Source organism: Sphingomonas sp. BL2 (genome assembly GCF_056680015.1).
In genome coordinates this window covers 3193614-3251284 of sequence record NZ_CM155261.1, presented here as the reverse complement: position 1 = coordinate 3251284, position 57671 = coordinate 3193614, and the positions used below count along the sequence as shown (strand labels likewise).

The window sequence follows — 57671 nt, the reverse complement described above, 5'->3', positions numbered from 1 at the left end:
GACTATTCCGTAACGGCGCTGTCACATCGTTGCCGCCGGGGTGTCTTCGATCGTGGCTAGCAGGCGGGCAACACCCGTTACGAAAGCCCGAGACGATGACGATCAACCGCCGCGATGCGCTAAAGAATGCCCTTAAGTTCGCTGGCTCCGGCGCGACGCTCGCGCTTCCCGCTGTAGCTTCACAAGCGGCAGGTACGGCGAAAGCGCGCTTCGATCACGGGGTAGCGAGCGGTGATCCTTCGGTCGACGGCGCTATCCTCTGGACGCGGGCGACACCGGTCGATGCGGCGCAGGCCGGCGATATCGCGCTGACCTGGCACGTTGCGGAGACCGAAGGCGGCAAGCCGATCCGCTCGGGCACGGTCAAGGCCCGCGCGGCGCGCGACTTCACCGCCAAGGTCGAGGCGACCGGGCTCCAGCCGGGGCACGAATATCGCTATTGGTTCGACGCCGCGGACGGCACGCGCTCGCCGGTCGGCCGGCTCCGGACGCTGCCGAAGGGCAAGGTCGCCGACGTCGTCATGGCAGTCGTCTCGTGCCAGCTCTACGCGGGCGGGCTGTTCAATGCATATGACACGATCGCCAAGCTCGACCGGCTCGACGCCGTCCTGCACCTCGGCGACTATATCTATGAATACGGCGCCGATGGTTACGGCGCCGACATCGCCAAGAAGATCAATCGTCTAGTCGAGCCGCGTCACGAGATCGTCAGCCTCGCCGACTACCGGATGCGCCACGCTCAGGTGAAGCGCGACGTCGACATGCAGGCGGCGCACGCACGCGCCGCGTTCATCTGCGTCTGGGACGATCACGAGGTCGCCAACGACGACTGGATGCACGGTGCCGAGAACCACGATCCCAAGACCGAGGGCGACTGGGACGTGCGCAAGGCCGCCGCGATGCAGGCGTATTTCGAATGGATGCCGATCCGCGATCCCAAGCCCGGCCAGCCTTGGGCGGCGATCAACCGCAGCTTCGATTTCGGCGATCTCGCGACGCTGGTGATGGTCGAGACGCGGCTGCTGGCGCGCAGTCATCAGGTCGTGTCGAAGGGCGAGGCGATCACACCCGCCGAATACGCGCCGATGCTGGCGGAACGCGCGCGGCCTGACCGCGAACTGCTTGGGCCGGCACAGCTCGCCTGGGTCGAGAAGACGATGGCAACGTCCGTGTCGGCGGGGAAACCGTGGCAGGTGCTGGGCAACCAGATCGTGATGGCGAAGGTCGCGGGCCCCGACATGGAGCGGCAACTCGGACCGGTGAAGTTCGGCGAGACGATGGCGAAGCTGCCGGCGATGTGGCGCGAGCGACTGGCGGCGGGCATCGCTTCGTACCGAGCCGGCATGCCGTTCGGTCTCGACAGTTGGGACGGCTATCCGCCCGCGCGCGAGCGTCTGTACGCTGCGTTCCGGCGGGCGAAGTCGCGGCCGATCGTGCTGTCGGGTGACAGTCACGCCGCCTGGGCGAACGATCTGCACGACGACGCGGGCAAGCTGGTCGCGGTCGAATTCGGCTGCACCGCGATCACCAGTCCGTCCTACGGTTCGCTGTTGCCGGGGATCGGTGCCTTGATCGCAGACGCCAACAAGGGTGAGGTCCGGTTCTGCGACCAGGACGCCAAGGGCTTCACGCTGCTGACGCTCACGCCTGAGCAGGCGACCGCCGATTTCGTGACCGTGTCGACGGTGTTTGCCAAGCCGTTCACCCAAGCGACCGTTAAGCGGTTTCGTGCACAGGCTGCTCGGCCCGAACTGCCGCTGGAAGAGATTGCCTAAAACGATCCTCCGTTCGAATAGGATCGGAAACCGGTCGCCGATCGCTCGGGCTAGCGCCTGACAATCAAAGTTTTTCCGCCGCAAAGTTCAATCGACTGTCAATTCCCATTCACCAAGGGGATATTCGTCTCCTCGGACGGAGATGGGAATGCAGCGAGAGGCTTCGAGTTCGACGGTAGGATGGCCGACCGTCCTTCTGGCAGGTATCGTGTACGGCGGATGGATGGTCGCGACGGCGTGGCATGCGGTCATTTCGACGCCGTTTCTGGTGCTGATCGGCGGGTGGTTGCTCGCCTGGCAGGGATCGCTGCAGCACGAGGTCATTCACGGGCATCCGACGCGGATCCGATGGATCAACGACGCGATCGGGTTTGCGCCGTTGTCGCTGTGGCTGCCCTATCGCCTTTACCGCCGTAGCCATGTCGCGCATCACCGCGCGGAGGTCATCACCGATCCGCGGCATGATCCAGAGTCCCGCTACCGCGTGCAGGTGCGTGGTTTCGCCACAGTCCTCGGCCAGCTTCAATCCACGCTTCTTGGTCAGATGGTTTTCGGACCTGCGATTTCGGTCGGGCGCTTCTTCCTGCAAGAGTCCCGCCGACTGGTGCGCGGACCGGCGCACGTCGTGCGCGACTGGGCGCCGCACCTCATTGCGGTCGCGCTGGTGCTTTGGTGGCTCGATCATGTCGGTCTTGGCGTCGTCCGTTACGTGCTCTGCTTCGTCTACCCGGGCATGGCGCTGACCATGGTGCGCTCCTACGCCGAGCACCGCGCCGATCTTGCGAGCCCCGGCCGCGCCGCCAGCGTCGAGCATGGCGGGCTGCTCGGGCTGCTGTATCTCAACAACAATTTGCATGCCGCGCATCACGAGCGGCCCTCGCTCCCCTGGTACGACCTGCCAGCGTATCACCGACATAACCGAGCGCGGTTCGCCGACGCGGGGGCACCGATCTATCAGGGGTATGGCGAGATCGTCCGGCGGTTCGCATTCAGCCCGCATGACGACATGGTCCACCCCCTCCACCGCGCGCCCGTGTCTTGACGGACCGGATCGCTTCGCTCGGGATGTACGATCACCCCGCGCAGCATGCTGCGAACGACCGGCTGTGGTCGGCGATTGCCGCCGTCCTGCGCGAACGCGGTGTCGCGGAGGTGCCCGATCGGCTCGATCGAACACGCGACGTCCAGGCGATCTGGCGCGATCCGGCGCTGCTGGTCGGTCAGGCCTGTGGCTATCCGTTGATCGCCGATCCGACGCTGAATCTGCACGTGTTGGCGTTCCCGATCTACGCCGGGCAAGAAAGTGGCAGCGTGATCGTGGCGAGAGCGGACGATCCCCGCGGGTCGGTAGCGGCGTTTCGCGGTAGCCGCGCGGCCATCAACGATCGCCAGTCGAACACCGGCATGAACCTGTTCCGCGCTACGATCGCGCCGTTTGCGGGGCAGGGGGCGTTCTTTGCCGAGGTGCTGGAAACCGGCGCGCATCGAGCCAGCATCATCGCGGTCGGGATGGGCAAGGCGGACCTCGCGGCGATCGACAGCGTGACCTATGCGGCGATCGCGCGGTTCGAGCCGGCTTTGGTTACGGGCCTCAAGATCGTCGCACCGAGCCCCGCATCGCCGAGCCTGCCCTTCGTGACCGCGGCCGGGACCGACGCCGAGACGGTGGCGGCATTGCGAAGCGCGCTCGATCATGTCGCCGCCGATCCCGATCTGGCGGCGGTGCGCGAGACGCTGTTTCTTGCCGGGATCATACCCGCCGAGCCGGACGCGCTGACCCCGATATCGACGCTGGAAGCCGAGGCTGTCCGGGCCGGCTATTTCACACTCCGCTGACATGAAGGACAACGCCGTGTCATCAGTATCCGACCCGGTCGACCTCTCGACGACGATCGACGAACTGCGCAGCGCGCGTCGCGCCTGGCGGCAGGAGCAGGACGGCCGGCATAGCGTCGCGCGCTTCCCGTCGCTGGACGAGACCGGTCGCGCGCTCGACGATCTCGTCGCCGCGCTGTTTCCCGGGCGGCTCGGCATGTTCGCAGGTCCGGTCGAGCGCGAGGACGCGTTCGTCGAGACGCGGCTCCGTCAGGCGCTGGAACGGCTGCAACGGCAGGTCGAACGCGAATTCGCCTATTGGCAGGAAGAGGCGGTGCTGTCGTTCGACGTCAGCCATGCGAGCATGATCATCGGCCTGTTCTGCGCGGAACTGGGGCCGATCCGCGAACTGGTCGACGACGACGTCCGCGCGGCATTCCTCGGCGATCCGGCGGCCCGCAGCGCGGACGAGATCCTGATCTGCTACCCCGGCATCGTCGCGATCCTGTACCACCGGATCGCGCACGCGCTCTACGGGCTCGGCGCACCGATCGTCGCGCGGATCATCTCCGAACTCGCCAACAACCGCACCGGCATCGACATCCACCCCGGCGCGACGATCGGCCGCAGCTTCTTCATCGATCACGGTACCGGCGTCGTGATCGGCGAGACCGCGATCATCGGCGACCGGGTGCAGATCTACCAGCACGTCACGCTCGGCGCGCGCAGTCCGCTCGGCGTGACCGACGTGTCGGCGCGCGAACGGCTGGCGCGGCATCCGATCGTCGAGGACGACGTGGTGATCTATGCCGGCGCGACGATCCTCGGCCGCGTGACGATCGGGCAGGGCGCGACGATCGGCGGCAATGTCTGGCTGCTGGAGGACGTGCCCGCGGGAAGCGTCGTCGCGCAGCCGACTGCGGTGATCCTGGCGGGCGATGCGGCGGATCAACTGCACGAGACGCTGCGAGGGCGCGCCGCATGAGACGCTTTGCCTGTTGCCGGCGCGAGGATGGGCCGCCCAAGCCCGTGATCGGCGTGCTGTGCTGCAACGAAGTGGTCGATCGGCCGATCCAGGCGGTCGCCACCCGCTTCGTCGAGCCGCTGGTACGCTATGCCGGCGCCACCGTATTGCTGGTGCCGGCCGTGGCGGATGCGATGGACACGCGGGCGCTGGCCGGACGGCTCGACGGCCTGTTGCTGACCGGATCGCGGTCGAACGTCGCGGGGGCACGCTACGGCAAGTCGGACGCGGCCGACGACGCTCTCGATCTGGACCGTGATGCGGTGGCGATCGAACTGGCGGGCCGGATGATCGAGGCGGGGCGGCCGGTGTTCGGTATCTGCCGCGGGTTGCAGGAGCTGAACGTGCTGTTCGGCGGCACGCTGACCGATGCGCTGGACGATGGCCATTACCGGTCGACCGACGACGCGACAGCGTACGAGACGTTGTTCGACCATGTCCACGACGTGAGACTGCGATCGGGCGGGATGCTCGCAGCAGTGATCGCCGAGCCCAGCATCTCGGTCACGTCGGTTCACCGGCAGGGTATCGATCGGCTGGGGGAGGGGCTCAGCGTCGAGGCGCATGCGGTTTCGGACGGGCTGGTCGAGGCGTTCTCGGCGCGTCCGTGCGGCGGCGACGTCCTGGCGGTGCAATGGCATCCCGAATGGGACGTTGCAGCCAGCGCATCCAGCCGCGCATTCTTTTCACTTATCGGCCAGTCGCTTGGGACCTATCGGGACCGATGACTGCGACCACTCGTTTGGTTCGCACGGAGATCGTCGCAGAGCGATCCACTAACAGGGACACTATCATGACTGCTTATCGTACCGCGTTGACGCTCGCCACCTCGACCCTCGCCTTCGCCAGCGCGCATGTTGCTTATGCGCAGGACGTGCCCGCGCAAACGGCGACCGCGCCTGCCGCAGACCCCGCGGCGGCGCCCGACACGGGAGACGATATCATCGTCACGGGTACACGCGCGGTTGGTCGGTCGCGGCTCGACAGCGCGTCGCCGGTCGACGTGCTGAGTTCGGCCGCGATCCAGCGCCAGGGGACGACCGAGCTCGGCGCAGCGCTGTCGGCGATCGCGCCGTCGATCGACTTCCCGCGGCCGTCCGCCGTCGACGGCACCGACGCGATCCGCCCGGCGACGTTGCGCGGCCTTTCGCCCGACCAGACGCTCGTGCTGGTCAACGGCGTGCGTGGCCACACTGCGGCACTGCTGAACGTCGGCGGGTCGGTCGGGCGCGGCTCGGCTGCGGTCGATCTGAACACGATCCCGACGGTTGCGCTCGACCGTATCGAGGTGCTGCGCGACGGGGCGTCCGCACAATATGGCTCGGATGCGATCGCCGGTGTCGTCAACCTGCGGCTACGCGAGGCACGATCGGGCGGTGGCATGACCGTCAACTACGGCTTCTACAACACCGATATCGACACCGCGCGCGGCAGCCGCAGCACGAATGGCGAGCATGCGCTGACCGTGTCCGGCTGGCAAGGCATCGGCTTTGGCGAGGACGGCTTCCTGACCGTTTCGGGCGAGTATCTGGATCGCCAGGCGACCAACCGCGCCGACTTCGACACGCGCACGCTGGTCAAAATTCCCGGGACGCCGGGCCGTGTGACAGGCCTCTTCGGCGATCCCAAGGTCGAGCAATACAGCATCTTCGCCAACGCCGGCACGACGCTGACCGGCACGTGGAAGCTGTACGGCTGGCTCGGCTATCAGGACCGCGACACGCGCAGCGCGGCCTTCCCGCGATTGCCGCTGCAGTCGGACCCCGTAGCAGTCGCGCGACTGGAGCTGGCAGGGCTTTCCGATGGTTTCCTGCCGCTGATCAATACCAAGTCGCGCGACATCAACTCGGCGATCGGAATCAAGGGCGTGGTCGCCGACTGGAACGTCGACCTGAACGCGAGCTATGGCCGCAACAAGATCGGGTTCCGGACGCTGGATTCCGCGAACTATGCCTATGGCCGCACCACGCAGAGGGATTTCTCGGACGGCGCGCTGATCTACGACCAGTACATCGTTGGGCTCGACGTCGATCGCAAATTCGACCTTCTGCAAGGTGTGAACGTGGCATTCGGGCTCGAAGGCCGCCGCGAGGGGTTCAAGATCCAGTCGGGCGAACTCGCATCCTATGGCTATCCCGCCGCGGGGACAGTGACCGGCGCACTGCCGACCGCACCCCCAGGTGCGCAGGGCTTTGGTGGATTCTCGCCGGACAACGCGATCGAGCGGAGCCGTCGCAACGGCAGCGTCTATCTGGATGTCGAAGCGCAGGTGACGGACAAGTTGCTGCTCGGGCTCGCCGGACGCGGTGAAGACTATTCCGATTTCGGCTCGACCGGCACCGGCAAGGTCTCCGCACGCTATGACTTCGCGCGCTGGTTTGCATTGCGTGGAACGGCGTCGACCGGCTTCCGCGCGCCGGCACTACAGCAACAGTATTTCACGTCGGTCGCAACCGTCATTCAAAACGGAAACCCAATTCAGACCGGCACCTACCCATCGGTAAGCCCCATCGCGGCCAGGCTCGGAGGCCTTCCGCTGGAGCCCGAGAAGTCGACCAATCTTTCGGTGGGCACGGTGATCCGCGCCGGCGGGTTCGAGCTAACCGTCGACGCCTATCGCATCCGCATCCGCAATCAGATCGGTCTTTCGGAGAACATCACCACGTCGTCGACCCAATCCGCCGCGGTCAATGCGCAGATCCTCAACTTGCTCGCAGGATCAGGGGCAACGGCGGCGCGGTTCTTCGTCAACGGCATCGCCTCGACCACAAAGGGCATCGACGCGGTCGCGCATTACCGGCTGCCGACCGATGCTGCGGGGACGTTCGACCTGACGATCGCCGGCAACGTCAACGACGTGAACGTCACCCGCGTGCCGACATCGACCTCGACGCTCAACCCGGCACCGACGCTGTTCGCCCGCAACCGCATCGAATCGCTGGAGAACGGTACGCCGGGCGAGAAGGTTACCGGCTCGATCGACTGGTCGCTCGACCAGCTCGGGGCACTGGCCCGCGTCACCTATTATGGCGACGTGACGCAGCCGGGCACGACCGCGGCCGGCGACGTGCACAGCGGCAAGCACCTGATCACCGATCTCGAACTCCGCTACCAGGCAAAGAAGGGCGCACAGATCGGCCTTGGCGTCAGCAACCTGTTCGACGTCTATCCCGATGCGACGAGCATCGCGAACAACCCGACCGGGGTGATCGGCTATCCCTATTACTCGCCGTTCGGGTTCAACGGCCGCTACGTCTACGCCCGTGCGGGCCTGAGCTGGTGATTAAATCATAGTCGTACGATAGGGTATTGCGTTCGGCCGCATCGCTGGGTAGCTTTCGGTTCCAGGATCGATTTCGCGCATTGCGGTCGTAATTCTGCACTAGTCATCACGGAGACCATTCGATGAAGAAGATCACGATCGTGCCAATGATTGCAGTCCTGGCGCTTGGCCTCGCCGCATGCACCAAGCCCGCAGCGACCGAGAACGTTACCGACATTCAGTCGAACACGGTCGTCGAAGAGTCGGATGCGAATCTTTCCGCGGTAGACGGTATCGAAACGAGCAACTCGACGGACCTTGAGAACTCGGTCGATTCGAATTCGAGCGGCAACGCGCTCTAATCAATGACTTGAAATTGCAACAGGTGGCTTGGTTCGGTAGCCGAACATCTGTTAGAAAACTCGAAAGGCGGCGTACTTCCCATTTCTGGGGAGTAGCCGCCTTTTGTATTTTTGAGCGGTCGAAGTACGTTATCGAGTCAATGCATTTCGGCGCAATTTATACTCTACTCACCGAAGTCGGCGAATAACTCTATTCCTATTTGATGAGTGGGTTTTACAACGGGGCAACGTCAAGGCGAAGTGAAGCTCCCTAGACGGAACCTCGTGGTCCAGCGGATCCCCTCTGCTGGGCCACCATTTTTGAGTGCGAGCTTTGGAAGAGTTCGCGACCTGCCGGCATCTGACAGGGGCCGTATTCTCGAGTATTCGCTATTAGTCAGCTGGTCTTCGGTACCGCGTTGGATCGACGTCCGCGCCAATAGCGGATCGCGGTCATCACCACCGCGACGACGACTGCGAGGATCGCAACGCCCGCCAACTTGTGCTTCGGCATGATGCTGTGGACCGCGTCGAGCAGCGTATCCCCGAACAGATAGCCGATGCCGGTGAACATCACGCCCCAGACCACCGCGGAGATCGCGTTGAGCATCATGAACGTGCGTGCGGGGACACGCGACGTGCCGATCGCGATCGGACTGATCGTGCGCAGGCCGTAGAGAAAGCGGAAGCCGAGGATGAAGACCGTCGGGTGACGTTCCAGCGTGTCGAGTGCCTTGGCGAAGGCTGGCTTGGCAGCGATCTTCCGAACACGGGCGGTGTCGCGGTAGCGGCGCCCGGCGAGGAAGAAGAGTTGGTCAGCGGCGAACGATCCCGCGACTGCCGCGGCGGCGCTGCCCCAAAGCGGCAGAAGGTGCTGGTGCGCCAGCACGCCGCCGGTCACGACCGCGGTTTCGCCTTCGAGCCCCGCACCCAGGAATATCGCGGCGAGGCCGTATTGGGCGATGAGCGTTTCGATCGACATCGCTCGCCCTTGCCGCAGCGCGGAGTTCTCCGCCAGTATCATTTATCCGCCTCGCTACGGGCGGTTATCGACGTCGGTGCGGGCTGCTATCGACCGAGATAGTCCATCTTGCCGATCGGTACGCCGCGCATCCGCAACAGCGCGTAGGCGGTCGTGACGTGGAAATAGAAATTGGGCAGCACGAACCCGAGGACATAGCTTTGGCCCGTGAAGTCCAACGTCCGGCTGGGCGTGACGATCGTGATTACAGCATCTTCCTTGCCGTCGATCGCCTCGCGCGGGACGCCATCGAGGAACGCGAGCGTTGCGGCGATGCGCTGCTGCAGCGCTGCGAAACTCGTCTCGTCGTCGGCCATCGCGATCGTCGGGACGCCACCGAGCCGGACCATCGCACCCTTGGCCGTGTCGCTGGTGCGCTGGACCTGCGCGGTCAGCGGCGCCATGTCGGTGATCAGTCGCGTGCCGAGCATGTCCGCCTCGGCGGTGCCGTGCTCCTGTGCATAGGCTTCGCCCGATTTCAGGATCGCCGAAAGACTGGCGAAACCGCGGCGAAACGCGGGGACGGTGAGGTCATAGAGCGGGGTCATGGACACAGGCGTAGGCGCGCAATCACGTCCGGTCGAGGAGGAACGCGGCAAGCTGGTTCCAGGCAGGCTGCTTTGCCGCGACGCCAATCGTATGCAGCGGGCTGCTGGAGGGAAGCGCGACGACGCTCGGTCCAGCAAAGTTCGGTCCGAGCAGCTTAAGACCCTGCTTGAGCGCGGTACCGCCGTTGAAGGCGACCGCGCGAAGCTTCGGTAATCGGCCGATGAGCGCGACGATGTCGTTGCCTTCGGCGTCGAGGATCGCCGCGTCGCTGCTTCCAGTCCGCTGCGCCGACCCGATCACGTCCCACAGCGCCACGCCGCTCGCCCGCAACGCCACCAGCCGATCCTCATAGTCGAGCGTGACGAGATCGCAGCCGATGACCGGCGACATCAGCTGCCAGAACTGGTTCTGCGGATGCGCATAATAGCGCTGCGCGGCAAGCGAGCGGTCGCCCGGCAGGCTACCCAAAACAAGAACACGCGCTTCGAAATCGAAAATCGGCGGAAACGAGTGCTTGAGCGACATTAAGATCCCCGGACTGTCACGACCGCAAGACTATGCGATACGCCGGTTATATCCTAGGGTCGGCACATATGGTCGCAACACGCGCGGTACGATCACAGGAAGGACTGCCACTTGGCACTGAACGGACAACTACCGGCGCTCGCACGGACCGGTATCGACGGGCTCGACGACATTCTCAATGGGGGGCTGACACCGGACCGGATGTACCTGGTCGAGGGTACGCCCGGCACGGGCAAGACGACGCTCGGGCTTGGCTTCCTGCTCGCCGGCGCTTCGGTCGGCGAGGCGGGGCTGTACATCACGCTGGCCGAGACCGAAGTCGAGCTGCGCGCGGTGGCGCAGACGCACGGCTGGTCGCTGGACCCGCTGACCCTGTTCGAGATGGTGCCGGCCGACGGCCTCGGCGAAGACCATGAACAGACGTTACTGCATCCGAGCGAGGTCGAGCTCGGCGAGACGATCCGCGACGTGATGGCGAAGGTCGATGAGCTTCGCCCCAAGCGCGTCGTGATCGACAGCCTGTCCGAACTGCGCCTGCTCGCGCAGAGCCCGATCCGCTATCGCCGCCAGATCCTCGCGCTCAAGCACTTCTTCTCGACGCGCGCCTGCACCGTGCTGTTCCTCGACGACAAGAGCGGCTCGGGCAGCGATCTCCAGTTACACAGCATCGCGCACGGCGTGATTTCGCTCGAACAGACCTTGTCAGGGTTCGGCGCGCAACGTCGCCGCCTCCACGTCGTCAAGATGCGCGGCGTGCGGTATCGCGGCGGCTATCACGATTTCGAGATCGAGCGTGGTGGACTGTGCGTCTACCCACGCCTCGTCGCATCCGAACACGTCATGAAATATTCGGACGAGGCCGTTTCGACCGGCTCGACCGAACTCGACACGTTGCTGGGTGGTGGCTTGATCCCGGGCACCGCGACATTGCTGACGGGGCCTGCAGGTGTCGGCAAGACGACCGCGTCGGTCCAGTCGGTGATCGCAGCGCTGGAGCGGGGCGAGCGCGCCGCGTATTTCCTGTTCGACGAGCGGTTGCCGACGTTGCTCAAGCGGAGTGCGTCGCTCGGCATGGACCTGACGCCGTTCGTCGAGAACGGGCAACTGGAACTGCGGGCGATCGATCCGGCCGAAATGTCGCCGGGTGAATTCTCGGGTGCGGTGCGAAATGCGGTCGAGCAGCACGGAGCGAAGATCGTCGTCATCGACAGCCTCAATGCCTATCTTCAGGCGATGCCGAACGAACAGTTCCTGATCCTACAGATGCACGAGATGCTGACGTATCTCGGCCAGAAGGGGATCGTCAGCTTGCTTATCCTCGGCCTGCACGGGATCACCGGCGACGTTCGCTCGGATGTCGATCTCAGTTATCTGTCCGATACGATCGTCCAGCTCCGCTATTTCGAGGCGCATGGCGAGGTGCGGCAGGCGATTTCGGTCATCAAGACGCGCACCGCACGGCACGAACGCACGATCCGGGAGTTTCAGATCGGTAGCAACGGATTGCTGGTCGGCGAGCCCCTTCGCGAATTCCAGGGCGTGCTGACCGGCGTTCCGACATTCTCGGGCGAAGGAAAGACGTTGATGGCCAGTCGGATGGGGATGCAGGACTCGCGCGTCTGATATGGACGATCGCGTCCTGATCCTGGCGCCCCGTGGGCGCGATGCGGCAATCGCGTCGGACCTGCTCGGGCGGAATGACATCGTCGCCTATGTGTGCCGCGATCAGATGGACCTGATCGCCGAACTCGCCAAGGGCGCGGGCGCGGTGATGCTGACGGAGGAAGCACTCGCCACCGAGGAAGTCGCTCCGCTGGCGGAATGGGTCGCGGCGCAACCCAATTGGGCGGATATCCAGTTCGTCGTGCTGGCCAACGGAACGCGGACGCCGCGCACGCCGCGGGCCACGCAACGCCTTACTGACCTGGGCAATGTCCTGCTGCTGGAGCGCCCGCTGCATGCCGAGGCGATGCTGGGTGCGATCCGGTCGGCGCTGACGGCGCGGCGGCGGCAATATGAGTTGCGCGACGTCGCGGTGACGCTCGAACGCGCGGTACTCGACCGGACCAGCGAACTCAGAACCGCGCGCGAAAGCCTGGAAATCGCGCTCGAAGCTGCCGGCATGGGAAGCTGGGACATCGACCTGACGACCGGCGAATCCCGACGGACGCTGCGGCACGATGCGATCTATGGCTATCCGGAGGGTCGGCCCGACTGGACGATGGAAACCTTCCTGAGCCATATCGACGTCAAACAACGGGGCACCGTCACGCGCGCGATGACCGAGGCGACCCGAACCGGCGTTATCGACGTCGAGTACCGCATCGATGCGGCCGACGGTGCGTCACGGTGGCTCGTCGCCAAGGGGCGCGTCCAGTATGACGATGCCGGCAAGGCCGCGCGGATGACTGGCGTGGTCTCCGACGTCACCGATCGGAAGGAAGCCGACGCGCAACTCGCGCAGGCGCAGAAGATGGATGCGATCGGCCAGCTGACCGGTGGCGTCGCGCACGATTTCAACAATCTGTTGACGCCGATCGTTGGTAGCCTTGATCTGCTGCGACGTCGGCACAAGGACGACGAGCGTACGCAGCGGATGATCAGCGGCGCGTTGCAGGCGGCGGAGCGGGCGGCGACGTTGACGCAGCGGTTGCTGGCGTTCGCCCGGCGGCAAGCTCTCCAGCCACGCGCCGTCGATATTGGCGCGCTGATCGACGGGTTGGTCGACCTGATGCGGCGCTCGCTCGGGCCGTCGATCGCAGTGACGCTTGAGATTCCGCGACATTTGTCATCGGCGCGCGTCGATCCCAATCAGCTCGAACTCGCACTGCTCAATCTCGCTATCAACGCGCGCGATGCGATGCCAGGCGGTGGCAAGCTCACCCTGACGGTCAGCGAGGTCGTCGTCGACGATCGCAACATGGTCGGCCTTGCCCCAGATCGCTACGTACGGATCGCTGCGATCGATACCGGCGTTGGCATGGACCGCGCCACGCTCGCCCGCGCGACGGAGCCATTCTTCTCGACCAAGGGCGTCGGCAAGGGCACCGGGCTGGGGCTGTCGATGGTCCACGGCCTCGCCGCGCAATCGGGCGGCACGCTCCGCCTGACCAGCGAACCCGGCTCCGGCACGACGGTCGAGCTGTGGCTGCCGGCAACCGAGGAAGCGGCGACCGAAACGGTAGAGAATACCGCAGAGCCGGTCATCGCGCGGCGTGCGGCCAAGGTGTTGCTTGTCGACGACGAGGATCTGGTACGCGCGGCGACCGCCGACATGCTGCGCGACATCGGCTATGTCGTGGTCGAGGTCCCCTCCGCCAGCCAGGCGCTGTCGGCAATCCGATCCGGCGTCGATGCGGACATCCTCGTCAGCGATTACCTGATGCCGGGCATGACCGGAGGACAACTCATCACCGAACTCTGGTCGTCAGGCAACCGCATCCCGGCTTTGCTGGTGACCGGCTATGCCGCGGCGGGCGAGGACGTGCCCGAGGGCGTCACCCGTTTGTCGAAGCCGTTCCGCCAGACCGATCTCGCCGCGCGGGTCGACGAACTGCTGCGCCAGTCGCCGCCGGGCCGCCCGAAGCTGCGCGCGGTCGAGTGAGATCGGACCGGGCGGATACCCCCCGGTCCGATATTCGTCCCAGTTTCAGAAGCCCTTCTTCAACGAAACGAAGAACTGCCGCGGTGCGCCGGCGAGAAGCGTCTGATTGTCACCGCTCGCGGTGAAACCGTTCGACCCGATCGTCGAAATATACTTCTTGTTGGTCAGGTTGGTGACGTTGCCCTCGATCGCGACGCCGTGCAGTGCGCCATCGCCTTCGAAGCGGTAGCCGATGCTCGCATCGACCAGCACGCGGCTCGGCACCGATTGGTCGTTGAGATAGGTGAAGTAGCGCTTGCTCATGTAATCCGCGCCGACCCGACCGGTGAAGCCCGACTGTTCGAGCACGATCTCGCCCTTGACCATGTGCTTGGGCGTATCGACGACGGTGTCGCCCTTGCGGACCTGGACCGATCCGGAGGCGTCGGTGACCGTGTCCTGATATTCCGCGTTGGTGTAGGAATAGCTCGCGAACAGCGAGAGCGGGCGGAACACGCGGTAATTGGCGGAGACTTCGGCGCCGTACGTGCGCACGCTGCCCGCGTTGTTGAGCGTCGGTGCGTTGCCGAGGATACCGACGCCGTTCGCAAACGCGAGCAGGCGGTTCGAGAAGTCGACATAATAGCCGACCGCCGACGCCTGGAACGGTCCGCTATGCAAGCGGACACCGCCTTCCGCGGTCTTCGAGCGCTCGGGCTTGAGGCGCCCGCGGACGGCGTTGAAGCCCGTCTGCGTCGCCGCGAACGGCCCGGTGGTCGCCGACGACACGAACGCGCGCATGTTCTCGGTATAGTCCGCGAAGACTTCCGCCGCCGGCGTCAGCTTGAACAGGATACCGGCCTGAGGCTGGAACCAGTCCTTGGCGGAGATGCGGCCGATCGACAGCGGCGCGGTCGTATCGGGCAGCATCGTCGCGCTGTTGACGACATAGGCGCCCTTCCACCCGGCGTTGACGATCAACCGATCGCCCGCCAGCTTAAGCGTGTCCTCGACATGATACTGCATCGTGTCGGTGCCGTACTTGCCGTCCCACTGCGTCGCGTACGAATTCTTCTGGAACTTCAGCACGTCGCGGTTGGGCGTGGCGCTGTCCGTCATCCCATAGAAGCGCCGCGCCTGCGTGAAGGTGTTCGTCTCCAGCCAGCCGCCGACTTCGACGGTGTTCGCACCCGTCTCATAGGCGATGTTACTGAGCGCACCGCCGCGCTTGATGCTGTATTCCGTCGTCCGGAAGCCGAGTGGGCTCGGTGCGGTGATCGCGCTGCCGTCCTGGTTCAGCGCGCCGGCCGGGGTGGGCGAATAGGGCGTGATCCACGATCCCTGGCCCTTGTTGTTGTGATAATAGCCGGTCGTCGTCATGGTCAGCTCGGGCGTCAGGTTTGCGTCGAGCGTGACGCCGCCGAGGTAATCGCGCCGGACGCCGCCTGCGTCAAAGTACGCATCGTCGACAGTGCCAAACCCGGTCGGGAAGGTCGTGCCAACGCCGGACCACGGCGCGACGAAGCCGACCGAAGAGCCGTTGTTCGCCTTCGTATACGTCGCGAGCGCACCCTGGTTCTGGTAGGTTTTCGCGATCTGCAACGCGAGCGGATAGTTGTCGGCGATGTTGTCGTTGCGCAGGCCGCGGCGGCGGATGATGTCGTAGCTGAGATCCTGGTAGTCCTGCTCGCGACGATCGGAGAAGTTCACGAACGCGGACAGGCTGCCGAAGCTGCCCAGATCCTTGACGATCTTGCCGTTCGCCTGATGCTGGCGCTGGACGCCGTCGCCCTTCCACTTGTCGGTGGTGAGGTAGCCGTAGCTGAGATAGCCCTTCAGCCCGCCGCCGAGATCGCCGCTGTCGATACGCGCATAGCCGCGGTACGTGTTGTCCGAACCATAGGTCCCGCCGCCGGTGACGTTGGCGGTGTCGCGCGGTTTGTCGCTGAAGAACTGGATCGTGCCGCCGAGATTGCTGGTCGATGCGGTGCCGAGCGCGCCGGCGCCCTGTGCGACTTCGGTGCGGGCGACGTTCTCGGAGATGATCGCGCGGCTGATGTGCAGGCCGTTGACGTTGCCGTAGCTCATGTCGCCGAGCGGCACGCCGTCGAGCGTGAAGCCGAGCTGGTTCTGGTTGAACCCGCGCAGCGAAATCCGGACCGCCCATTCATACGCGCCGAACGGGTCGGACGCCTGGAAATTGACGCCGGGAAGCTTTTCGATCGCCTTCAACGGGCTCGAACCGGGAGTAAGGCGCGCGAGGTCGACGGCGCTGACGCTCTGCACCTGGCGGCTCTGGCCAAAGCCGAGCACGACGATGTCGGACGACGTCTCAGGTGCCGGATCGGCTTGGACTTCTGCCGGCGCAACTACCGGGGTTTCCGGTGCGGCCTGGGCAAACGCGGCAGGCGTGGCGAGCGCCGCGAGTGCGACACCGGCGAAAAGCGACGATATGGTCTGCATGATGTCCCCTGAAGCGCGACGGCGCTCAGCGGCCCTTTGCCGATCGACGTGACGCGTCGGCGACAGTTCGAAGACGATTTCGAGACGATCGGCGATATTGTTACGGTAGTGACCCGAATGCCTCGCTCAACGGGACGACCGACCTCCCTCTCCCAACGGGGAGAGGGAAGGGGCACGCGGCTACTTAGCCGTGGGAAGGGTGAGGGCACTTATGATAATCATGCCTGCATTCACCCCCGCATCATCCGCGCGATCGTCTTCGCCGCCGCCGCACCATAAGGAGGCTTAAGCCCGGCAAGCTTGGCCACATCGAGCTTCGATTGCTTGTAGACAGCCCGCGCATGGCTGAACGTCCGGAAGCCGTCGATCCCGTGATACGCACCCATCCCCGACGGTCCGCTGCCGCCGAAGGGAAGGTCCTCCATCGAGACGTGGAATATCACGTCGTCGAGCGTCACGCCGCCCGAGATCGTCCGGTCCATGACGCGACGGCGCTCGGTGTCGTCGGTGCCGAAATAATAGAGCGCGAGCGGACGGTCGCGGCGGTTCACCTGCGCGATCGCGTCATCGATCCCGTCATAGCGGCGGATCGGCAGGACCGGGCCGAAGATCTCCTCCTGCATAACGATCATGTCGTCGCTCGCGTCGCGGACGATGTGCAGCGGCATCTTCCGCGAATTGGCGGCGCCGAAATCCTCATTGGCGGGGTTCACGACCTCGACGGTCGCCCCCTTCGCGCGGGCGTCGGCGATCCACTCGGTGAGGCGCTGGTGGTGGCGATCGTTGACCACCGAGGTGTAGTCGGCGTTGGCAAGCAGCGTCGGGTACATTGTGCTAGCTGCCGCCTTGATGCCGTCGACGACCTTGGCTTCGTTCGCCGAGGGGACGAGGAGATAGTCAGGCGCGAGGCAGATCTGACCGGCGTTCATCATCTTGCCGAGCGTCACGCGTTCGGTCGCCCGCGCGATATCCGCCGATGTGCCGAGGATGACTGGCGACTTGCCACCGAGTTCGAGCGTGACCGGCGTCAGGTTGTCGGCGGCCGCGTGAAGGATGTGGCGGCCGATCGCGGTCGCGCCGGTGAAGATGAGATGGTCGAACGGCAATGCGGCAAACGCCTTCCCGACATCCGCACCGCCTGAGACGATGACGAATTCGTCCTGCGCGAAATACTTCGGCACAAGGTCGTCGAACAGCGCGGCCGTCGCGGGCGTATACTCGCTCGTCTTCGCCATCGCGCGATTGCCCGCTGCAAACACGCCGGCCAGCGGCGCCATCAGAAGGTTTACCGGGAAATTCCATGGCGCGATGATGCCGATAACGCCCTTGGGCTGATATTCGACCCACGCCCTCGCGCCGAGCAGCCCCAGTGGGAACTGGACCGCGCGCCGCTCCCGCCGCATCCACCGATCGAGATGTTTCGCGGCATGCGCGATCGGCGCGAGCGAGGCACCGATATCGGTGATCATCGTCTGCTCGCGGCTACGATGCCCGAAATCCTCCGATACCGCGTCGCAGAACGCCGTAGCATTATCCCGCACCATCGCCGCCGCGCGCTTGAGCCGGTCGAGGCGCACCGCTCTGGTGACAGGAAGCTCAGCCATGAACGCATCACGCTGGCCGGCGAGGATAGTCTGCATATCGGTCATTGGCGGTCCTTCAGGGCACGAGCACGATCTTGCCGACATGCGTTGCAGCGGCCATGGCGGCAAACGCGTCCCGCCATTCGGCCAGGGGATATATGGCATGGACGCGGGGGCGGAGGCGACCTTCGCCCGCCATCGCCCATATCGCATCGAGGTTCTCGGTGCCGAGCCGCGGGAAGCGGCGGGCATATTCGCCGGCGCGGACGCCGATGACGGAAAAGCCCTTGATCAACGCCATGTTGGTCGGCAGCGTCGCGATCCGGCCCGAGACGAACCCGACGACCATCAGGCGTCCGCCGAATGCGATGCAGCGGGTCGACTCGTCGAACACGTCGCCGCCCACGGGATCGACGACGATATCCGCGCCCCCGCCGGTCAGGTCGCGCACCGCGTCGCGAAAGCCGGGTGCAGGCATGGTGACGGCGGGCGCGTACGTGTCGGCAACGACCCGCAACTTTTCCGCCGAGCGCGACGTGGCGATCACGCGCGCGCCCAGGGCTTGCGCTAGATCGACCGCGGCAAGCCCGACGCCGCCGGTAGCACCGTGGACCAAAACCCAGTCGTCGGTTGCAAGTGCGCCCAGACGGACGAGCGCCACATAGGCGGTCAGGTAGGCGACGCCGATCGAGGCTGCCGTTGCATAGTCGAGGCGCGGGGGAATAAGGCGGGCGGCGCTGGCATCGCACGCGACGATTTCGGCGAACGCGGCGAGCCGCGTGCCGCACAGCACCCGGTCACCGGGAGCGAAACCGCTAGCTGCCTCCGCCTCGATCACGTCGCCCGCGACTTCCATGCCCGGCACGAACGGGAGCGGCGGTGTCAGCTGATACTCGCCGCGCGTCATCAGCAAGTCCGGATAGTTGAGCGAAGTCGCACGCATCCGCACGAGCAACTGGCCCGGCGACCGCTTTGGCTCGGGTATGTCGTCGAGCGCTACGCCCGACAGGTCCGCCGACAGCCCCGAGACGCGTACCGCTCTCACGCGCCGACCGGGAGGTCCCGGAACGCCTGATCCTTGTCGACGCGAATTTCGCCAGGCAGGCCGAGCACGCGTTCGGCGATGATGTTCTTGAGGATCTCGTCGGTGCCGCCGGCGATACGGAGACCTGGTGCCCACATCGTCGCGGCGTGGAACGCGCCTTTCAGCGGGGTGAGCGCAGGGTCGGATATGATGCCGTATTGATCGCCCGCCTCGACCGCGGTGTTGCCGATGGCCTGTAGTTGGTTGGCGGCGACGATCTTGCCGATCGAGCTTTCGGGACCGGGGACCTGGCCTTTCGACAGCGCGGTGATCGTCCGCATCCGGGTGTTGCGCAAGCCTTCCGATTGCACCCACCAGTCGGCAAGCGTCTGGCGGAACGCGGCATCCTTCAGCAGCGGCCCGTCTGCGCCGTTGGCCTGGGCGGCGAAGGCGAGAATGTCTTCGGGGCCGACGCCGCCGCTCGTGCCGATCGCGAGGCGCTCGTTCATCAGCGTGAACAGCGCGACCTTCCAGCCGCCGTCTACGGGTCCGAGGCGTTGCGCGTCGGATATCCGGACGTCCTCGAACCAGACTTCGTTGAAGCTCGACCCGCCGGACATCTGGTGAATCGGGCGGATCTCGATCCCCGGTGCCTTCAGGTCGAGCCAGAACATCGTCAGGCCCTGGTGCTTGGGGACGTCGGGATTGGTGCGGACCAGGACGATCCCGTAATCGCTGTAATGCGCGCCCGAGGTCCAGACCTTCTGGCCGTTGATGATCCAGTCGTCGCCGTCCCTGACCGCTCGGGTGCGGATCGCGGCGACGTCCGAGCCACCGGCGGGTTCGGAGAAGAGCTGCGACCAGATCTCGTCACCGCGCACCGCGGGGCCGACGAAGCGGTGCTTGGTCGCGTCGTCCGCATAGGCCATCACGGTAGGCACGCACATGCCGAGCCCGATCGTGAAATAGCTGCCATCGACCGCGTGGCGCGCTTCTTCCTGCCCGAAGATGACGCTTTCGATCGGCGTGCCACCGCCGCCGCCCCATTCCTGCGGCCATGTGATGCAAGCATAGCCGCCGGAAGCCTTGCGCGCCTGCCACGCCTTAGCCTTGGTCATGTCGTCGGGGTAATGGCCCGCGTCGTGCTCCGCGATGTTCGCGTCGAGCCAGTCGCGCGCGGCGGCGCGATAAGTGGCTTCGGCGTCGCTGTCCTTGAAGTCCATGTGCTGCTCCGATCAGGCGGCGTTGCGCATTTCGAGTTGGCCGACGAGGCGTTCGCGCCAAGCCGCGGGGCTGCCGGCGACGAGTACGAGCTGGCGCGAGCGGCGGTAATAGAGGTGGCAGTCGGACTCCCACGTGAAGCCCATCCCGCCATGCGTCTGGATGTTCTCCTTAGACGCGAACCAATACGCGTCCGACGCAGCAACCCGCGCGGTGGCGGCGGCGAGCGGGAGTTCGGCGGCGCCCGCGTTCAGTGCCCACGCACCATAATAGGCGTTCGAGCGCGCGAGTTCGTTCTTCACATACATGTCGGCGAGCTTGTGCTTGATGGCTTGGTAGCCGCCGATCTGCCGGCCGAAGGCGTAGCGATCGAGCGCGTAGCCTTTCGCCATCTCAAGACAGCGATCCGCGCCGCCGAGCTGCTCGAACGCGAGGAGGACGGCGGCGCGGTCGAATACGGCCTGCATCGCGGCGATGCCGTCGTCGCTACCGAGTTTCTCGCAAGGCGCGTCGGTGAAGGTCAGGCGAGCGGCGCTGCGGGTCGGGTCTAGCGTTTCGAGCACCTCGACCGTGACGCCTGCGCACTCCTCAACCAGGTAGAGGCCGTCGCGGGCCAGGACAACGATCAGATCGGCGACGTCGCCATCGGTAACGGGGATCTTCTCGCCGGTAAGCTTGCCACCGGAGACGGCGGTGCGGACCGAGCGCGCGGTGACCGGGCCGGCACCTTCCGAGGTGGCGAACGCGCCGATGACGTCGCCCGCTGCGATCTTCGGGAGCCACTTCGCTTTCTGCTCCGCGTTCCCGTAGAGCATTAGGGCCTCGGCGACGAAATAGACGGTCGAGGCGAACGGGATCGGCGCGCAGGCCCGCCCCAGTTCCTCTGCGATCGCGCAGAGTTCGATGTGGCCGAGACCTAGCCCACCGAACTCTTCGGGGATCGCTGCACCGAGCCAGCCTTGTGCGCCGACCGCTTTCCACAGGTCCGCATCATATGCTTTGGCGGGATCGTCGAGCACCGCGCGGACGCGGTCGCTGCCGCAATGCGCGCCGAGGAACTTGCGCGCTTCGTCCTTGAGGAATTTTTGGTCGTCGGAATAATCGAAGTTCATGCGGACTCCTTAGGCTTCGCCCAATATTCGTCGCGGAGCAGGCGCTTGTAGAGTTTCCCCGTCTCATGCCGCGGCAGCGTGTCGCGGAAGTCGATCCTGCGCGGCGCTTTCACATGGCTGAGGTTGGCGCGGGCGAACGCGCTGAGTTCGGCGGCGAGTTGCGCGCGATCCTCGGTCGGGTCGGCAGGGCAGATTATCGCCACCACCTGCTCGCCCATCTCGTCATCCGGCGCGCCAATCACCGCGACGTCGGCGACCTTCGGGTGGGTGACGAGAAGGTTCTCGATCTCGGCGGGATAGATGTTCACGCCGCCCGAGATGATCATGAAGCTCTTGCGGTCGGTGAGGTAGAGATAGCCCTCCTCGTCGAGCCAGCCGACGTCGCCCAGCGTCGTCCAGCCGTGCGCATTGGCGACCTCCGCGGTCTTGCCGGGGTCGTTGTGGTATTCGAACGCGCCGCCGCCCGCAAAATACACGTCGCCTTCAGCGCGCGGGGGCAGCGCGTTGCCCTCCTCGTCGCAGATCATCGTCTGCGCGGTAAGATTGCGGCCGACCGAGCCCTTGTGCGTCAGCCACTCCGCGCTGGAGATCGCGCAGAACCCGTTGCCCTCGGTGCCGGCGTAATATTCGCCGATGATCGGGCCCCACCAGTCGATCATCGCCTGCTTGACCGGAAGCGGGCAGGGCGCGGCGGCGTGCCACACCGCTTTTAGCGATGACACGTCGTAACGGCCGCGGACTTCGGGCGGCAACTTGAGCAACCGGATGAAGTGCGTCGGCACCCATTGCGCGTGCGTGACGTGGAACCGCTCGATCGCGGCGAGCGCGGCTTCGGGATCGAAATGCTCCATCACGACGACGGTGCCGCCGACCTGATGCACCGCCATCGACCACCGCAGCGGCGCGGCGTGATAGAGCGGCGCGGGCGAGAGATAGATCATCTCTGGCGTGAACCCGTACAGCCCCTTGCCGAGCATCACGAGCGGCGAGACGTTGGTCCCGAACGGCTCGTCCGACAGCGCGTGCTTGACGCCCTTGGGCTTGCCCGTGGTGCCCGACGAATAGAGCAGGATTCCGCCGGGCGAGGGGTCGGCAATGGGCGTTGCGGGTTTCGTATCGCGCGCGGCTTCGTACGCCGCATACCCGTCGATCGCGCCGTCGACCACGTAGCGGCGCACGTCGTCGAGCATCGGTACCAGCGCCGCCGCCACCTCGCCGCACCCCTTGCTCGCGATCAGCACACGGCAGTCGCCGTCGCGGATGATGTAGGCCGCCTCGCTAGCGTTCAGTTTGGACGACAGGCAGGTGCAATAGACGCCGGTGCGCTCGGCCGCCCACATCACCTCCAGATAGCGCGGCGAATTGTCCATCAGCACCGCAATCCCGTCGCCGCGCTTCAATCCGAGCGAGCGGAGCAGATGCGCCCCTTGGTTCGCCCGTGCGTCGAGGTCGCGATACGTTACCGTCTCGCCCGTCGCCGCCATGATGTAGGCGGGCTTGTCGGGCATCGTCAGCGCGTGCGCGACGGGGTGCATCAGACGCGCTCGATGATGATCGCCGGGGCCATCCCGCCGCCCGCGCACATCGTCACGAGCCCGCGCTTCAGGTCGCGGCGTTCGAGTTCGTCCAATATCGTGCCGATCAGGATCGCCCCGGTTGCACCGATCGGATGGCCGAGCGCGATCGACCCGCCGTTGACGTTCACCTTGTCGCGGTCGAGCTTCAGGTCGCGGATGAACTTCTCGGCGACCACCGCGAACGCCTCGTTGATCTCCCAAAGGTCGATGTCGTCGACGGTGAGCCCAGCCTTCGCGAGCACCTTCCGCGCCGCAGGGACGGGGGCGTTCAGCATCAGCGTCGGGTCGTCGCCCATGTTGGCCATCGCGACGATCCGAGCGCGCGGTTTCAGTCCGTGCTTGGCCGCATAGTCGGCGCTGGCGAGCAGCACGGCGGCGGCGCCGTCGACAACACCGGACGAATTGCCGGCGTGATGGACGTGCTTGATATCGACGTCGGGATAGCGGCGATTGATCTGCTTGCGATACGTCGTACCCTTGTCGTCGAGCGGAATGTCGGCGATCCCAGCGAACGAGGGGCGCAACGCCGCGAGGCCCTCTGCGGTCGTGTCGGGCCGTGGATATTCGTCCTTTTCGAGCACCATTGCGCCGGTATCGTCGGTGACGGGGACGAGGCTGCGATCGAACCGCCCTTCGGCGATAGCCACCGCTGCCCGGCGCTGGCTTTCCAGCCCGAGCGCTTCGAGCGTTGCGCGGTCGATCCCCTCGATGCTGGCGATCGCGTCGGCGCAGATGCCCTGGTTCGATTGCGGATGCGCCGCGTCGAGCCGTGCGTTTCCCGAGCCGATGCCGAGCGGCCGCTTGCCCGCCGCCATGTCGTCCTGCATCATCGTCGTGGTCAGCGACATCATCTCGGTCCCGCCGGCGATGACGAGGTCTTCCATCCCGCTCATGATCTGCGCCGCGGCGAAGTTTACCGCGGTAATCCCGCCGCCGCAGAACCGGTCGAGCGTCGTCCCGCTCGCCTTGACGTCATAGCCCGCGTCGAGCGCCGCCATCCGCCCGAGATCGCCGCTCTGCTCGCCACGCTGACTCGAGGTCGACCAGATGATGTCGTCGACATCGGCGGTATCTAGCTTGTTTCGCTCGGCAATCGCCTTCAGGACGGTCGCGGCGAGATGTTGGGGGTGCATGTGCGCAAGCGCGCCCTTGCCGGTCTTGCCGATCCCGCGCGGGGTACGGACGGCGTCGATGATCAGTGCCTCGGCCACATCGCTCTCCTGTTGCACCCGCCGGTTTCGATCGTGGTGCCTGATGCCGGATTGCGTCCGGCTTCGGTACGACGTAACATTCGTTATGGGGAATGGCTTGTCAAGCAGGGTATTGTTGGAAGACGGGGCGGCACCACGCGCAGATCTGGCGCCGCGCGACTGGTTGGAAATCGGCTTGCAGTTGCTGAAGAATGGCGGGCTTCGCGCGCTCAAGCTTCGCGGCCTGGCGCAGGCGCTTGGTGCATCGACGGGAAGCTTCTATCATCATTTTAAGGACTTCGACGGGTATCATGCGGCGCTCGCAGGATATTTCGTCGAAGCGCATATCGATCCGTTGATCGTCGCGCTGTCCGCGTCGGAGCTTCCACCGGTCGAGCGGATTCGCGCGTTCGCGGATCATGTTCGCGACCACGACATGGCCCAGCTGGCCTTGGCGATGCGCGCCTGGGCAAAAAGCGACGCGCGGGTGGCCGCGGCGATCCGCGAGCATGACGACACGGTGATGGCGTTCCTCGTCGAGCAACTCGTGGCGCATGGGTTCGCGCCTGCCGAGGCGGGGATTCGTAGCTATGCGCTGTTGGCGATCGGTCTTAGCCAGGTCCATGCCGCCGAAGGGATTGAGCGCAGCGTCGTTCGCGAGGGATTGCTGACACTGCTGTGCGAGCGCTAGCGTAGTGGACTAACGCGACTCCGTAAAAAAGCGGAGCGCGAACAAGAGGATGCGGGCATGCAGACGTATGACTACGTGATTATCGGCGCGGGCTCGGCCGGCTGCGTGCTCGCCGCGCGACTGACCGAGGACCCCGATGTGTCGGTGCTACTGCTCGAGGCGGGCGGGCGCAACGACGGCGTGCTGGTGCGGATGCCGGCGGGCGTCGGCGAACTCATCAAGAGCAAGAATGCGAGCAACTGGGGCTTTTCGACAGAGCCCGAACCGCATCTCGACAATCGCCGGCTGTGGTGGCCGCGCGGCAAGGGGCTGGGCGGGAGTTCGTCGATCAACGGCATGATCTACACGCGAGGCCATCCGCAGGATTACGACGAGTGGCGGCAAATGGGCCTGCCCGGTTGGTCGTTCGACGATGTGCTGCCGTATTTCAAGCGGCTCGAAGGGCATCACCGCGGCGAGTGCGATCTGCACGGCGGCGGCGGGCCGCTGACGATCTCGGGCGGCGAGTCCGACAGCCCGTTCTACGACGCGCTGGTCGAGGCGGGACGGCAGGCGGGCTATCCGGTGACCGAGGATTTCAACGGCGCGAGCCAGGAGGGCTTCGGGCGCTACGACCTGACCGTCGCGGACGGGAAGCGCTGGAGCACGGCAGCGGCGTATCTGCGCCCGGTGCTGACGCGGCGCAACCTGACCTGCGTGACGGGCGCGCGGACGACGCGGATACGGATCGACAAGGGGCGTGCGGTCGGTGTCGACTATGTGCTCGACAAGGGGGCACGGGCGGAGTCGGTGACCGCGGCGCGTGAAGTGCTGTTGTGCGCGGGGGCAGTGCAGTCGCCACATATCCTCCAGCTTTCGGGGATCGGCGATCCGGATCGGCTGACCGCGGCGGGGGTGGGCGTGGTGCACGCGCTGCCCGGTGTCGGCGAGAATTTGCAGGACCATCTCGACGTCGTAATGAACTGGAAATCGCGCGGGCTGCGAACCGGGTACGCGATGACCAAAGGCGTCGGGATGATCGGCGTCGGGCTCAATTACCTGTTGCGCGGCAAGGGGGCAGGGCGGCAGCAGTTCCTCGAAGCGGGTGCGTTCGTGTCGTCGCGCGAGGGGCTGCGGCCCGACGTGCAGATCCACGCAGTGCTCGCGATCATGCAGGATCACGGCAAGGTGAAGGCGACCGAGGACGGCTTCACGCTGCATCTCTGCCAGTTGCGCCCCGAAAGCCGGGGACGGATCGGGCTGCGCTCGGCCGATCCGTTTGCTGATCCGACGATCGTCGCGAACTATCTGGCGACCGCGGAGGATCGCCGGGTGATGCGCGCCTGCGTCGGGATTGGGCGCGACGTTGCTCGGCAGGCGGCGCTCGATCCGTACCGCGCTGGGGAGTTGTCGCCGGGCGAGGATGTGCGGACCGACGACGAGATCGACGCCTGGGTAAGGCGGACGGCGGAGACGATCTACCACCCGGTCGGGACGTGCAAGATGGGCACTTCGGACGATAAGCTGGCGGTGGTCGACGCGACCTTGGCCGTGCGCGGGCTTCAGGGGTTGCGGGTGGTGGATGCCTCGGTCATGCCAACGCTGATCGGATCGAACACCAACGCGCCGACGATCATGATTGCGGAAAAGGCGGCGGACATGATCAAGGGGCGGCAACTTGCACGGGCGGCTTGAGGGCGCCGCGCGGCTTCCACCACCTTAACCACATAGTCCACCACCCCGGCGGAGGCCGGGGCCCAGTTGGGGAACGGTGTTAACAAAGGATCGCGCTTCGTTATTGCTACCTTTCCAACTGGGCCCCGGCCTCCGCCGGGGTGGTGGTAGGTTGTCGTATCGCGCACCGACCATCCTCACCCTTCGTCGCCTCGGATGTCTCTCTGTTCAAATTGGGACAGGGAAAGAGCCGGCAGCGAATTGGCCGTGGGAATGGCGAGGGCGATTTACCGCGGCGCCATCCGGATAGCGCCGTCCAGCCGCACATCCTCCCCATTGAAATACCCGCACTCGATCATCGTCAGCGCGAGCGCCGCGAATTCCTCGGGTCGTCCCAAGCGCTTCGGAAACGGCACGGATGCCGCCAGCGCATCACGCACCTGCTGCGGCGCTGCGGCCAGCAAAGGCGTGTCGAAAATCCCCGGGAGGATCGTGTTCACCCGAATCCCCTCGCTCATAAGATCGCGCGCGATCGGCAAGGTCATCCCGACCACCCCCGCCTTCGACGCCGAATATGCGGCCTGGCCCATCTGGCCGTCCTCCGCCGCAGCACTCGCTGTGTTGACGATCGCCCCACGCTCGCCATCCTCGCCAGGCTCCAGCGTCAGCATTCCCGCCGCCGACTTGGCGATGCAGCGGAACGTGCCGACCAGGTTGATCTGGATGATCCGATCGAACGCATCGAGCGGGAAATGCTTGATTGACCCGTCCTGCTTCGATCGCCCCGCAGTCTTCGCCGCGTTCCCCGTGCCCGCACAATTGACCAGGATCCGCTCTTGGCCGTGCGCCGCGCGCGCCGCCGCGAACCCCGCATCAACACTGTCGTCGGACGTGACATCGACCTTGCAGAACACCCCGCCGATCTCGTCCGCCAGCGCCTCGCCCTTGTCCGCCTGGAGATCGAAGATCGCCACCTTTACCCCCTTGGCGGCCAGCGCACGCGCCGTGGCGGCACCCAGGCCCGACGCGCCGCCGGTCACGACGGCAGCAGTGTTTGCGAGGTCCATGCATCTCTCCTGTCAAAGCCCCGAGGTCCGCGCCCCGGTTGCAGAACATTAGTTATGCCGGTATTCGAGGCTTGCCAAGCCGGCATGTCGCTGAGGATCCGACGATGAGCCACGCCATGTTGCAGAACGCCAGCCCGCATTGGCTTCCGCGCCAGCCCAAGGGTGCGCTGGATCATATTCCGGGAAGCAACGGCCTGCCCTTCGTCGGCAACACGTTCAAGTTGCTGGCCGATCCGATCGCGTTCTCGGAAGGCATGGCGGCGCGGTACGGCCCGATCTATCGCAATCGCGCGCTCGGCGGGACCGGCGTCAACCTGCTTGGTCCCGATGCGAACGAGCTGGTGCTGTTCGATCGAGACAAGATCTTCTCGTCCGAACAGGGCTGGGGCCCGCTGCTCAATCTGCTGTTCCCGCGCGGCCTGATGCTGATGGATTTCGACAAGCACCGCGCCGATCGCAAGGCGTTGTCGGTTGCGTTCAAGCCCGAACCGATGCGGCATTATGCGGCCGAACTCGATGCTGGGATCGAGTCCGCGATCGGCGGCTGGGCCGGGCAGACCTTGCGCTTCTACGATGTAGTGAAGAAGCTCACGCTCGATCTCGCCGCGACCAGCTTCCTCGGCGTGCCGCTTGGCGCGGAGGCGGACCGGATCAACCAGGCATTCGTCGACGAGGTCCAGGCGAGCGTCTCGCCGATCCGCAAACCCTGGCCCGGTACGCCGATGCGCAAGGGCGTGAAGGCGCGCGCGTATCTGGTCGACTTCTTCGAGCGCGAAATCCCCGCGCGCCGGACCGGCGACGGCCAGGATTTCTTCTCGCAATTCTGCCGCGCGACCGATGACGATGGCGCGCCGCTGACCGCGCTGGCGATCGCCGACCACATGAATTTCCTGATGATGGCCGCGCACGACACGATCACCTCGTCCGCGACCAGCCTCGTGATGCTACTCGCGCGCAACCCGGAATGGCAGGAGCGGCTACGCGAAGAGGTCGCTGCGCTCGACCCGGCCGTGCCGCTGACCGAGCAACTCGATCGCCTCGTCCTCACCGAATACGCGTTCAAGGAATCGCTGCGGATGATGCCGCCGGTCCCGTCGATCCCGCGGCGTGCGCTCAAGGATTTCAGCTTCGGCGGCTATGACATTCCCGCGGGCACGAACGTCGGCACGGGGATCACCTACACGCATCGAATGGCCGAGCACTGGCCCGATCCCGACAAGTTCGACCCGCTCCGCTTCACCCCCGAAGCGTCGAAGGGCCGTCACCGTTTCGCGTGGGTGCCGTTCGGCGGCGGCGCACACATGTGCATCGGGCTGCACTTCGCGACGATGCAGATGCGGCTGCTGATCGCGCACCTGCTCACGCGCTACCGGATCGAGGCGGCGGCGGGCAGCGGCGACGCGTGGCAGGTGTTCCCGATCCCGCGCCCGAAGGATGGTTTGCCGGTTACGTTCGTACCGCTTGCCACCCCGTAATAGTGTGTCATCTTCGCGCGGTTCATTCGAAGGAGCCGTTCGTTGCGCTTGACCCTTGCTCTCCTCCTGCTCGCGGCGACGCCGGCCCTTGCCCAGCAACAGCCGACTGCGCCCACACCCGACGGCCCGACGCGAAGCTTCACCGGGAGCGACCTGTTCGGCCTGACGATCGCGGCGGACCCGCAGATCAGCCCAGACGGCAAGACGATCGTCTACGTCCGCCGCACCGGCGACGTGATGACCGACAAGATGCAGTCCTCGCTCTGGCTGATCGACGTCGCCAGCGGGCGGCAGATGCCGTTCGCCACTGACGGCAGCAGCCCGCGCTGGTCGCCCGATGGGGCAAGGATCGCCTATGCCGCGCGCGACGGCGAGGGATCGCAGCTGTTCGTCCGCTGGATCGGCGGTGCGCAGAGCGCGCGGATCACGAGTTTTCCGGGCGATCCGCAAGCGCTCGCCTGGTCGCCGGACGGTACCAAGCTCGCCTATATCGCGACGGTAGCAGGCGAGGGGACCAAGCTCGGCACGCAGCCGCCCAAGCCCGAGGGCGCCAAATGGGCCGAGCCGCTGACGATCATCGACCGCGTCAACTACCGCAACGACGGGCCGGGCTATGTAAAGCCGGGCTACGACCACCTGTTCGTGGTCGGCGCGGATGGGGGCGCGGCTCGGCAGCTCACATACGGCAAGTTCGACGATGGCGGCCCGCTGTCGTGGACGCCCGACGGCCGCAGCATCGTCTTCGCCGCGATCCGCGGACCCGCCGCCGACCGCCAGGTGATGAACTCCGACGTGATCGCGGTCGATGCGGCGAGCGGCGCGATGCGGACGCTGACGACGCGTGACGGTCCCGATGCCCAGCCGCACGTGTCACCGGATGGTTCGAAGATCGCGTGGCTCGGTTTCGACGACAAGCGCCGCAGCTACGAGAACACGCAGCTCTATGTCGGCGACCGCGACGCCGCCTCGCCGCGCTCGCTGACCGCCACGCTCGACCGTGCGATCGACGACGCGGTGTGGTCAGCCGACGGTCGCAGCCTGTATGCGAGCTACGACGATCACGGCCAGCGCCGCGTCGCACGCATCGGGGTCGATGGCCGCGTCACGCCGCTGATCGACAACGTCGCGGGCGGTGGGCTCGACCGGCCCTATACCGGCGGCGAGTTCTCGGTCTCGAAGGGCGGCACGATCGCCTACACCGGCGGCGATGCGAGCGCCCCCGCCGACGTCTGGGTGCTTGCGGGCGGCAAGCCGCGCCGCCTGACGATGCTCAACGCGGTGCTGACCGGATCCAAGGCGCTCGCGCAGGTGCGGAAGATCGCGGTAACCGCGCCCGATGGACGCCCGATCGACGCATGGCTCGCCACTCCGCCGGGCCGTGTCGCAGGTCAACGCGTGCCGTTGATCCTCGAGATCCACGGCGGTCCCAACGCGGCCTATGGTCCTGGTTTCGCCACCGACATGCAGCTTTATGCCGCGGCCGGTTACGCGGTGCTGTGGGCCAATCCGCGCGGCTCGACCTCCTATGGCGCCGAGTTCGCCAACCTGATCGACAAGACTTACCCCGCCGCCGATTACGACGACCTGATCGCCTCGGTCGACGCGGCGATCAAGGACGGCACCGCCGATCCGGACAATCTGTTCGTGACGGGCGGATCGGGCGGCGGGCTGCTGACCGCGTGGATCGTCGGCAAGACCGACCGGTTCAAGGCCGCCGCGACGCAGAAGCCGGTGATCAACTGGATCAGCGAGGCGTTGACGATGGACGGGACGCTGTTCACCTCGCGCTACTGGTTCACCAAGCTGCCGTGGGAGGATCCGATGAGCTATTGGAACCGCTCGCCGCTGAGTTTGGTCGGCAACGTCAAGACGCCCACCCTGGTCGTGGTCGGCGACGACGATTACCGCACGCCCGTCAGCGAGTCCGAGCAGTATTACGCGGCGCTGCAGATCCGCGGCGTGCCGACCGCGCTGGTCAAGGTACCGGGGGCGAGCCACGGCGGGCTCGCCGCACGGCCGTCGCAATCGGCGGCAAAGGCATCGGCGATCATCGCCTGGTTCGACCGGTATCGTAAGCCGGCAACCGCAACGGGAGCAGCACAATGATGACACGGTCCATGATCCTGGCGGGAGCGGCGTTGCTCTCCACGGCTGCTGCGGCGCAAGTCCAGCCTCCGCGCGTGGCCAAGAAGCCGTTCCAGGTGACGTCGCCCAACGGCGCGCGCGAGGACGATTATTACTGGTTGCGCGACGACACGCGGAAGAACCCCGAGATGCTCGCCTATCTCGCGGCGGAGAACGCCTATGCCGATGCGCAACTCGCGTCGCTGAAGCCGCTCCAGGCCAAGCTGTACGAAGAGACCGTCTCGCACATCAAGCAGGACGACAGCTCGGTGCCGTATGCGAAGAACGGCTATTATTACGGCTCGCGGTTCCAGACCGGGGCGGATTATCCGATCCTCGAACGCCGCAAGGGCAGCCGTACCGCACCTGTCGAAACGCTGTTCGACGAGCCGGCGATGGCGAAGGGCCACAGCTTCTTCGCGTTGAGCGACTGGGCGGTGAGCCCCGATAACCGCCGCATCGCCTGGGCCGAAGATACCATCGGGCGGCGCCAGTACGTGCTGAAGGTGAAGGACCTGGCGACCGGAGCGATCATCGCGGATACGCTCTCGAACGTCGAGCCGAACGTCGTCTGGGCGGACGACAACAAGACCTTGCTCTACGTCGAAAAGGACCCGGTGACGCTGCGTGGCTACCGCGTGAAGGCGCACGTCCTCGGCTCGCCGGTCGCCAGCGATCGGCTGTTGTACGAGGAGAAGGACGACACCTTCTCGATCGACGTCTCGCGCACGTCCGACGACAAGTTCGTCTGCATCGGCGTGAGCAGCACGGTCAGCGACGAGCAGCGCTGCGCCTCCGCCGCCGCCCCAACGAACTTCACGATCGTCGCGCCGCGTGCGCGGGAGTTCCGCTACAGGTCGGATCATATCGGCAAGCGCTGGATCATCCGCACCAATCGCGACGCAAAGAACTACAAGCTCGTGACCGTTGCCGACGCCGATCTGGCGAAGGGAACGGCGGCATGGCGTGACCTTGCGCCGGCGAGCGACACCGTCTTCATCGAAAGCTTCAAGCCGTTCGATGGCTTCGTCGCGATCGACCAGCGCGAGGGCGGCAATCGCATGATCCGCGTGCTGAACGATGCGGGGAAGTCGATGCCCGTCACGGCGGACGAGCCTGCCTATCGCATGGCGCTCGAGGTCAACGAGGACACCGCGACGCCGTGGGTGCGCTACACCTATGGTTCGCTCGTAACGCCGACCACGACCTACGAGGTCAACGCTAAGACCGGCGAGCGCCGCGTCCTGAAGGTCGCGCCGGTGCCGGGGTATAATCCCGCGAAATACGTCACCGAACGCGTCTGGGCGCCCGCGCGTGACGGCACGCGGATCCCCGTGTCACTGGTCTACGCCAAGCGCACCAAGCGCGACGGCACCGCGCCGCTCTTCCAATACGCCTATGGCAGCTACGGGATATCCAGCGACCCAGCGGTCGACCCCGGTCGTATCGGCCTGCTCGATCGCGGCGTGGTCTATGCGATCGCGCATATCCGCGGCGGGCAGGAGATGGGCCGCGGCTGGTATGACGACGGCCATCTGCTCAACAAGAAGAACAGCTTCACCGACTTCATCGACGTCACCCGCTATCTCGTCGCGCAGAAATACGCCGCCAAAGATTGCGTCGCGGCGATGGGCGGCAGCGCGGGCGGGCTGTTGATGGGCGGCGTCGCGAACATGGCGCCGGCGGACTACAAGCTCATCGTCGCGCAGGTGCCGTTCGTCGACGTCGTGACGACGATGCTCGACGCGTCGATCCCGCTGACGACATTCGAGTATGACGAATGGGGCAACCCCGCGCAGAAGGCATCGTACGACTACATGCTGAGCTATTCGCCGTACGACAACGTCAAGGCGAAGGCGTATCCCGCGCTGTATGTCGGCACCGGGCTATGGGACAGCCAGGTGCAATATTACGAGCCGACCAAGTGGGTCGCCAAGCTCCGCGAATTGAAGACCGACAAGAACCCGCTGCTGTTCCGCGTCAATATGGAGGCAGGGCATGGTGGCAAGTCCGGCCGGTTCGAACGCTACCGCCAGAACTCCGAATGGCAGGCGTTCATGCTGCAACAGCTTGGCCTGGCGAAATAGCGCGACCGTTGGCACGCGACCCAAAGCAGGGTACCGATCGTGCGGGAAGCGGCTTCCAGCCGTTTCCCGTGATCGCGTCGGTGCCCGGAAGGGCTTGATTGGGAATGCGGTGCGGACGGTTCGCCGTCCCATGCCGCGGCTGTCCCTGCAACTGTAAGCGGTGAGCGAGACGCACGAGCCCTTTTCGCGAGGGCAGCCACTGGGTCGACGACCTGGGAAGGCGTGGCGAGGAGCTTTGACCCGCGAGCCAGGAGACCTGCCGGCGTCTGGTCGCTCTTGTCCCGGTCCAGGGGGTGACCGAGGCACGGTGAACGCCGCCTGCGTGACACTGGCTGAGCGACGACCATGTGGCGGGGGCCGCATCGGCGTCGTGCGTCGGTCGCTCATGGCGTCCGGTCGTCGCATGGCCCGGCCGTTCGCGGCAGGCCCCGGTCCTCGTCGGACGCTGCGGGGTTTGTGCATGACGACTTTGACGATGAAACGACCGACACGGGGTTCGACCCGAAAGCGCATCGGCTGGATGTTTGCAGGCCTGATCGCGGCCAACATCGCCGCATGGTGCTGGGCGTTCTCGCTGTTCCACGCGCAACCGCTGATGCTGGGCACCGCGCTGCTCGCCTGGGGCCTCGGGCTGCGCCACGCGGTCGATGCGGATCACATCGCGGCAATCGACAATGTGACGCGCAAGCTGATGCAGGACGGCCAGCGCCCGATCGCGGTCGGCTTCTGGTTCGCGATCGGCCATTCGGGGATCGTGCTCATCGCCGCCGTCGCGATCGCACTGACCGCCAATGCGCTGTCGCAGTTCGAGGCATTCAAGCAGGTCGGCGGGGTGGTCGCGACCGTCATTTCCGCCGTGTTCCTGTTCACGATTGCGGCGATGAACCTGATCATCCTGCGCTCGGTGTGGCGCACCTTCGGCCATGTCCGCGGCGGCGGCACCTATGTCGAGGAGGACCTCGACCTCCTCCTCGGCAACCGCGGGCTGCTCGCACGTCTGTTCCGCCCGATGTTCCGGCTGGTCACGCGGAGCTGGCACATGGCGCCACTCGGCTTCCTGTTTGGCCTCGGTTTCGACACGGCAACGGAGGTCGCGATCCTCGGCCTCTCAGCAAGCCAGGCCGCCGACGGTCTCTCGATCGGTGTCGTCCTAGTCCTCCCCGTGCTGTTCGCGACCGGCATGGCGCTGGTCGACACGGCGGACGGCGTCGTCATGCTTGGTGCCTATGAATGGGCGTTCGTGAAGCCGATCCGCAAGCTCTACTATAACATTACCATCACGCTGATCTCCGCGATCGTCGCGATCGCGATCGGCGGGATCGAGACGCTGGCGCTGCTCGGATCGAAGCTCGGCTTCACCGGCGGCATATGGGATGTCGCAACGGCGCTCGGCGAGAACTTCAACGGCCTTGGCTTCGCGATCATCGGCCTGTTCGTGCTCTGCTGGGTGCTGAGCTTCGCGATCTACCGCTGGAAACGATTCGACGAGATCGAAGTCGTGCACGGATAGGCTAGCTCTTCCGTTCCCCAAGCTCGACGCGCTCTCGATCCTCCCCCGCCAGGGGGAGGTGGCGCGAAGCGACGGAGGGGGAGGACGGCGATCACGTTTGTTCCGTGTCCGCCCCCTCCGTCACCTCCGGTGCCACCTCCCCCTGGCGGGGGAGGATCGAAAACTACCGATATGCGAATTGGCACGCTCTCGGAATTACTCTAACCAACCCTCGAGGCTCGGTTTCACCGAACCTCACAGATCGCGCCGGTGCCCTTCGGGGCTTGAATGGGAATGCGGTGCGGGAGTTCCTCCCAATGCCGCGGCTGTCCCTGCAACTGTAAGCGGTGAGCGAGACGCACACGCCCTTCACGAGAAGGGCAGCCACTGGGTGAAAACCTGGGAAGGCGTACGTCGAGCCTCGACCCGCGAGCCAGGAGACCTGCCAGCGCAACGGTCGCTCTTGCTACGATCCAGGGGATGGTCGCGGCACGGTACTCCGTCTGAGCGACGAACGCGTGCGGCCCTATGGTCGTGCGTGCGTGTGCTCGCAGGAGAATACCAATGCCCGATCTTTCAAAGGTCCCCGTCACGATCGTCACCGGCTTTCTCGGAGCCGGGAAGACCACGCTCATCAGCCACCTGATCCGCAACGCCGGCGGTCGTCGTCTCGCCGTCGTCGTCAACGAGTTCGGCACGCTCGGCATCGACGGCGACATCCTGAAGGGCTGCGCGATCCCCGATTGCCCGGCCGAGAACGTGATCGAGCTGGCGAACGGCTGCATCTGCTGCACGGTAGCCGACGACTTCATTCCGACCGTCGAGGCGCTCCTCGCGCTCGACCCGCGCCCCGATCACATCCTGATCGAGACGTCCGGGCTCGCATTGCCCAAGCCGCTGCTGAAGGCGTTCGACTGGCCCGCGATCCGTTCGCGCATCACCGTCGACGGCGTCATCGCGCTCGCCGATGCCGAGGCGGTCGCCGCGGGGCGGTTCGCGCCTGACGTCGCCGCGCTAGACGCCCAGCGCGCCGCCGACCCGAGCGTCGATCACGAGACGCCTTTGTCGGAAGTGTTCGAGGACCAGCTCGCCTGCGCCGATCTCGTCCTGCTCACCAAGGTCGATCTCGCCGGCCCCGAAGGCGTCGCCAAGGCACGCGCCGTCATCACCGCGGAGTCCGCACGGCCGCTCCCGGTGATCGACCTGACCGACGGCATCATCGATCCCCGCGTGATCCTCGGCCTGAACGCCGCGGCCGAAGACGACATCGCCAGCCGCCCCTCGCATCACGACGGCGAGGACGATCACGAGCATGACGACTTCGACAGCGTCGTCGTCGAGCTTGGCGAGATCGCCGACCCCGCCGACCTGACCGCGAAGATCGAGGCGCTCGCCCGCGGCGCCGACATCCTCCGCGTGAAGGGCTACGCCGCCGTCACCGGCAAGCCCATGCGCCTGCTCGTCCAGGCTGTCGGCGCGCGCGTCCGTACGCAATACGACCGCCCTTGGCGTGCCGACGAACCGCGCCGCACGCAACTCGTGGTCATCGCCGAGCACGACCGGATCGACGAGGCCCGCATCAAGGCCGCGCTGGACGACTGAGGCCCACGATGCACGTCGTCTTCCGCGAGACCCACGGGCTGGAGGAAAGCGCGGTCCCGCAGGACCTCGCCCAATCCCCCGCGGACCTCGTCGTCCTGTCCTTCTCCGACGGTGACCTCGGCGCGTTCGCCGCGGGCTGGAAACGTGCGGATGCGGCCGGAAGCCGGCTGCCGTCGCTACGCCTCGCCAACCTGACCGCGCTCCAGCATCCGCTGTCGGTCGACACCTATGTCGAGCAGACGCTGGCGGGCGCGAAGGGCATCCTCATCCGGCTGATCGGCGGGCGGTCGTATTGGAGCTACGGCCTGCAACAGGTCGAGAACCTCGCGCGGGAGCAGGGCATCGCGCTCGCCGTCCTCGCAGCAGACGGTCGCATCGACAGCCGCCTCGACGCCGCCTCGACGATCCCGCTCTCGACGCTCCGCCGTTTGGCGCATCTCTGCGACACCGGCGGCGCCGTCGCGGCGCAAGCGGCACTGGCGCAGTTCGCGCTCGCCGCGGGCATTTACGCCGGCCCGGTCACCGGCGTCCGCGCGATCGCCGACGTCGGCGGCTGGCAGCCGAATGACGGCGTGACGTGCCCAGCCGCATTCGCGCTCAACGCGAAACGCCCCCGCGTCCTGATCGTCTTCTACCGCTCGTACCTGACCGCTGCGGACCTCCACCCGATCGAAGCGGTTCACGTCGAGCTTACCGCGCGAGGCTTCGACGTCATCGGCCTCTTCGCGCCCTCGCTGAAAGCCCCCGACGCAGCCGGCTGGCTGAGCCGCTGGGCCACAGCGTTAAGGCCTGCCGCGATCGTCAACGCCACCGCCTTCTCCGCACGAGGCACCGCCGAGACCACGCCGCTCGACGGTGCCAACGTTCCGGTCTTCCAGATCGCGCTAGCCACCTCCGACCGCGCGGCTTGGATCGGCGCGACCCGAGGCCTGTCGCCCGCCGACCTTGCCATGCACGTCGTCCTTCCAGAAGTGGACGGCCGCCTCTTCGCCGGCGTCGCCAGCTTCAAGGAAGCCGCCGCGCGCGACGGCGACCTGGAATACACCCGCCGCGAACACCGCGCCGACCCAGCCCGCATCACCGCCATCGCCGCGAGGATCGAAGCGTGGACGACCCTCTCGAGCAAACCGGTAGCCGACCACCGCATCGCGATCGTCCTCTCGACCTACCCCGGCAAGGCGTACCAGATGGCGCACGCCGTCGGCCTCGACGCGCTAGCCTCCACGCAAGCGATCCTCGCGGACCTCATCGAGGCCGGCTACGCGATCACCCCTGACGCAACTGATCTAGCTACCTCACGCATTCACTGGCCGCTCGCCGAGTACCGCAAAGCCCTCGCGCACCTTCCCGAAACCCTGCGGAAAGACCTTCAGGAAACCTGGGGCGAACCGACCGAAGATTTCGCTTTCACCGCGATCGACCACGGCGGCGCGCTCGTCGCCCTCCAACCCGAACGCGGCCGCACCAATCAACGCGCCGAGGAATATCACGACCTCTCGCGCTGCCCCTGCCACGCCTATGTCGCCTTCTACCTGTGGCTCCGCACGCGCGGCACCGACGCGCTGGTCCATGTCGGGGCGCATGGCACGCTCGAATGGCTCCCCGGCAAGTCGGTTGCGCTGTCCGATGCCTGCTGGCCCGAGGCTCTGACCGGCGCGATGCCCGTCATCTACCCGTTCATCGTCAACGACCCCGGCGAAGCAGCCCAAGCCAAACGCCGCATCGGCGCGGTCACGCTCGGCCATGTCCCGCCACCGCTCGAACGCACGCGCACCGGCGCCGGCCTCGGCCGCCTCGAAGCGCTGCTCGACGAATTCTCCAACGCCGACGGACTCGATCCCGCGCGCCGCGATCGCCTGCAACGCGACATCCGCGACGAAGCCACCGCCACCGGTCTCGCCGCTACGCTGGGCCTCGACGACGCGCAATCCCAAGCCGACGCGATCACCCGCATCGACACGTTCGTCTGCGACGTGAAGGAGAGCCAGTACGGTGACGGCCTCCACATCTACGGCCGCGGCGAACACGGCGCCGGCGAACGCGCCGGTCTCCTGTCGGCCCTCCAAGGCAAACGCGTCGCGTCCGGCCCCTCCGGCTCCCCGTGGCGAGGCCGCGCCGACGTCCTCCCGACCGGCCGCAACCTCTACACCACCGATCCTCGCGCGGTCCCCTCCCGCGCCGCCCATACCCAAGGCATGAAGCTCGCCGACGAACTCGTCCGCCGCCACCTACAGGACCACGGCGACTACCCGCGCAACCTCGTGGTCGACCTATGGGCCTCCGCCACCATGCGGACCGCGGGCGAAGAGTTCGCGATGGCACTCCACCTGCTCGGCGCGGAACCGGTGTGGGACATGCAATCCGACCGCGTGACGGGCGTCGAGATCCTCCCGCTCGCCAACTTCGACCGCCCCCGCATCGACGTCACCCTGCGCGTATCCGGCCTGTTCCGCGACGCCTTCCCGACACTCTGCACGATGTTCGGCCAGACCGTTCGAGCCCTAGGCGCACGCGACGAACCGGCCGATTGGAACCCGTTCGTCGGCAAGCCAGCCACCGCGCGCGTCTACGGTCCCGAACCCGGCCGCTACGGCCTCAGCATGGGCGACGCGGCCGAGACCTACACGCCGGAAGCGCGCCTGACCGCCGGCCAAGCTTGGCTGTCCGCCTCCAGCCACGCGCTCGACGCCGATGGGGAAGGGGGCCAGGACAGCTTCGACCCCGCCGGCATCCGCGACCGCGTCGCCGCCGCCGATGCCTTCGTCCACGTCCAGGACCTGCCCGAAACCGACCTCCTCCTCGCCGCGGACTACGCCGCGCACGAAGCCGGTTTCGCCGCCGCACAGGCGGTCGCGGGGGGCAGCGCCACGCTCTACCATCTCGACGCACGCGATCCGAACCAGGCCAAGGCCCGCCCGCTCAACGAGGAGATCGCCCGCGTCGTCCACGCCCGCGCGGCACACCCCGCCTGGGTCGACGGCATGATGCGCCACGGTTTTCGCGGTGGCGCGGAGATCGCCGCCACGCTCGATCACCTCGGCGCCTTCGCGCATCTCGCCAGCGCAGTCCGTCCCGAACTGATCGACCTCTATTACGACGCCACGCTGGGCCGCGACGACGTCCACGCCTTCCTCGCCGAAGCCAACCCCGGCGCGCTCGCGGCGATGCAGGCGCGTTTTGCAGCCCTGCACGCCGCCGACCTCTGGCCGACCCGCCGCAACTCGATCCTCGCAGCGCTGGACCTGCCGGCATGAGCGCATTTGTCGTGCAAGGCTGGTGCCCCGACGCATGGCGCCCGATGATGGCGGGCGACGGCCTGCTGGTCCGCATCCGCCCACCGCTCGGTCGCCTGACGCGTGAGCAAACGCTCGGCCTGTGCGACACGGCGGCGACGCACGGCAACGGCCTGATCGACCTGACCAGCCGCGCGAACCTCCAGATCCGCGGCGTCCGCGAGGATAGCTGGCGTCCATTGATCGACACGCTGCTCGATCTCGGCCTCATCGATCCCGATCCGATCCGGGAAGCGCGCGCGAACATCCTCGTCGCGCCGGAATGGCGGACGGGCGACGACACCCACCGCATCGCCGAACACTTGCGCGCGCGTCTGGCGGACCTGCCCGAACTCCCCGGCAAGGTCGGCTTCGCGATCGACGCTGGCGTAGCGCCGGTGTTGCAAGACGCCCCCGCCGACTTCCGCATCGAGCGCGCTGCATCTGGAACGCTTATCCTCCGCGGCGACGGCCGGACCCTTGGCACGCCAGTATCGCCCGGCACCGAAGTCGACCGGTTGATCGCACTCGCGCACTGGTTCGTCGACAGCGGCGGCATCGCCAGTGGCCGCATGGTACGCCACAGCGCCATACTGCCGGATTGGGCAGCCCCAACAACCCATCCTGCCGCAAGCGCGCCACCGCTTCACGTCGGACAGCATTCCCTCGGACTCGCACTAGGCCTCCCATTCGGTCGGATCACAGCGAGCGCGCTGGCACGCTACGTCGACACCGAGCGAGCAATTAAAGCGATCCGCATTACCCCTTGGCATATCGCGATCTGCGAAGCCGACGCGGCGCTTCTAATTGAACCCGACCCGGTCGATTTCATCACCGACCCCGCCTCGCCAACGCTTCACGCGGACGCCTGCGTCGGCGCACCAGCCTGTCCGCAGGGCAGTGTCGAGACGCGCGCGCTCGCCCGACGCCTGGCGCCGCACATCGCCGGCCGCCTCCACGTCTCCGGCTGCGCCAAGGGATGCGCGCACGCCGCCCCCGCCGACGTCACGCTCACCGGTCGCGAAGGCCGCTACGACCTCGCGTTCGACGCGCGTGCCGGCGCACCACCCTCCCGCGCAGGCCTCGACGTCGCGCAGATCCTCGTCCAGTTCGGAGCCGCCTGAATGCCTTACGCCTATGAAACCGACGGCGCGGCGATCTACCGCCAGTCCTTCGCGATGATCCGCGCCGAAGCCGATCTCGCCCGCTTCTCGCCCGAGGAGGAGCCCGTCGCGGTCCGCATGATCCACGCCGCCGGGCTCGTCGGCCTAGCCCAGCACATCCGCTTCACGCCGACGTTCGCAGTCGAGGCGCGTCGCGCGCTTCAAGCCGGCGCCCCGATCCTGTGCGACGCCCGCATGGTCACCGAAGGCATTACCCGCGCCAGATTGCCCGCCGACAACCGCATCGTCTGCACGCTCCACGCCCCGGAAACGCCCGAACTCGCGCGGACGATGGGCAATACCAGATCCGCCGCCGCACTCGAACTCTGGCGCCCGCATCTCGCCAGCGCCGTCGTCGCGATCGGCAATGCGCCGACCGCATTGTTCCACCTCCTGAATATGCTCGAAGACCCCGATTGCCCGCGTCCCGCGGCGATCATCGGTTGCCCGGTCGGCTTCGTCGGCGCAGTCGAATCCAAGGCGGCGCTGTGGACCGACCAGCCCGTGCCTTGCGTCGTCGTCGAGGGCCGGATGGGCGGCAGCGCGATCACCGTCGCCGCGATCAACGCGCTAGCGAGCGGCACCGAATGACACCCGTACGAACTGGGGGCACGATCCACGGCGTCGGCTTGGGCCCCGGCGCGCAGGACCTGATGAGCGTCCGCTCGGACCGCCTCGTCCGCGGCGCGCGCCACATCGCGTATTTCCGCAAGGCCGGACGTCCCGGCCAGGCCCGAAAGATCGTCGACGGTATGCTCCGCGACGACGTGATCGAATTCCCGATGGAATACCCCGTCACCACTGAGATCCCGGTCTCGGACTCGCGCTACAACGACTGCCTGTCCGCGTTCTACGCCACCTGCATCGACCGCCTCGCAACGCTGGCAAACGCAGGCGAGGACGTCGTGGTCCTCTGCGAAGGCGACCCGTTCTTCTACGGTTCGTTCATGCACCTCTATACCCGCCTCCAGACGATCGCGCCGGTGAAGGTCGTGCCTGGCATCACGGGCATGTCCGGCGCTTGGACGGCCAGCGGCGTGCCGATCACCTGGGGCGATGACGTACTGACGGTCCTGATGGGCACGCTCCCCGAAGACGACCTCGTCCGCCGCATCCGCGACACCGACGCGCTGGTGGTGATGAAGATCGGCCGCCACCTCGCCAAGCTCCGCCGCGCGGTCGCCGCTGCGGGGCGCGAGGCCGAAGCGTGGCTGGTCGAATACGCCGCGATGGCCGACCAGCGCGTCACGCGGCTGTGCGATGCGGAGGCGATCACGCCCTATTTCTCGATCCTGCTGATCCACGGGCGGGGGCGGCGGCCATGACCGGCTGGCTCGCGATCGCCGGTCTCGGCCCCGGCGACGAAGCGCTCGTGACGCCCGAAGTCACCGCAGCGCTCGCGGACGCGACGGACGTGATCGGCTACATTCCCTATGTCGCGCGCGTCGCCCCGCGTGAGGGCCTCACGCTCCATCCTACCGACAACCGCGTCGAACTCGATCGCGCCACGCACGCGCTCCAACTCGCGGCCCAAGGCCACCGCGTGGTCGTGGTATCCTCTGGCGACCCCGGCGTGTTCGCAATGGCGGCCGCGGTGTTCGAAGCCCTCGAAGCCGGTCTGCCAGAATGGCGTGACATCGATATCCGAGTTCTCCCCGGCATTACCGCGATGCTCGCCGCGAGCTCGCGTGCGGGCGCGCCGCTCGGACACGATTTCTGCGCAATCAATCTATCGGATAACCTGAAACCGTGGGAAGTCATCGAACGCCGAGTGCGCCTCGCCGCAGAAGCCGACTTTGCGATCGCCTTCTACAATCCGCGATCGAAGGCGCGCCCCGACGGCCTGATCCGGATCTTCGAAATCCTCCGCGAGACCTGCGCCGACGACCGCCCCGTCCTGTTCGCCCGCGCCGTCTCGACACCCGAGGAAACGCTTCGCATCGTGCCCCTGACCGAAGCTCGCGCGGACATGGCGGACATGCGAACGATGATCATCATCGGCTCCAGCCTGACGCGCGTTATCGATCGCCCGGCGGGACCGATCCTCTACACCCCCCGGTCGGCGCCATGATCAAGCCAGCGCATCACATCCGCCACCGCGTGCACCTCGCATCGAGCGGGCAGGGCAGGCCGATCGATCATGATCACCGGCAGCCCAAGCGCGCGCGCCGCATGCAGTTTGGCCGACGCCCCCGTGCCGCCGGCGTTCTTGCAGACTACGACCTTGATGCCGTGCGACGCCATCAACCGCCGATCGCCCTCGACATCGAACGGTCCGCGGTCGACCACGAGATGATGACGCGGCAACCCCGGCGGCTGGTCGGGCACATCGACGAACCGCAGCAGATAATTATGCTGCGGCTGCTCGGCGAACGCGTCGACATGCATCCGCCCCAGCGCCAGCATCACGCGCCGCGGCGGCCCGTCCAGCGCCGCAACCGCAGCGTCGATATCGGCCACGCGCGTCCACCGATCGCCAGCGACCGGCAACCAAGCCGGCCGCGTCAGTGCAATATGCGCGACACCGGCGCGCTCCGCCGCGACGACCGCGTTCGCGCTCATCCGGGCCGCGAACGGATGCGTCGCGTCGACCAGATGCGTCACGCGATGTTCGATCAGATAGCGGACAAGCCCCTCGACGCCGCCAAAACCGCCGATGCGCACCGGGATCGGTTGAGTTTTCGGATCGGCGACGCGTCCGGCATAGCTCAGCACCGCATCGTTGCCCCGCGCAGCCAGCGCCGCAGCAAGTGCGCTGGCTTCGGTCGTGCCACCCAGCACCAGGATGTTCGACATGGCTGACACTCCCTGGCTGACGATCATCGGTATCGGCGAAGACGGCGTGGACGGCCTGTCCGCGTCGGCGAAGGCCGCATTGGCGCAAGCCGAGCTGGTGACTGGCGCGACCCGCCACCTCGCGTTGCTCCCGGACCTTAAGAGCGCGGTTGAACGCTGGCCAGTCCCGTTCGGCGACGGGATACCGCACCTGCTCGCGCACCGCGGCAAGCGCGTCGCGATGCTCGTGTCCGGCGATCCGTTCTGGTTCGGCGCGGGTACGTCGATCACGCGCCACCTCGATCCCGGCGAATGGGTAGCGCACCCCGCGCCCTCGACCTTTGGTCTCGCCGCCTCGCGCCTTGGCTGGCCTATCGAGGAGACCAGTTGCCTGGGTCTCCACGCCGCACCTTTTACCCGCCTCCGCCGGCACATAGTCCCGGGTCGACGCGCGATCGTGCTGGTCCGCGACGGCGCAGCGGTTGCCGGATTGGCACGGTATCTCTCCGACCTCGGCTTCGGGCAATCGCGCCTGCACGTCCTCGAAGCGCTCGGCGGGCCGCGCGAGCGTGTTCGCGACATCGCAGCAGCCGACCTCGATGATGTCGACATCGTGCATCCCGTCGCGGTCGGGATCGTCTTTGCGGGGCAGGGAAAGGTTGTGCCTCGCACATCCGGCCTGCCGGACACGTGGTTCGATCATGACGGCCAGCTTACCAAACGCCCGGTTCGCGCGCTGACATTGTCCGCGCTCGCCCCAAGGCCCGGCGAGACGCTGTGGGACATTGGCGCGGGCTCTAGCTCGATCGGCATCGAGTGGTTGCTCGCTGATCCATCGACGCATGCCACCGCATTCGAAGCCGACCCCGTCCGCGCTGGCCGAGCCGAGAGCAACGCCGCAGCCCTGGGCGTCGATCGACTTCGTGTAATCCGGGGCCGTGCACCGGAGGCACTCGAAGGTTACGCCGCTCCAGATGCGGTCTTCGTCGGCGGTGGGCTCTCCGAAGCCTTGCTCGAAACATTATGGGCCAGACTGCCAGCGGGCGCACGCATGGTCGCCAACGCAGTGACGCTCGAATCCGAGGCGTTGTTGTCGCGCTGGCATGGGCTGAAGGGCGGCACCCTGCTGCGCGTCGAACTGTCGGAAGCCACCCCGCTCGGCACGCGACGCGGCTGGCGCGCGAGCTATCCGGTTGTCCAGTGGAGCGTCACGCTGTGATCGTCGCCGGCTTCGGGTTTCGCGCGGGGGCAACGCTGGCATCGCTGCAAGATGCGCTTGCCAGTGCGCAGCACGGCCAGGCGCAAGTCACGCGGCTCGCCACTCCTCGCGACAAGGCTCCGCTGGTCGAACGGCTTGCCGAAGCGCTGGATCTGCTCCTGGTCGCTATCGACCCAGATGCGCTACGCGCTGCACAAACGGCCACGAAGTCGGCTTTTAGCCTGAAGATACGCCAGACTGGCAGCGTCGCCGAAGCTTGCGCACTCGCTGCGGCAGGACCCGGCGCGCGGTTGCTGACACCGCGCCACATTTCCCACGACCGCATGGCGACATGTGCCATCGCAGAAGGAACCGCATGACTGTCCACTTCATCGGCGCAGGGCCCGGCGCGCCCGACCTGCTCACGCTCCGCGGGCGCGACCGGATCGCCGGATCGCCCGTATGTCTCTATGCGGGCTCGCTGATTCCTGCGGCGATGCTCGATCATTGTCCGCCCGGCGCGCGGATCGTCAACACCGCGCCCTTGTCGCTCGACGAGATCATCGCCGAGATCCAGACCGCGCACGACGCCGGCCAGGACGTAGCCCGGCTCCACTCCGGCGACCTGTCGATCTGGTCGGCGATGGGCGAGCAACTCCGCCGCCTCCGCGCGCTCAACATCACGTTCACGATCACCCCCGGCGTACCAGCCTTCGCCGCCGCCGCCGCCGCGCTGGAGGTCGAACTGACGCTGCCCGAACTGGCGCAGTCGGTAGTGCTGACTCGCACGCCTGGCCGCGCCAGCACGATGCCGCCCGCCGAAACCTTGACCGCGTTCGCTGCGACCGGCGCGACGCTGGCGATTCATCTCTCGGTCCACAATCTCGCGCAGGTGATCGCCGACCTAACGCCGTTCTATGGCCCGGAATGCCCCGTCGCGATCGTCTGGCGAGCAAGCTGGCCCGACCAGCAGATCGCACGCGCCACGCTGGCAACGATTGCCGACGCCGTGGCGGGCAAACCCGACCGGACCGCCCTGATCCTGGTCGGCCAAGCCCTCGCCGCGCAGGATTTCGTTGAAAGCAGCCTCTACGCGACAAGGTATGACCGCCGCTTCCGCCCACAATCGGCGGGCTCAAAGTTCGCAGGGGGCGAGGCTTGACCCCCGGCCTGCTCGTCGCCGCGCCCGCATCCGGTACCGGCAAGACCACCGTCATGCTCGGCCTCCTTCGCGCGCTCCGCGACGATGGCCTCGCGGTGCAGCCGTTCAAGAGTGGCCCCGACTATATCGACCCCGCCTTCCACCTCGCGGCGAGCGGGAGGGCATCGTTCAATCTCGACAGCTGGTCGATGCCCGCCGCCATGCTCGATACGCTTGCGGCGAAGGCCGACGATGCCGACTTCGCGCTAGCGGAGGGCTCGATGGGCCTGTTCGACGGCGTCGCGAAACCTGGCGCGACCGGCAACGGTGCCAGTGCCGATATCGCCCGCAGGATGGGCTGGCCGGTCGTGCTGGTTATCGACGTTTCTGGCCAGGCGCAGTCAGCCGCCGCTACCGCGCTCGGCTTCAGCCGTTACGCCCCCAGCGTCCGGATCGCCGGCGTAATCCTAAACCGCGTGGCCAGCCCCCGCCACGAACGCCTCGCGCGCAGCGGGATGGACGCTGTCGACATACGCGTGTTCGGCGCACTTCCACGGCGCGGCGACCTGAAACTACCCGAGCGTCATCTCGGACTGGTGCAGGCGGTCGAGCATCCCGATCTCGACGCGCGGATCGCCGAATATGCCAGCTTCCTGCGCGCCCATGTCGACATCCCGGCGCTTCGCGACGCCGCGACCGCCAACACCAGGCCTGCAAGCGCGGTTAGCTGGATACGCCCCCCGGCTCAGCGTATCGCCCTCGCGCAGGACGCCGCCTTCTCGTTCACCTACGCGCATGTCCTCGAAGGCTGGCGGCGTGCGGGCGCGGAAATCCTGCCCTTCTCCCCGCTCGCCGACGATCCCCCCGCTGCGGATGCCGATCTAGTATGGCTTCCCGGCGGCTATCCCGAACTTCACGCCGGCAAGCTCGCTGAAGCCCATCGGTTCCAGGCAGGCCTGACGGAGTTCGCCAAGACCCGCCCGGTCCACGGTGAATGCGGCGGCTACATGGCGCTGGGCGAGGCGCTGATCGATGCGGACGGTGTTCGACACGAGATGGCAGGCCTGCTCGGCCTCGTTACCAGCTATGCCCAGCGGAAAATGCACCTCGGCTATCGGCGCGCGACTCTTCTCGCACCGATGTGCGGCGTCGCGGTCGGCGAAGCGCTGACTGGCCATGAGTTCCACTATTCCACGATCCTCGAACAGCCCGACGCCGCGCTTGCGCACGTTACCGACGCAGAGGGCAACGCTGTAGCGGAAACCGGCTCGTATCGCGGCCACGTATCGGGCAGTTTCTTCCACATGATCGCAGCCAATCCATGACCGGTTTCGTCTCGTTCGTCGGCTCCGGGCCCGGTGACCCCGAACTCCTGACGTTGAAGGCGGTGACGCGGTTGCGGGAGGCGGACGCAGTTCTGTTCGACGACCTGTCGTCAACGGTGCTCGGCCACGCGCGCGCCGGCGCAGACCTTGTTGCAGTCGGCAAGCGTGCCGGTCGCCCTTCGCCGAGCCAAGCGCATGTCTCCCAACTGCTGGTCGAATACGCACAGACCGGCATTCGCGTCGTCCGCCTGAAATCTGGCGACGCAGGCATGTTCGGCCGTCTCGAGGAGGAGATCGTTGTGCTCAGGGCAGCAGGCATAGCCTTCGAGATAATCCCCGGCATCAGCGCCGCCAGCGCCGCCGCTGCCGCCGCGCAGATTCCGCTCACACGCCGGCTCAACGCGCGTCGCGTGCAGTTCGTTACCGGCCACGACGTCACCGGCGACCTGCCCGAACAGCGCAACATGGCCGCACTCGCTGATCCCGAGGCGACGACGGTGGTGTTCATGCCCAAGCGCACCTTCCCAGCACTTGCCGTATCGCTGATCGAGCACGGGTTATCTCCGGATACGCCGGCGCTGATCGCGGAGAATGTCGGTCACCCTGACCAGTCCTTGACGCGGTCGACGATCGCAGACCTAGCCGCGCAGCTGGAGGCAGGCTTCTCCAGCAAGCCCGCGCTGATCCTCTACGGTCCGCTGATGGATGCCGAGGCCGGGGAGTGATCGACCTTCACCTCATCGGGATCGGCACCGGTAACCCCGATCACCTGACTCGCGCCGCGATCGCCGCGATGAACGCCGCCGACCTGATTCTCCTCCCGCGTAAGAGCGATGCGAAGTCCGACCTGATCGAACTGCGCCGCACCATCTGCGCAGACGTCCTGACCGGTGCCACCCGCGTCGTCGAGTTCGACCTGCCAGAGCGCGATACGGCTGCACCGTACCTGGGCGCTGTCGAGCAATGGCATGACGCGATCGCGGTCGCCTGGCGCGACGAGATCGCGCGCCATTTGCCGAACGGCGGCGGCTTGGCGTTGCTCGTTTGGGGTGATCCATCGCTGTACGACAGCACGCTCAGGATCGCCGACCGACTACGCGCGGATGGTCTGGCGATGACCGTGACGGTCGAACCCGGCATCACCAGTCTCCAGGCGCTGACGGCCGCTCATGCCCTACCGTTGAACACGGTCGGCGCGCCGGTGCTCATTACGACGGGCAGGCGGTTGAGGGCAGGGGGGTGGCCCGCGGGCGTCGATACGATCGCGGTCATGCTCGACGGCGACTGCGCGTTCCAGACACTCGATCGGCCTGGTATCGGTATCTGGTGGGGTGCCTATCTCGGCATGGCGCAGCAGGTGTTAATTGCCGGTCTGCTGGAGGACGTAGCCGACGAGATAGTCCAGGCGCGAGCCAGCCTTCGCAGGCGCCATGGCTGGATCATGGACATCTATCTTTTGCGTCGACCTGCCTTGGTCGATCAGCTGGGGTTACCCTGAACCTCCGATTGCTAGCGCGTTCAGAGAGAATCCGGGGTGTGCGGCGTAAGCGCCCCGCAGCGAAACAGGTTTGGAGGCCGGCCATGATGAAGATCGTCATAATCGCCCTCGCGGCGATATGGGGAGCGTCGATGCTGTTCGGCGTCACGCTGCTGGTCGGCAGTCGCTACTCGACCCGTATCCGCCGGTTCGTGACCGGAGACTGAGTACGCTCGAAAGGAGCGATCGGCGCGTTGGAGACGGCGCCGATCGCCGCAAAAGCGCTGATTATTCGAGGTCGTCTTCGTCGACGATGATCGTCGATGCATTCGGCTTGCGCTCGATGGCCGCGAGGCAGGCGTCGACGATGTCGTCGTTGAAGCGGTTGAACAGCTCGATGCCGTCGTCCTCGGGTTCGTCGCCGCTCAGTTCCTTCAGGACGGCGTACTTGACCGCGAACTCATATTCGTCGCCGTCGAACTCGCCGGAAAATTCGATCTGCTTCTGGATGTCGTTGTCGACGACGCTCGCCTGATCGATTTCGAGGGTATTTGCCATGTCGGAACTCCTGGGGTTTGACCGCCTACTGCCTGCGAGCGGGCGGCAGCGCAAGCGCTCAACCCGGTGGTTTGCTAACCGATTGTAACAAGGGCTGCGGCAGGGCAATGATAGGGGCATCACTCCTGCCATTGTGAGTCGTCAATGTCGCGTTCCAGCCTGCTTCGTTCCGCCGCCATCCTGTGCTGCATCGCCAGCGCCGCCTCTGCGCAAACCTCCGCCAAACCGTCGCGCGTCAATCCGCTGACCGTCCCCAGCACGCTGCCGTTCCAGGCGCCGCGCTTCGACCAGATCACCGACGCCGATTACCAGCCCGCGCTCGAACAAGGCATGGCGGAACAGATCGCCGAGATGAAGGCGATCGCGAACAACCCCGCGGCCCCCACCTTCGCCAACACGATCGAGGCGATGGAGCGCTCAGGCCGCACGCTCGACCGCGCGAGCCAGGCGTTTTTCGGCGTGTCGCAGGCGAATACCAACGATGCGCTCGACGCGGTACGGTCCGCCGAGGCACCCAAGCTCGCGCAGCATAGCGATGCGATCTATCTCGATCCGAAGCTCTTCGCGCGCGTCCAGGCGCTCTACGCAAAGAAGGACTCGCTCGGTCTCGATGCCGAGCAGAAGCAGGTCCTCGAGATCTATCACAGTGACTTCCTCCACGCCGGCGCGCAGCTGAACGACGCCGACAAGGCCAAGCTGCGCCTGCTCAACACGCAGATCTCGACCGCGACGACCGATTTCCAGCAGAAGCTGCTCGCCGGCACCAAGGCTGGCGCGCTGGTAGTCGACGACAAGGCCAAGCTCGCGGGCCTCAGCGACGCTGAGATCGCAGCCGCTGCCGAGGGCGCGAAGGAGCGCGGCATGCCCGGCAAGTACGTGCTGTCGCTCCAGAACACGACGCAGCAACCGGCGCTCGCCTCGCTCTCCGATCGCGCAACCCGCGCGGCGCTGTTCGAGAAGAGCTGGAACCGGTCGCAGCGCGGCGACGCCAACGACACGCGCGCGCTGATCCAGAAGATCGCGCAGTTGCGCGCGCAGAAGGCACAGTTGCTCGGCTATCCGAACTATGCCGCCTATTCGCTGTACGATCAGATGGCGAAGACCCCGGCGGCGGCGAAGGGGTTCATGACGCAGCTCGTCCCCGCGACCGCCGCGGAACAGCGTCGCGAAGCGGCCGAGTTACAGAAGACGATCGACGCGACCGGCGCATCCTTCCCGCTCGCCCCGTCCGACTGGGATTTCTATTCGGACAAGGTGCGCAAGGCGAAGTACGACCTCGACCAGAACGAGCTGAAGCCGTATTTCGAGATTTCGCGCGTCCTGACGGACGGCGTGTTCTTCGCCGCGAACCAGCTTTACGGCGTCACCTTCAAGGAACGCCGCGACATCCCGACCTACCAGCCGGACATCCGCGTCTTCACCGTCTACGACAAGGACGGCTCCGAGCTGGGCCTGATGTATTTCGATTACTGGAAGCGCGACAACAAGGCGGGCGGCGCGTGGATGTCGAACTTCGTCGGCCAGTCGAAGCTGCTGAAAACCAAGCCGGTCGTCTATAACGTCGGCAACTTCACCAAGCCCGCGCCGGGCCAGCCTGCGCTGATCACGTTCGACGACGTGACGACGATGTTCCACGAATTCGGCCATGCGCTGCACGGCCTGTTCGCGAACCAGACCTATCCGCTGGTGTCGGGCACCAACACCGCGCGCGACTGGGTCGAGTTCCCGTCGCAATTCAACGAGCATTGGGCGCTCGATCCCAAAGTTTTTGCGAACTATGCCAAGGACTACCGCACCGGTGCGGTGATGCCGCAGGCGCTTGTCACGAAGATCAAGAACGCGGCGAAGTTCAACCAGGGCTATGAGCTTGGCGAACTGGTCGCGGCGGCGACGCTCGACCAGGACTGGCATTCGCTGCCGGCCTCGGCCGGGCCGCAGGATGTCGACGCGTTCGAGACCAAGGCGCTGAATTCGATGGGGCTCGACACGAAGGACGTGCCGCCGCGCTATCGCACGAGCTATTTCGCGCACATCTGGGCGGGTGGTTATGCGGCGGGATACTACGCGTATCTGTGGACGCAGATGCTCGATAACGACGCGTATGCGTGGTTCATGGCGCATGGCGGCCTCACGCGCGCGAACGGCCAGCGCTTCCGCGACATGATCCTGTCGAAGGGGCATACCGAGGATTACGGTCCGATGTTCAAGGCGTTCTACGGCAAGGACCCGGATATCGGTCCGATGCTCGAAGACCGGGGCCTGACGGCGGGCGCGAAGTAATGCGGCGGCGGTGCAGCGGCCTTTTGGAGCGCTGCACCGCACCATATTAAATCTGTAGCGTAACGGTCATTCGACTGTCTTGCCGTGCCAATAGGCGCAGCCCCGGGAGTGACGATCGATCGATCTCGCTAGGGGTTTTCAAAAATGACGATGTTTTTCTCGTACGGCCGCGCGGCTATTGTGCGGCGCTATCGGTTTTGTCGTGGTCGGCGTGCCAGTCACCGCAACGGCGCAGTCCCTTGTTGCCAAGGACGCGGAGCCGGGTTCGTCTGCTCCAGTGGCCGATCCGGCCGATCCAGCAACCCCGCCCGCCGGGCAGGATGACACGATCGTCGTCACCGGCGCGAACACGCGATCGGTGACGCAGGTCAGCGGCGTCGACATGCAGAAGATCCTTCCCGGCGTCAGCCCGTTGAAGGCGCTCCAGACGCTCCCCGGCGTTACCTTCCTCACCGCTGATCCATGGGGCAACAACGAGCAGAACATCTCGCTGTTCGTCCACGGCTTCAACGCGCAGCAGCTCGGCTACACGCTCGACGGACTGCCACTCGGCGACCAGAATTACGGCAACTACAACGGCCTGTCGCCGCAACGTGCGATCATCTCGGAGAACGTCTCGCGCGTGACGCTGGCCAGCGGCGCAGGCGACCTCGGCACCGCATCGACCAGCAACCTCGGCGGTACGATCGATACTTTCTCGAGCGACCCCAAAAAGGACATGGGCGTCCAGGTCGACCAGACGCTCGGCAGCCATTCGACCTCGCGACTGTTCGCGCGGATCGACAGCGGCGACCTTGGCAACGGCAACGCGTTCTACATTTCGGGCTCGCGGCAGAAGGCTAAGGCTTGGGATTTCAACGGTATCCAAGGCGGCTATCAGGCTAATGCCAAGTTCGTCCACGATGACTCGAACGGCAAGCTGACGCTCTACGGCGCGTATTCGGACAAGACCGAGCCGAACGAGGACGCGACCGTCGTCACGACGGCGACGCAAGGCACCGCGCCGTATGTCCGCCCGTTCGTCTATCCCGATTTCAACGCATTGCTGACCTATCTCAACTCCGGCGCGTACAAGGCGGACGGGTCGAACTACCGCAATTACTACGGTGTCGCGGCGCGTACCGATTACCTGGGCTACGTCAAATACGACTGGAACGTCAGCGACCGCGTGACCTTCTCGAACCAGGCCTATTATCATCACAATGACGGCGTCGGTGTCATCGGCGGCCCGATCGACGTCGCCGGCCTGCCCAAGCTGTTCTCGTTCTACTACCCCGGCCAGAACCTCACCCAGGTGTTCGGCGGCTCGGGCCTCGCGACGCGCACGACAGAATATCGCATCGACCGCGGTGGCCTCGTCTCGACCGTCGCGCTCGATCTCGGCGCGCATCATGTCGAGTTCGGCGCATGGTACGAGCATCAGAGTTCGTCCGCGTATCGCCGCTGGTATCCGTTCCCGGTCAACGATCCGAGCACACCGTACCAGCGTCCGCGCGAGGAACTGACACCGCTGATCACGCAATATCACAGCGAAGTCCGCGTCGACGAATACCAGGCGCATATCCAGGACAGCTGGAAGGTCTTGCCGACGCTGACGATCCAGGGCGGGGTGAAGAGCACGTTCCAGAATGCGTCGCAGCGCGTTCCGACGCAGCCAATCCCGGGCTCGTTCACCGGCTCGGTCGCGCTGCCGGTCGGCAAGATCGACACGCACAAATACTTCCTGCCACAGCTTGGTGCGCTTTGGGATGCGACCGACAACGAGCAGGTGTTCGTCAACGTCCAGAAGAACATCCGCCAGTTCCAGACGAGTGCCGCCGCCGGATTGTCGCCGTTCGCGCTCGGCAGCCAAGCGGCGTTCGACCTGTTCAAGCAGGACGTCGAGCCCGAGACGAGCTGGACCTACGAGGCGGGCCTTCGCTCGCATCATGCACTGAACCTTGGCCCGCTCACCGGCTTCGATGGCCAGATCAGCGTGTATCACGTGGACTTCAGCGACCGCCTGCTCGGGATCAGTCCGAACCCGGTTGTGACTGCTGTCGTCAGCGGTGCGGCGATCCTGCAGAATGTCGGTGCGGTGAAGACCGACGGGTTCGACGTCGCCGGCACGTTCCGGTTCGGCTCGCACTTCTCGTTCTACGATGCGCTGTCGTACAACAACTCGCGCTACGAGGAGAACTACATCAGCGGGACGAGCACCGTCGCCACGGCGGGCAAGAAAGTGCCGGGCAGCCCCGACTGGCTGAACAAGTTCACCGCCTCGGCCAATTACGACGTCTTCGACGCGCAACTCGTCGGGGACTATATCGGCAAGCGGTTCGCGACCTATACCAACGACCTGTCGGTGCCGTCCTACTTCACGCTGTCGGGCCGCATCGCCGCGCACGTACCGCTGTCGGAAGGGGAGATCGTCAAGACGGCGACGGTCAGCCTGAACGTCACCAACATCACGAACAAGCGCGCGGCCTCGACGCTCAGCATTGGCGCGGCGAGTGGGACGTTCAACCAGTTCCCGGTCGCACCCCGCCAGGTGTTCGGGACGATCAGCGTCGGCTTCTGACGCGGTCAGGGGCCTCGGTCTTGCCGGGGCCTCCTACTGTACGTCCGTGGTTGTCGGAAATATCATCGGAGGATCGCCCGGTTGCCAAGGCACCGGGCGTATCATGACCTGAGCGAACAACGCCGATGCCAGGTGCATTGTCAGCCACGCATGCAGCCGCTCGAACGGCAGTCCGTCGAAATAGGATCGATCGGTCTGCGCGAACTGGCGAACAAACGGCATGATTGTGAGATCGGTCATCGACTGCAAGCCGGTGCCGAGACTACCGGTAGCGCGGAGCCTCTCATCCATATCGCGGAGCAGCACGGTAGCCGCATCGCGGTGCTCGATCGGATCGACGTCGTAGCGATCGGCATATTTGTAGCGGTCAAGATGGTGTTTGAAGGCGCCGTCGTTCATTGCGATCAATCCAGCGTCGTTATTGGTTGGCCACTCGGCGCCGGGCGTACGCGCGCAGGCCCAGCGCATGATGTCGAGGCTCTGGTCGATCACCGTCCCGTCCGGCAGCACCAGCACCGGCACGGTTCCCTTGGGCGACGCGTCGAGCATTGCCGCCGGCTTGTCCCGCAAGACGATCTCACGCAGTTCGACCTGATGATCGTTCGCCGCGATCGCGAGACGCGCGCGCATCGCGTAGGGACAACGTCGGAAGCTGTAGAGGATCGGCATCATCGGACCTGCATAACCCGAGCGGGCGTCCAGGTCGCCTGATCCTGAAAACAGCCGGCGCTGCCGCGATCGATACCGCGGAACGGCATCGATCGCGGCAAGGCGTCAACTCAGAAACGGTAGCCGATCGTCGCCTGCACGGTCCGGCGGTTGCCGTACCAGCACCAGTTATAGTTGGCGAAGCACGACGTCAGATACTTCTTGTCGAAGATATTGGCTCCGTTGACGGCGAGGCTGAGGCCCCGCAGCGATGGGGCGAACTTCTCCAGGTCGTAGCGGATCAGTGCATCATAGACTGTGTAGGATGGGCTGTTGCGGCCTACAATCTCCATAGGCGTGACGCCTGCATAGACTTCGTCGACATGCCGGACCGCACCGCCGATCGTCAGCCCTTCGAGGCTACCGCTACGTGGCGTCCAATCGAGATAGGCGGACGTGCCACCACGCCCGACGGTTTCGAGCCCGCGACCGACGCGTGCCGGCGCATCGGCATCGCTGGTAACCTTGACGCGCTGCCGGCTGAACGCGACGCGCGCGTTGAAGCCGTAGGGCAGGGGAGCACTCCCCTCGAACTCGACACCTTGCGAACGAACGCCGCCGGTCTGCCGCGAAACGCTGAAATTGGGTGTCGACGTCAGGACGTTGGTCTGGTCGATACGGAACCATGCACCGGACAGCAGGATCTGCGTTCCCGGAATGCTGAACTTCGCACCGGCCTCGATCTGCTTGCCGAGCGATGGGTCTGCCAGCCCCGGCTGGCCGTTGCTCTGCGTGATCGGACTCGCCTGCTGCTCGAACGACGTCGAATAGCTGACGTACGGCGCAAGACCGAACGGCAGCGTATAAAGTGCGGCTGCGCGATACGTGAACTTCTCGTCGTGCTTGGCGTCACGCCCGTCCTGATGCGCACGCGCCCAATCCTGCCGGCCGCTCAAGACCACGCGAAGGTCGCCGATCGCCATCTGGTCCTGTGCGTAGACGCCCTGCTGACGCTGCTGCACATCGATCGCGAACTGACCGCCGATCTGTTCCGGGGTCGTCGGGACCGTCACCGTACCGTAGACCGGGGCAAAGCCGTTAAGGGGTGGCGCGACGCCGAACGCGGCAAGCTCGCGCGAATGCGCGACCTGGCGGTCTACACCGAACAGGAGCGTGTGCTTGATCGGGCCGGTCTGGACGGTGCCGGAGAGCTGGTTGTCGAACGTCCAGTTGTTGAGCTGTTCGCGGGTCGCGTAGGACGCACGGCTGAAAGTCTGCTGCGTCGGGTCGGTCGTGTCGAGGCCGCCTGCGGTATAGATGAGCCCGAGCGCCGACTTCACATATTGATAGCGACCTGACGAGCGGAACGCCCAGCCGCCACCGAAATCATGACGGAAGATGTAGGTGAGTGCCGCCTGCTCACGGCTGAAGCGGTTGCCGGCCTCGCCACCGTCGAAGCTGGTTGGCAACTTGCCGTTGGGGTTAACGAGCAGCGTGCCGCTGGCCGGAAACACGCCGTAGTCGCCGTTGTATGGATCATGCGAATAGGCGCCGAGCAGAGTGAAGCTGGTCGAGCTGCCCGCACCCGCCGTTACTGCGCCCGAGATCGTCTGGCGCTCGCGCTTGCCGAACTTCTGCTGCGTGTCGGCACCGTTCGCGCTGCCGTTGATCCGCCAGAGCACACCTTCGCCCGCTCGGCCACCGATGTCGGCATCGACGCGGTAGAGATCGTAGTTGCCGTAGGTGCCGCTGATCGCGCCGTAGAGCGCCTGGTCGAGCGGGAGCTTGCTCGATTCGGCGACCAGGCCACCGGGGCTCGATTGGCCATACAATACCGATGCAGGACCCTTGATGACCTCGATCCGATCGAGCCGCGAGACGTCGACCTGCGGCACCGCGTAGCCGGACGGGCTGCCGAACTGCTTCAGGCCATCGAGATAGACCGGCGCATCAAAGCCACGCAGCTTGAACTGGTCATAGACCTCGCCGCTCGACCCACGTGTTTCGGGGGTCACGCCGGCGACGAACCGGAGCGCCTGGTTGAGGTTCTGCAAACTGCGTCCGGCAATGTCGTCTGCGGTGATGACCGTGATCGACTGTGGCGTCTCGGCGAGCGGGGTGTCAGTCTTCGTGCCGGAGGACGCCTGATCTCGCGGGTGCTGGCCGGTCACGACGATCACGTCGGAGGCGTTTTCCTGCACGGTCTGTGCATAGCCGGGTGCGGCGGCAAAAGCGGCGGAGCCTAGCAGGACGGCGATGCCAAGACGACGTGTCATGTGATTCCCTTTACGTTGTGGCGCCCCGCTACTGTTGTTGATAACTATTATCAATAGCTGCCATGTATTGAGGTCACATGCCGCTTGTGTCTGCGGCAATGGGGCCACACTCACGACAGCCTGTATGGGTGGAACGGACGACAGAAATGAGTGGTAAGATACTGGCGGTTGAAATCGCGACGACGGGGGACGCGTCTTGGTTCGTCAAGCATCCTGATCGCAGACTTCGACTTCGCAATATGGTAGTGGGCGAATTCAGTGACGTGAGCGGTAAGCCTCCGGTCGGCATGGCGTGGCGGACAATCGTCCTGGAAGCGCAGCCCGGCGCCCGTAGCCGCCAGGTGATCGCGCTTCCGATCGGTATGGATGTCGATGCATTTCACGACGACGATCTGTTCGATCTGTTCCTGCGCGTTGCCCCACCCGGCGCTCGAAAGATGATCGCCGCATTGCGCCAGGTTAAGTTGCCGGACATGCCCGAATGCTGAAGCCATCGCTTCAGGTTCGGCATCCCCGGTTACGGGAACAAATATAGGGTAAAGCGAGATTTTCGCGTGACGGACTGCGCTTCTAAGTTCGCCACCGCCTGCTAGCTTGGGTCACAGTGACGCGCTGCCGACAGGTGCTGCGTCCTCGGTGCCCTGCCCGGATACGAGAGTGTCGCACGGACGGGCGGGGCACCTCGTTCATTTCAAATTCACCTTCGAACGGCATAGCGCGATGCAGAGGCATCGCCCAAGTAACG

At 65.9% G+C, this 57671-nt stretch carries 46 protein-coding genes and 2 riboswitches; of the genes, 31 read left to right on the top strand and 15 right to left on the bottom strand.

Annotation, left to right across the window (positions count from 1 at the left end):
• Positions 1-95 precede the first annotated feature (95 nt).
• From AC1ME3_RS15085 to AC1ME3_RS15055, 7 genes are all read left to right on the top strand, one after another.
• Positions 96-1775, top strand: a complete 1680-nt coding sequence (locus AC1ME3_RS15085) for an alkaline phosphatase D family protein (protein WP_480953801.1) — start codon at positions 96-98, stop codon at positions 1773-1775.
• 148 nt (positions 1776-1923) lie between these two features.
• The gene (locus AC1ME3_RS15080; RefSeq protein ID WP_480953800.1) at positions 1924-2817 is read left to right on the top strand and encodes a fatty acid desaturase; all 894 of its coding nucleotides are present in this window, start codon (positions 1924-1926) and stop codon (positions 2815-2817) included.
• Positions 2814-3611 carry a phosphate/phosphite/phosphonate ABC transporter substrate-binding protein gene (locus AC1ME3_RS15075; protein WP_480953799.1) on the top strand — a complete coding sequence of 266 codons (798 nt, stop codon included), beginning with the start codon at positions 2814-2816 and terminating at the stop codon, positions 3609-3611. Before AC1ME3_RS15080 ends, AC1ME3_RS15075 begins: the two co-directional genes overlap by 4 nt.
• Position 3612: 1 nt before the next feature.
• Positions 3613-4575 (top strand): serine O-acetyltransferase EpsC, encoded by a 963-nt coding sequence (epsC, locus tag AC1ME3_RS15070; RefSeq protein WP_480953798.1) that lies wholly within the window; start codon positions 3613-3615, stop codon positions 4573-4575.
• Positions 4572-5342, top strand: coding sequence for a gamma-glutamyl-gamma-aminobutyrate hydrolase family protein (locus AC1ME3_RS15065; protein ID WP_480953797.1), 771 nt, complete (start codon positions 4572-4574; stop codon positions 5340-5342). Before epsC ends, AC1ME3_RS15065 begins: the two co-directional genes overlap by 4 nt.
• 65 nt (positions 5343-5407) lie before the next feature.
• Positions 5408-7897, top strand: coding sequence for a TonB-dependent receptor plug domain-containing protein (locus AC1ME3_RS15060; RefSeq protein WP_480953796.1), 2490 nt, complete (start codon positions 5408-5410; stop codon positions 7895-7897).
• A gap of 122 nt (positions 7898-8019) precedes the next feature.
• Complete coding sequence (locus tag AC1ME3_RS15055; RefSeq protein ID WP_056058912.1) at positions 8020-8238, top strand: hypothetical protein; 219 nt, start codon at positions 8020-8022, stop codon at positions 8236-8238.
• 376 nt (positions 8239-8614) lie between these two features.
• Here the strand turns inward: AC1ME3_RS15055 and AC1ME3_RS15050 are convergent, their stop codons facing one another.
• The 3 genes from AC1ME3_RS15050 to AC1ME3_RS15040 form a co-directional block, all read right to left on the bottom strand.
• A complete protein-coding gene (locus AC1ME3_RS15050) occupies positions 8615-9199 on the bottom strand; it encodes a DedA family protein (protein ID WP_480953795.1) in 585 nt (194 codons plus the stop codon).
• Positions 9200-9285: 86 nt separating this feature from the next.
• Positions 9286-9786, bottom strand: a complete 501-nt coding sequence (locus AC1ME3_RS15045; RefSeq protein WP_480953794.1) for a DUF1993 domain-containing protein — start codon at positions 9784-9786, stop codon at positions 9286-9288.
• Positions 9787-9808: 22 nt separating this feature from the next.
• On the bottom strand, positions 9809-10312 hold the full coding sequence (locus AC1ME3_RS15040) for a DNA-deoxyinosine glycosylase (protein WP_480953793.1): 504 nt from the start codon (positions 10310-10312) through the stop codon (positions 9809-9811).
• 111 nt (positions 10313-10423) lie between these two features.
• On the opposite strand from AC1ME3_RS15040, the gene AC1ME3_RS15035 reads away from it, so the two are divergent.
• Together AC1ME3_RS15035 and AC1ME3_RS15030 are read left to right on the top strand one after the other, a co-directional pair.
• Complete coding sequence (locus tag AC1ME3_RS15035) at positions 10424-11935, top strand: ATPase domain-containing protein (protein ID WP_480953792.1); 1512 nt, start codon at positions 10424-10426, stop codon at positions 11933-11935.
• Position 11936: 1 nt separating this feature from the next.
• Positions 11937-13916 (top strand): ATP-binding protein, encoded by a 1980-nt coding sequence (locus AC1ME3_RS15030; RefSeq protein WP_480953791.1) that lies wholly within the window; start codon positions 11937-11939, stop codon positions 13914-13916.
• A gap of 45 nt (positions 13917-13961) precedes the next feature.
• Here the strand turns inward: AC1ME3_RS15030 and AC1ME3_RS15025 are convergent, their stop codons facing one another.
• The 7 genes from AC1ME3_RS15025 to AC1ME3_RS14995 form a co-directional block, all read right to left on the bottom strand.
• Positions 13962-16358 (bottom strand): TonB-dependent receptor, encoded by a 2397-nt coding sequence (locus AC1ME3_RS15025; RefSeq protein ID WP_480953790.1) that lies wholly within the window; start codon positions 16356-16358, stop codon positions 13962-13964.
• A 230-nt stretch (positions 16359-16588) separates the two neighbouring features.
• Positions 16589-17998, bottom strand: coding sequence for a coniferyl aldehyde dehydrogenase (locus AC1ME3_RS15020; RefSeq protein WP_480955846.1), 1410 nt, complete (start codon positions 17996-17998; stop codon positions 16589-16591).
• 19 nt (positions 17999-18017) lie between these two features.
• Positions 18018-18986, bottom strand: a complete 969-nt coding sequence (locus tag AC1ME3_RS15015; RefSeq protein WP_480953789.1) for an NADPH:quinone oxidoreductase family protein — start codon at positions 18984-18986, stop codon at positions 18018-18020.
• Positions 18983-20188 carry an acyl-CoA dehydrogenase family protein gene (locus AC1ME3_RS15010; protein ID WP_480953788.1) on the bottom strand — a complete coding sequence of 402 codons (1206 nt, stop codon included), beginning with the start codon at positions 20186-20188 and terminating at the stop codon, positions 18983-18985. Before AC1ME3_RS15010 ends, AC1ME3_RS15015 begins: the two co-directional genes overlap by 4 nt.
• Before the next feature lie 12 nt (positions 20189-20200).
• Complete coding sequence (locus AC1ME3_RS15005) at positions 20201-21298, bottom strand: acyl-CoA dehydrogenase family protein (RefSeq protein WP_480953787.1); 1098 nt, start codon at positions 21296-21298, stop codon at positions 20201-20203.
• On the bottom strand, positions 21295-22833 hold the full coding sequence (locus tag AC1ME3_RS15000) for an acyl-CoA synthetase (protein WP_480953786.1): 1539 nt from the start codon (positions 22831-22833) through the stop codon (positions 21295-21297). Before AC1ME3_RS15000 ends, AC1ME3_RS15005 begins: the two co-directional genes overlap by 4 nt.
• Positions 22833-24086, bottom strand: a complete 1254-nt coding sequence (locus AC1ME3_RS14995; protein WP_480953785.1) for an acetyl-CoA C-acetyltransferase — start codon at positions 24084-24086, stop codon at positions 22833-22835. Before AC1ME3_RS14995 ends, AC1ME3_RS15000 begins: the two co-directional genes overlap by 1 nt.
• 97 nt (positions 24087-24183) lie before the next feature.
• On the opposite strand from AC1ME3_RS14995, the gene AC1ME3_RS14990 reads away from it, so the two are divergent.
• Together AC1ME3_RS14990 and AC1ME3_RS14985 are read left to right on the top strand one after the other, a co-directional pair.
• Entirely contained in the window at positions 24184-24756 is a 573-nt protein-coding gene (locus AC1ME3_RS14990) for a TetR/AcrR family transcriptional regulator (protein ID WP_253070455.1), read from the top strand.
• A 57-nt stretch (positions 24757-24813) separates the two neighbouring features.
• Complete coding sequence (locus AC1ME3_RS14985; RefSeq protein ID WP_480953784.1) at positions 24814-26430, top strand: choline dehydrogenase; 1617 nt, start codon at positions 24814-24816, stop codon at positions 26428-26430.
• A gap of 266 nt (positions 26431-26696) precedes the next feature.
• Here the strand turns inward: AC1ME3_RS14985 and AC1ME3_RS14980 are convergent, their stop codons facing one another.
• A complete protein-coding gene (locus AC1ME3_RS14980) occupies positions 26697-27476 on the bottom strand; it encodes an SDR family NAD(P)-dependent oxidoreductase (RefSeq protein WP_480953783.1) in 780 nt (259 codons plus the stop codon).
• Positions 27477-27580: 104 nt separating this feature from the next.
• On the opposite strand from AC1ME3_RS14980, the gene AC1ME3_RS14975 reads away from it, so the two are divergent.
• From AC1ME3_RS14975 to cobJ, 10 genes are all read left to right on the top strand, one after another.
• On the top strand, positions 27581-28951 hold the full coding sequence (locus tag AC1ME3_RS14975) for a cytochrome P450 (protein ID WP_480953782.1): 1371 nt from the start codon (positions 27581-27583) through the stop codon (positions 28949-28951).
• A 42-nt stretch (positions 28952-28993) separates the two neighbouring features.
• Positions 28994-31057, top strand: a complete 2064-nt coding sequence (locus AC1ME3_RS14970) for a prolyl oligopeptidase family serine peptidase (protein ID WP_480953781.1) — start codon at positions 28994-28996, stop codon at positions 31055-31057.
• Positions 31054-33162 (top strand): S9 family peptidase, encoded by a 2109-nt coding sequence (locus AC1ME3_RS14965; RefSeq protein ID WP_480953780.1) that lies wholly within the window; start codon positions 31054-31056, stop codon positions 33160-33162. Before AC1ME3_RS14970 ends, AC1ME3_RS14965 begins: the two co-directional genes overlap by 4 nt.
• A 61-nt stretch (positions 33163-33223) precedes the next feature.
• Positions 33224-33440: riboswitch (cobalamin riboswitch) on the top strand.
• Between the two features lie 182 nt (positions 33441-33622).
• Complete coding sequence (locus AC1ME3_RS14960) at positions 33623-34672, top strand: HoxN/HupN/NixA family nickel/cobalt transporter (RefSeq protein ID WP_480953779.1); 1050 nt, start codon at positions 33623-33625, stop codon at positions 34670-34672.
• A gap of 230 nt (positions 34673-34902) precedes the next feature.
• Positions 34903-35115: riboswitch (cobalamin riboswitch) on the top strand.
• Between the two features lie 100 nt (positions 35116-35215).
• On the top strand, positions 35216-36253 hold the full coding sequence (cobW, locus tag AC1ME3_RS14955; RefSeq protein WP_480953778.1) for a cobalamin biosynthesis protein CobW: 1038 nt from the start codon (positions 35216-35218) through the stop codon (positions 36251-36253).
• Between the two features lie 8 nt (positions 36254-36261).
• Complete coding sequence (gene cobN / locus AC1ME3_RS14950; protein ID WP_480953777.1) at positions 36262-39507, top strand: cobaltochelatase subunit CobN; 3246 nt, start codon at positions 36262-36264, stop codon at positions 39505-39507.
• Positions 39504-40649: a precorrin-3B synthase gene (cobG, locus tag AC1ME3_RS14945; RefSeq protein ID WP_480953776.1), complete on the top strand. Its 1146-nt coding sequence runs from the start codon at positions 39504-39506 to the stop codon at positions 40647-40649. The genes cobN and cobG overlap by 4 nt, the downstream gene beginning before the upstream one ends.
• Positions 40650-41279, top strand: a complete 630-nt coding sequence (locus AC1ME3_RS14940; protein WP_480953775.1) for a precorrin-8X methylmutase — start codon at positions 40650-40652, stop codon at positions 41277-41279. It abuts the gene before it with no gap.
• Entirely contained in the window at positions 41276-42013 is a 738-nt protein-coding gene (gene cobI, locus AC1ME3_RS14935) for a precorrin-2 C(20)-methyltransferase (RefSeq protein WP_480953774.1), read from the top strand. Before AC1ME3_RS14940 ends, cobI begins: the two co-directional genes overlap by 4 nt.
• Positions 42010-42759, top strand: coding sequence for a precorrin-3B C(17)-methyltransferase (cobJ, locus tag AC1ME3_RS14930; RefSeq protein WP_480953773.1), 750 nt, complete (start codon positions 42010-42012; stop codon positions 42757-42759). Before cobI ends, cobJ begins: the two co-directional genes overlap by 4 nt.
• Here cobJ and AC1ME3_RS14925 read toward each other — a convergent pair.
• A complete protein-coding gene (locus AC1ME3_RS14925) occupies positions 42735-43484 on the bottom strand; it encodes a cobalt-precorrin-6A reductase (protein WP_480953772.1) in 750 nt (249 codons plus the stop codon). The genes cobJ and AC1ME3_RS14925 overlap by 25 nt on opposite strands.
• On the opposite strand from AC1ME3_RS14925, the gene cbiE reads away from it, so the two are divergent.
• From cbiE to AC1ME3_RS14890, 7 genes are all read left to right on the top strand, one after another.
• Positions 43483-44682 (top strand): precorrin-6y C5,15-methyltransferase (decarboxylating) subunit CbiE, encoded by a 1200-nt coding sequence (gene cbiE / locus AC1ME3_RS14920; protein ID WP_480953771.1) that lies wholly within the window; start codon positions 43483-43485, stop codon positions 44680-44682. The two genes, AC1ME3_RS14925 and cbiE, sit on opposite strands and share 2 nt — an antisense overlap.
• Positions 44679-45041: a cobalamin biosynthesis protein gene (locus AC1ME3_RS14915; protein WP_480953770.1), complete on the top strand. Its 363-nt coding sequence runs from the start codon at positions 44679-44681 to the stop codon at positions 45039-45041. Before cbiE ends, AC1ME3_RS14915 begins: the two co-directional genes overlap by 4 nt.
• A complete protein-coding gene (cobM, locus tag AC1ME3_RS14910) occupies positions 45038-45823 on the top strand; it encodes a precorrin-4 C(11)-methyltransferase (RefSeq protein ID WP_480953769.1) in 786 nt (261 codons plus the stop codon). The genes AC1ME3_RS14915 and cobM overlap by 4 nt, the downstream gene beginning before the upstream one ends.
• Positions 45820-47127, top strand: a complete 1308-nt coding sequence (locus tag AC1ME3_RS14905; protein ID WP_480953768.1) for a cobyrinic acid a,c-diamide synthase CobB — start codon at positions 45820-45822, stop codon at positions 47125-47127. The genes cobM and AC1ME3_RS14905 overlap by 4 nt, the downstream gene beginning before the upstream one ends.
• The gene (cobA, locus tag AC1ME3_RS14900) at positions 47124-47852 is read left to right on the top strand and encodes a uroporphyrinogen-III C-methyltransferase (protein ID WP_480953767.1); all 729 of its coding nucleotides are present in this window, start codon (positions 47124-47126) and stop codon (positions 47850-47852) included. The genes AC1ME3_RS14905 and cobA overlap by 4 nt, the downstream gene beginning before the upstream one ends.
• Positions 47849-48625, top strand: coding sequence for a precorrin-6A synthase (deacetylating) (gene cobF, locus AC1ME3_RS14895; RefSeq protein ID WP_480953766.1), 777 nt, complete (start codon positions 47849-47851; stop codon positions 48623-48625). The genes cobA and cobF overlap by 4 nt, the downstream gene beginning before the upstream one ends.
• An 83-nt stretch (positions 48626-48708) precedes the next feature.
• Positions 48709-48831: a hypothetical protein gene (locus AC1ME3_RS14890; RefSeq protein ID WP_480953765.1), complete on the top strand. Its 123-nt coding sequence runs from the start codon at positions 48709-48711 to the stop codon at positions 48829-48831.
• Positions 48832-48892: 61 nt separating this feature from the next.
• On the opposite strand, the gene AC1ME3_RS14885 is transcribed toward AC1ME3_RS14890, so the two are convergent.
• Positions 48893-49162: a DUF1488 family protein gene (locus AC1ME3_RS14885; protein WP_056058830.1), complete on the bottom strand. Its 270-nt coding sequence runs from the start codon at positions 49160-49162 to the stop codon at positions 48893-48895.
• A 144-nt stretch (positions 49163-49306) separates the two neighbouring features.
• Between AC1ME3_RS14885 and AC1ME3_RS14880 the strand changes: the two genes are divergently transcribed.
• Both AC1ME3_RS14880 and AC1ME3_RS14875 read left to right on the top strand, forming a co-directional pair.
• Positions 49307-51442, top strand: coding sequence for a M3 family metallopeptidase (locus AC1ME3_RS14880; RefSeq protein WP_480953764.1), 2136 nt, complete (start codon positions 49307-49309; stop codon positions 51440-51442).
• 211 nt (positions 51443-51653) lie between these two features.
• On the top strand, positions 51654-54002 hold the full coding sequence (locus AC1ME3_RS14875; protein WP_480953763.1) for a TonB-dependent receptor: 2349 nt from the start codon (positions 51654-51656) through the stop codon (positions 54000-54002).
• Positions 54003-54035: 33 nt separating this feature from the next.
• Here AC1ME3_RS14875 and AC1ME3_RS14870 read toward each other — a convergent pair whose 3' ends face one another.
• Together AC1ME3_RS14870 and AC1ME3_RS14865 are read right to left on the bottom strand one after the other, a co-directional pair.
• Positions 54036-54671 carry a glutathione S-transferase gene (locus AC1ME3_RS14870; protein WP_480955845.1) on the bottom strand — a complete coding sequence of 212 codons (636 nt, stop codon included), beginning with the start codon at positions 54669-54671 and terminating at the stop codon, positions 54036-54038.
• Positions 54672-54781: 110 nt separating this feature from the next.
• The gene (locus tag AC1ME3_RS14865) at positions 54782-56926 is read right to left on the bottom strand and encodes a TonB-dependent siderophore receptor (protein WP_480953762.1); all 2145 of its coding nucleotides are present in this window, start codon (positions 56924-56926) and stop codon (positions 54782-54784) included.
• 146 nt (positions 56927-57072) lie between these two features.
• Between AC1ME3_RS14865 and AC1ME3_RS14860 the strand changes: the two genes are divergently transcribed.
• Positions 57073-57414 carry a hypothetical protein gene (locus tag AC1ME3_RS14860; RefSeq protein ID WP_480953761.1) on the top strand — a complete coding sequence of 114 codons (342 nt, stop codon included), beginning with the start codon at positions 57073-57075 and terminating at the stop codon, positions 57412-57414.
• The last annotated feature ends 257 nt before the right edge of the window (positions 57415-57671 follow it).

What these genes read in the sequence shown, in the direction of transcription:
- AC1ME3_RS15010 (WP_480953788.1), bottom strand. Translation starts at nt 20,188, where the DNA reads ATGGACTTCAAGGACAGCGACGCCGAAGCCACTTATCGCGCCGCCGCG.
- cobG (WP_480953776.1), top strand. Translation starts at nt 39,504, where the DNA reads ATGAGCGCATTTGTCGTGCAAGGCTGGTGCCCCGACGCATGGCGCCCG.
- cobA (WP_480953767.1), top strand. Translation starts at nt 47,124, where the DNA reads ATGACCGGTTTCGTCTCGTTCGTCGGCTCCGGGCCCGGTGACCCCGAA.
- AC1ME3_RS15080 (WP_480953800.1), top strand. Translation starts at nt 1,924, where the DNA reads ATGCAGCGAGAGGCTTCGAGTTCGACGGTAGGATGGCCGACCGTCCTT.
- AC1ME3_RS15040 (WP_480953793.1), bottom strand. Translation starts at nt 10,312, where the DNA reads ATGTCGCTCAAGCACTCGTTTCCGCCGATTTTCGATTTCGAAGCGCGT.
- cobJ (WP_480953773.1), top strand. Translation starts at nt 42,010, where the DNA reads ATGACCGGCTGGCTCGCGATCGCCGGTCTCGGCCCCGGCGACGAAGCG.
- epsC (WP_480953798.1), top strand. Translation starts at nt 3,613, where the DNA reads ATGAAGGACAACGCCGTGTCATCAGTATCCGACCCGGTCGACCTCTCG.
- AC1ME3_RS14880 (WP_480953764.1), top strand. Translation starts at nt 49,307, where the DNA reads ATGTCGCGTTCCAGCCTGCTTCGTTCCGCCGCCATCCTGTGCTGCATC.
- AC1ME3_RS14985 (WP_480953784.1), top strand. Translation starts at nt 24,814, where the DNA reads ATGCAGACGTATGACTACGTGATTATCGGCGCGGGCTCGGCCGGCTGC.
- AC1ME3_RS14960 (WP_480953779.1), top strand. Translation starts at nt 33,623, where the DNA reads ATGACGACTTTGACGATGAAACGACCGACACGGGGTTCGACCCGAAAG.
- AC1ME3_RS14860 (WP_480953761.1), top strand. Translation starts at nt 57,073, where the DNA reads ATGAGTGGTAAGATACTGGCGGTTGAAATCGCGACGACGGGGGACGCG.
- AC1ME3_RS14975 (WP_480953782.1), top strand. Translation starts at nt 27,581, where the DNA reads ATGAGCCACGCCATGTTGCAGAACGCCAGCCCGCATTGGCTTCCGCGC.
- AC1ME3_RS15050 (WP_480953795.1), bottom strand. Translation starts at nt 9,199, where the DNA reads ATGTCGATCGAAACGCTCATCGCCCAATACGGCCTCGCCGCGATATTC.
- AC1ME3_RS14925 (WP_480953772.1), bottom strand. Translation starts at nt 43,484, where the DNA reads ATGTCGAACATCCTGGTGCTGGGTGGCACGACCGAAGCCAGCGCACTT.
- cobW (WP_480953778.1), top strand. Translation starts at nt 35,216, where the DNA reads ATGCCCGATCTTTCAAAGGTCCCCGTCACGATCGTCACCGGCTTTCTC.
- cobM (WP_480953769.1), top strand. Translation starts at nt 45,038, where the DNA reads ATGACTGTCCACTTCATCGGCGCAGGGCCCGGCGCGCCCGACCTGCTC.
- AC1ME3_RS15060 (WP_480953796.1), top strand. Translation starts at nt 5,408, where the DNA reads ATGACTGCTTATCGTACCGCGTTGACGCTCGCCACCTCGACCCTCGCC.
- AC1ME3_RS15005 (WP_480953787.1), bottom strand. Translation starts at nt 21,298, where the DNA reads ATGAACTTCGATTATTCCGACGACCAAAAATTCCTCAAGGACGAAGCG.
- AC1ME3_RS15065 (WP_480953797.1), top strand. Translation starts at nt 4,572, where the DNA reads ATGAGACGCTTTGCCTGTTGCCGGCGCGAGGATGGGCCGCCCAAGCCC.
- AC1ME3_RS14885 (WP_056058830.1), bottom strand. Translation starts at nt 49,162, where the DNA reads ATGGCAAATACCCTCGAAATCGATCAGGCGAGCGTCGTCGACAACGAC.
- AC1ME3_RS14980 (WP_480953783.1), bottom strand. Translation starts at nt 27,476, where the DNA reads ATGGACCTCGCAAACACTGCTGCCGTCGTGACCGGCGGCGCGTCGGGC.
- cbiE (WP_480953771.1), top strand. Translation starts at nt 43,483, where the DNA reads ATGGCTGACACTCCCTGGCTGACGATCATCGGTATCGGCGAAGACGGC.
- AC1ME3_RS15055 (WP_056058912.1), top strand. Translation starts at nt 8,020, where the DNA reads ATGAAGAAGATCACGATCGTGCCAATGATTGCAGTCCTGGCGCTTGGC.
- AC1ME3_RS15045 (WP_480953794.1), bottom strand. Translation starts at nt 9,786, where the DNA reads ATGACCCCGCTCTATGACCTCACCGTCCCCGCGTTTCGCCGCGGTTTC.
- AC1ME3_RS14890 (WP_480953765.1), top strand. Translation starts at nt 48,709, where the DNA reads ATGATGAAGATCGTCATAATCGCCCTCGCGGCGATATGGGGAGCGTCG.
- AC1ME3_RS15030 (WP_480953791.1), top strand. Translation starts at nt 11,937, where the DNA reads ATGGACGATCGCGTCCTGATCCTGGCGCCCCGTGGGCGCGATGCGGCA.
- AC1ME3_RS15020 (WP_480955846.1), bottom strand. Translation starts at nt 17,998, where the DNA reads ATGCAGACTATCCTCGCCGGCCAGCGTGATGCGTTCATGGCTGAGCTT.
- AC1ME3_RS15025 (WP_480953790.1), bottom strand. Translation starts at nt 16,358, where the DNA reads ATGCAGACCATATCGTCGCTTTTCGCCGGTGTCGCACTCGCGGCGCTC.
- cobI (WP_480953774.1), top strand. Translation starts at nt 41,276, where the DNA reads ATGACACCCGTACGAACTGGGGGCACGATCCACGGCGTCGGCTTGGGC.
- AC1ME3_RS15085 (WP_480953801.1), top strand. Translation starts at nt 96, where the DNA reads ATGACGATCAACCGCCGCGATGCGCTAAAGAATGCCCTTAAGTTCGCT.
- AC1ME3_RS14870 (WP_480955845.1), bottom strand. Translation starts at nt 54,671, where the DNA reads ATGCCGATCCTCTACAGCTTCCGACGTTGTCCCTACGCGATGCGCGCG.
- AC1ME3_RS14865 (WP_480953762.1), bottom strand. Translation starts at nt 56,926, where the DNA reads ATGACACGTCGTCTTGGCATCGCCGTCCTGCTAGGCTCCGCCGCTTTT.
- AC1ME3_RS15000 (WP_480953786.1), bottom strand. Translation starts at nt 22,833, where the DNA reads ATGCACCCCGTCGCGCACGCGCTGACGATGCCCGACAAGCCCGCCTAC.
- cobN (WP_480953777.1), top strand. Translation starts at nt 36,262, where the DNA reads ATGCACGTCGTCTTCCGCGAGACCCACGGGCTGGAGGAAAGCGCGGTC.
- AC1ME3_RS14940 (WP_480953775.1), top strand. Translation starts at nt 40,650, where the DNA reads ATGCCTTACGCCTATGAAACCGACGGCGCGGCGATCTACCGCCAGTCC.
- AC1ME3_RS14965 (WP_480953780.1), top strand. Translation starts at nt 31,054, where the DNA reads ATGATGACACGGTCCATGATCCTGGCGGGAGCGGCGTTGCTCTCCACG.